Origin of the sequence: Rahnella sp. AN3-3W3 (assembly GCF_003263545.1) — a bacterium.
GTDB lineage: Bacteria > Pseudomonadota > Gammaproteobacteria > Enterobacterales > Enterobacteriaceae > Rahnella > Rahnella variigena.
On sequence record NZ_JYDG01000068.1, the window covers coordinates 1 to 48,372 of the forward strand.

Below are 48,372 nucleotides of genomic sequence, written 5' to 3' on the forward strand. Positions count from 1 at the left end.
TTTTGAGCACGCCAATCAACATTTCTAAAAGATAAAACCTCTCTGTTTTTGAATTTAAGAACGTGCGGGCGATTCAGAAATCTTGCTGAACGGAGCGGCCTGAAGACCAAGGCTTCAGGACCGAGAGAATGCACCGCGCAGCGGCAAGATTTCCAGCCTGTCGCAGTGATAGCTGAAACATAGCCAGCGAGCGAAGCGCTTGTTGAAAAAGCGAGGAGGAATCCAAAGGAGGAAAAGCACTTTCCTCCTTTGGGCGGTTTCGATGCAGAAAGTTAAGTAATCTCAGTTATTGAGAAACCGAAACATCCCCGGTCTGGTACGGCAGGTTGAAGGCTGCCAAACCCTTCACGCCAGCAAATCCTCCAGTGCTTCCTTCAATTCCTGATGCTTAAACTCAAACCCTGCGACTTCCAGTCTGCGTGGCACGGCTCGCTGACCTCCCAGCACCAGCACCGCTGATTCCCCCATCAGCAAACGAACCACAGGCGCCGGTGCGCGCATAAACGCCGGACGGTGGAGGACTTGCCCGAGCAGGGCGCTGAATTGTTCATTACGTGCCGGGTAAGGCGATACCATATTGAACGGCCCTGAGAGCGTTTCGTGGGCGAGGAGGAAAAGGATCCCGTCAATCATGTCATTGATGTGGATCCACGGCATATATTGCTGACCATCGCCGATCGGACCACCGAGACCGGCGCGGAAGGGCAGCACTATTTTTGCCAGCGCACCGCCTTTTTCGGCCAGTACGATCCCGGTTCGCAGCAGACAAACTCGCGTGGACGGGCTTTGAGCGGACATCGCCAGGGCTTCCCAGCGGGCGCACAGTTGCCAGGTAAATTGCTTGTTCGGCGGCTCATCTTCCGGCACCAGCGCCTGCCCCTGATCGCCGTAATACCCGACCGCTGAACCGGAAATGAAGACTGAAGGCGGCGTCTGACTGGCATTAATCAGCGTCGCCAGTTTTTCAGTGAGCTGCCAGCGGCTTTCACATAACCGGGCTTTGTGTTCTTTCGTCCAGCGTTTGTCCGCGATCGGCTCACCGGCAAGGTTGATGACGGCGTCGAAACCGTCGAGGGTGGTTTTGCCTTCCAGCGTTTCCCATACCTGAACCTGCGAGCCTAACAGCTTCGCCGCCCGTTCAGGGGCGCGGCTCAGTGCGGTAATCTGATGAGATTGTTCAAGAAGTCGCCCGGTGAGTTTTCGACCGATGAGCCCGGTTGCGCCGGTTATCAGGACTTTCATATCGTGATCCTTAACTGTCTGAATTCGCGGATGAACTGGCTATAATCATAGATGAGTCACCGCCATTAACTCGCGATATGGAGCACAATTAAGTGTTTTTATTTTGCAGAAGGGAAAACACCTCCGGCAAAGTACGGAGGCATCGGGGCGGATTATGCCTGCGCTAACGCATAGGCTTTTTGCGTCGCCGGGCGGCTTTTCACCCGCTCAAACCAGTTGCGCACGGCAGGAAACTCCGCCAGATCAATTCGCTGACGTTCATGCGCCACCACCCACGGGTAAGTGGCAATATCAGCAATGCTGTAATTCTCGCCCGCGATATAGGCATTTTTCTCCAGCTGACGGTTTAGTACCCCATATAACCGCCGGGTTTCCTGCAGGAAACGTTCGATGGCATAAGGCACAGGTTGCGGAGCGTAGTGGGTAAAATGGTGATTCTGACCCAGCATCGGGCCAAATCCGGCAACCTGCCAGGTCAGCCATTGCAGCGTGATGGTTCTTTCGCGCAGTTCCTGGCTGAGGAATTTGCCGGTTTTTTCTGCCAGATACTGCAAAATTGCGCCAGACTCAAAGACACTGAGTGGTGCGCCGCCATCCACGGGTTCATTATCAACAATGGCCGGGATTTTATTGTTGGGAGAAATGGCCAGGAATTCAGGCCTGAATTGCTCGCCGGCGCTCATATCAATTCGATAAAGCCGGTATGGCAGGCCACACTCTTCAAGTAAAAGAGAAATTTTATGGCCATTGGGTGTGGGTGCGTAATAGAGATCGATCATATTGCCTCCTGCGTTTTAATCAGACTCCGCGACTTGCGGGGCGGGATGCGCCAATGGGGGATTGATAATCACAAACTATATATCCTGAGTAATAGGTTATCATAATGCATATGAACGGCTGTCTATGTCAGAGTTGTCTGATGGCGAACTTTGTGGGCTGACATAACTTTTACGGTGTATCTGCGCACCCATAGCTATTGAAGCAACCTAGCAGACCCAATAGAATCTCCGGACATTATCGACGTGTTGCAAAATCACAGCGCACAGACTTATTGCGCACAGACCAGCGCTTAAAAGAGAAGGTTCCAGCGGATGTCAGAACAAGAGCAAAACATCAGTACGGATGAGTGGGTTGATATCGTCAACGAAGATAACGAAGTCATTGCCCAGGCCAGCCGACAACAAATGCGCGCTCAGGTCCTGCGTCACCGTGCCAGCTATATCGTGGTTCATGACGGCATGGGAAATATTTTGATTCAGCGCCGGACTGAAACCAAAGATTTCTACCCGGGCTGGCTGGATGCAACGGCAGGTGGCGTGGTGCAAAGCGGTGAAAATATTCTGGATTCAGCGCGTCGTGAAGCCGAAGAAGAGTTAGGCATTGCCGGTGTGCCTTTTGCCGAGCACGGTCAGTTCTATTTCGAGGAAGAGAATAAATGCCGCGTCTGGGGCGCACTGTTCAGTTGCGTATCCCATGGCCCGTTCGCGTTGCAGGAAGAAGAAATCGACGCAGTGCGCTGGATGACTCCGGAAGAAATCACTGCCCGCTGTGATGAATTTACGCCTGATTCTCTGAAAGCACTCTCATTGTGGATGACGCGCAATAACGAGAAAGAACACGGTAAGCCTCTGACGCGTGAAGAAGCAACACCGGCGGTGGAAAGTGTGAAAGCTAATGAAGATTCGTCGACCGAAGACGATATCTGATCAGCATCTCGCGGGCGATATACTATCGCCCGCGGTTTTTTAGCAACTGTCCCGCTTGCACAATGACGATGCGATCGTCACCTCTTCCCATTCCTCATCATTAATCCTCGCCAGTAGCGCCTGTGCCGCACGCACCCCGATTTCCTTATGCGGAATAGCAATGGTGGTCAGCGGTGGCTGACAGACTTTGCTGACGTCCGAATTACCAAAACCGACCACAGCCAGATCGTCCGGCACTTTGATTCTTCTGCGCTGACATTCATACAGCGCACCGCAGGCGAGACCGTCTGACACACATACCAGCGCGTCGAGTTCAGGCCAGGCCAGCAGAAACTCAGGCAGTTGCTGGGCTCCGGTAGAAAAACAGGCTGGTTCCGCGGCATTAATCACCCGGTGCGGCGACATGTGCGCTTTCAGCATCGCTTTTCGCCAGCCCTGCAAATGCTGCTGGAAAATCCACTGTTCCTGATTAGCGCACAGCATGCCGATGTTCTGGTAACCCTTTGCCACCACGGTCTGCGTCAGCTGAAACATCGCCTCGACGTAATCAATACCAATATTCATGTCGATAGGAGAATCGGTTAGCGCACCGATTTCCAGAACCGGAATGGTAAGGTTATCAAGCCATTGCCTGACATTCGCGGAGTGCTCGACGGAAAGCAAAATAGCCGCCGCCAGATTGTAGGACAGCAGCGTTTCCAGCAGTTTTTCTTCACGCTCCATCCGGTGCTGGGACTCGGCCAGCATGATCTGGTATCCCGCCGGTTGCAGCACTTTCTGCAATCCGGCAAACATCTCCGCGCAGCCAGATTCAGACAGGCTGGGCACAATCATCGCAATGGTATTGGACGAGGCAGAAGCCAGTGAACTCGCGGCCTGATTAGGCAGATAACCCAGCTGACTGACGGCTTCTTCGATTTTTTCCCGCAGCTTGTCGGAAACCTGCTCCGGCGTTCGCAGCGCGCGGGAAACGGTCATGCTGCCTACGCCGGCCAGCTGCGCGACATCCGCCAGTGTGACTCTTCCGGTACTGCGTCTTTTCTTGTTAATGGACATTCACGATCCTGACCTTAACTGCGCATCTTGCGCACAATGTATACCTGCTGGCATAACGAAAAAGCGGGCCGCAGCAGGACCGGCATAACGGGAACTACGGCAGAATTCGGTAAATTATCGGCAATTTCCTGACAAAGTATACCGTTATTTGTGCCAGCCGCTGGCCGGTGATACCGCAGCGAGATTATTTTTGATAGCGCTATCACAGATCTCAATGATAGAAGTTTGGTAGCGCTATCTTTGTGAGTTGTATCACAGATGTTAACGCTACCGCTGAAGTAGAGTCTGGATCGTTGGTGCGGTCTGGGGGAAATTTGACCGGCCATCTTCAAAAATATAACGGAGCATCACTATGCTGAATGATTGGCTGACATCTGAACGAATTCAGATCAGAACGGATATCACGGACTGGCGGCAGGCAGTGGAAGTGAGCGCTGAGCCACTGCTGAAAGAAGGGACAATTACCCCGGATTACCTGACCGCAATTTTTGCGCAGCGGGAAAAGCTGGGGCCGTATTTTGTTCTGGCACCGGGCATCGCCATGCCACATGCCAGACCGGAAGAGGGAGCTTATGGACTGGGGTTATCGCTGCTGACGTTACCGCAGGGGGTGAAATTTAATTCAGAGGATAACGATCCGGTGTATACGGTCGTCATGTTATCCGCACCTGATAAGCACAGTCATATTGAGCTAATTTCTGAGCTGGCTGAATTATTTTCCAGTGATGAAGATATGCAGAAAATCCATCAGGCTAAAAGCATCAGTGAAATACAGGATGTGATTTCCCGCTATTAATTTGAGTTAATACCGTCACAGGGAAGATCATTCCAATCAGGAAATATAAACAGTCAGAGGCCTGAATACGGGCAACTGATAGGCTATGTTACGCATTCAAAAACAGATAAAGAACAGGTGAATAAAATGAAAATTATGGCGATTTGCGGTTCCGGTTTAGGCAGCAGCTTTATGGTTGAAATGAACATTAAAAAAGTGCTGAAGAAACTGAATATTCAGGCGGATGTTCAGCACTCTGATTTGTCTTCTGCCATTCCCGGTGAAGCCGACCTGTTCGTGATGGCGAAAGACATCGCTGCCAGCGCCAGCATCCCGGAAAATCAGTTAGTGGTGATCGCTAACATTATTGATATCAATGAACTTGAAACCAAACTGATTGCGCATTTTGAAAAACACCCAGTGTCCTGACGTCACTGAATAACCCTACAAATAAAACAAATAGACAAACGAGGTGGATATGTTTATCCAGGAAACGCTCAAGTTTGTGGTTGATATATTAAAAGTGCCTTCCGTACTGGTGGGGCTCATCGCATTAATCGGCTTGGTCGCGCAAAAGAAAAACTTTTCTGATGTGGTCAAAGGGACGGTAAAAACAATACTGGGCTTTTTAGTATTGGGCGGTGGTGCCACGGTATTAGTCGGCTCTCTTAATCCATTAGGTGGTATGTTTGAACACGCCTTTAATATCCAGGGTATTATTCCAAATAACGAAGCCATTGTTTCCATCGCGCTGGAGAAATTCGGTGCACCGACCGCTTTAATCATGGCGTTCGGTATGGTGGCAAACCTGATTGTGGCGCGTTTCACCCGACTGAAATATGTCTTCCTGACCGGACATCACACGTTCTATATGGCCTGTATGATCAGCGTCATTCTGACCGTTGCCGGTTTTGAAGGGGTTGCTCTGGTCTTCACCGGTTCCCTGACGCTCGGCCTTATCATGGCGTTCTTCCCGGCGCTGGCGCAGCGTTATATGCGCAAAATCACCGGCAGCGATGACGTGGCGTTCGGCCATTTCGGCACCATCGGTTACGTCTTATCAGGCTGGATCGGCAGTAAAGTTGGCAAAGGTTCACGTTCTACGGAAGAAATGAATCTGCCGAAAAACCTGAGCTTCCTGCGCGACAGTTCCATTTCAATCTCCCTCACCATGATCATTATCTATCTGATCATGGCGGTGTTCGCCGGTCAGGTCTTTGTTGAAGCGACCTACAGCGCGGGCCAGAACTATCTGGTGTACGCGATCATCATGGCAATTACCTTTGCGGCGGGTGTGTTCATCATTTTGCAGGGTGTGCGTCTGATCCTCGCAGAAATTGTCCCGGCATTTGTCGGCTTCTCTGAAAAACTGGTGCCGAATGCCCGTCCGGCGCTGGACTGTCCGGTGGTTTATCCGTACGCACCGAATGCTGTACTGATTGGCTTCCTGTTCAGTTTCCTCGGCGGTCTGGTCGGCCTGTTCCTGTTAGGGCAAATGCATCTGGTGCTGATCCTGCCGGGCGTGGTGCCGCACTTCTTCACCGGTGCAACCGCGGGTGTGTTCGGTAATGCGACCGGCGGACGTCGTGGCGCGATGGTCGGGGCGTTTGCTAACGGCGTGCTGATTACCTTCCTGCCAGTTCTGTTGTTGCCGGTACTGGGTGCGCTGGGCTTTGCCAACGCAACGTTCTCTGACGCGGACTTCGGCGTTATCGGCATCCTGCTGGGCAATCTGGCGCGCTTCATGTCGAAGGAAGGCATCATGGCGCTGATCGTCGGTATCTTCGCGGTACTGGTTGCCTGGAACTATCTCGGTAAAAAACCGGTAGCTGAGAAAGAAGTCACAGAGAAGTAAATCCCTGCATCACACCGTTTTTTAACGAATACGTTTTGTAAGACCATCCGGGAAACACTGTCCTGCCTGTTAGAAATAACAGGCCAGGATAAGTGCTCACTAAAATAAGGATCAATGAAGATGAAAGATGTCCAGGAGGTTCGTGATCTTGCCCGACATATCCGCATCGAGACGCTGAAAATGCTGACCGGTCTGGGATTCGGGCACTATGGCGGCAGCATGTCAGTGGTGGAAACGCTGGCGGTTCTGTATGGCGATGTCATGCGCATCGACCCAAAAAAACCAGACTGGCAGGATCGCGATTATTTCGTGTTATCCAAAGGCCATGCGGGACCGGCGCTGTATGCGACGCTGGCGCTGAAAGGCTATTTCCCGGTCAGCGAATTGCAAACGCTGAACCAGAATGGCACCCGGTTACCGAGCCATCCGGACAGGCTGCGCACCACCGGCGTCGATGCTACCACCGGTTCGCTGGGGCAGGGCGTTTCCATCGCTGCAGGCATGGCGCTTTCGCATAAACTGGCCGGTCGCAGCAACCGTGTATTCTGCATTCTTGGCGACGGCGAACTCAACGAAGGCCAGTGCTGGGAAGCCTTCCAGTTTATTGCGCACCACAATTTGCACAATCTGACGCTGTTCATCGATTACAACAAACAGCAACTCGACGGCACGCTGGATGAAGTCATCAAACCGTTTGATCTGGCCGGAAAATTCAGTGCGTTTGGTTTCGATGTTCAGACTATTAAAGGCGATGACATTGCAGCGATAAGCGAGGCGGTGACGCCGGTTCGTCACGCCGAACAGCGTCCGCTGGTGGTGATACTCGACAGTATTAAAGGGCAGGGCGTGAAGTATCTCGAACAACTTGCGAACTCGCACCATCTGCGGTTAACCCCGGATGTGAAACTGGAAATCGAAAACGCTATCGCTGAGCTGGAGGCCACCCATGTTTGAAGTCTCTCTGGAATTACAAAAAGACGCGGTGGAAATGCGCAAAGTTTACGCCAATACCGTGCGTGAAAAGATTGTGGAAAATACGCCGATTATTGCGCTTGAAGCCGACCTGATGAGCTCGATGGCGATGGACAGCGTGCATAAAGATCATCCTGATCATGTGATTAACTGCGGCATTATGGAAGCCAACGTGATCGGCGTTGCAGCAGGTTTGTCGCTGACCGGTCGCGTGCCGTTTGTGCATACTTTTACCGCATTCGCCAGCCGCCGCTGTTTCGATCAGCTGTTTATGTCGCTGGATTATCAGAAGAATAACGTCAAAATTATCGCGTCAGATGCGGGCGTCAGCGCCTGTCATAACGGTGGCACGCATATGTCGTTTGAGGATATGGGCATCGTGCGCGGGCTGGCGAATTCCGTAGTCATGGAAGTGACGGATGCGGTGATGTTTCGCAATATCCTGTTGCAGCTGATGGATCTGAAAGGTTTCTACTGGGTACGCACTATCCGCAAACAGGCCACGCAGGTTTATCAGGAAGGGGCGACGTTTACCATCGGCAAAGCTAATCTGCTGCGGGACGGTACTGACGTTACGCTGATCGCCAACGGGATTATGGTCGCCGAAGCGCTGAAAGCGGCAGAAATGCTGGAACGCGAAGGCGTCAGTGCGGCAGTCATCGACATGTTCACCCTCAAACCGATTGATAGAGACATTATCATCAAATACGCCGCAAAAACGGGCAAAATTGTGACCTGTGAAAACCACAGTATTCACAACGGGCTGGGATCGGCGGTAGCGGAAGTGCTGGTGGAAAACCAGCCAGTGCCAATGCGCCGTGTGGGCGTGAAAGAGCGTTACGGTCAGGTAGGAACGCAGGAGTTCTTGCAGCAGGAATATGGCCTGACGGCTGAACATATTCTTGAAGCCGCGAAAACGTTGCTCTGAGATTTACCGAAAAAACGACAAAAAAAACGCCGGACATTAAGCCCGGCGTTTTGCGTTCAGAAGCTTTGCGCTCAGAGGTTCTGGCTTATTTAGCCGGAACCGCAGCTTCTGCCTGAGCAGACTGAATCGCGGTCAGTGCCACGGTGTAGACGATATCGTCTACTAGTGCGCCACGGGACAGGTCGTTAACCGGTTTACGCATACCCTGTAGCATCGGCCCGATAGAGACCAAATCGGCAGAGCGCTGTACCGCTTTATACGTGGTGTTACCGGTGTTCAGGTCAGGGAAGATGAACACGGTCGCTTTACCCGCAACCGGCGAGTTTGGCGCTTTGGATTTTGCAACGTCAGCCATGATTGCGGCGTCGTATTGCAGCGGACCATCGATGATAAGATCAGGACGTTTTTCCTGGGCCAGACGGGTCGCTTCACGCACTTTCTCGACATCGCTACCTGCGCCGGAGTTACCGGTTGAGTAGGAGATCATCGCAACGCGTGGTTCGATACCAAATGCCGCTGCGGAATCCGCAGACTGGATAGCGATTTCAGACAGTTGCTCAGCAGTTGGATCCGGGTTGATCGCACAGTCGCCGTATACCAGAACCTGGTCGGGCAGCAGCATGAAGAACACAGAAGAAACCAGTGAGCTGCCCGGCGCGGTTTTGATCAACTGCAACGGTGGGCGGATGGTGTTTGCGGTGGTGTGAACCGCACCGGAAACCAGACCATCAACGTTACCTTGTTCCAGCATCAGCGTGCCCAGAACCACGTTGTCTTCCAGTTGTTCGCGCGCAACCACTTCGGTCATGCCTTTGCTTTTACGCAATTCAACCAGACGTGCCACGTATTCTTCGCGCACAACAACCGGATCAACGATTTCGATGCCTTTACCCAGCGTCACACCCTGAGCCGCTGCAACGCGTTTGATCTCGTCAGGATTACCCAACAGAACGCATTCCGCGATACCACGTTCAGCACACAGCGCTGCCGCTTTCACGGTGCGTGGCTCGTCGCCTTCTGGCAGAACGATGCGTTTACCGGCTTTACGGGCCAGTTCGGTCAGCTGATAACGGAAGGCTGGCGGAGAAAGACGACGTGAACGCTCGGAGTGGGCGCTCAGGGAATTGATCCAGTCAGCATTGATGTGAGACGCCACGTACTGCTGCAGTTTCTCTACGCGCTGATGGTCATCTGCAGGAACTTCCAGGTTGAAGCTTTGCAGGCTCAGGGACGTCTGCCAGGTGTTGGTATCTACCATGAAGACTGGCAGGCCGGTCTGGAAGGCGCGTTCGCACAGGCTGTTGATGCGCTCATCAATTTCGTAGCCGCCGGTCAGCAGGATCGCACCGATTTCCACGCCATTCATGGCGGCTAGACAGGCTGAAACCAGCACGTCCGGACGGTCAGCAGAAGTGACCAGCAGGGAACCCGGACGGAAATGCTCCAGCATATGAGGAATGCTGCGTGCGCAGAAAGTCACGGATTTCACGCGGCGGGTTTTGACGTCGCCTTCGTTGATGATGCGGGCGTTCAGGTGCTTGGCCATGTCGATTGCGCGGGTGGCAATCAGCTCGAAGCTCCATGGAATGCAACCCAGAACCGGCAGCGGGCTGTTGGCGAACAGCTGAGTCGGGTCGATATTTGCCACGCTGGCTTTGGTTGAATCATCAAAGATTTCAGACAGATCAGGACGGGTACGACCCTGATCATCAACCGGTGCATTCAGTTTGTTAATGATAACGCCGGTGATGTTTTTATTTTTACTGCCGCCGAAGCTGGAACGGGCCAGTTCGATACGTTCTTTGAGTTGCGCAGGAGAATCATTGCCCAGCGCCAGAACGAAGACGATTTCTGCGTTCAGGGTTTTAGCGATTTCATAGTTCAGCGCGTTGGCGAACTGGTGTTTACGGGTTGGCACTAAACCTTCCACCAGCACCACTTCTGCGTCTTTGGTATTTTCATGGTAACGCGCGATGATCTCTTCCATCAGCACGTCCTGCTGGTTGGAGCTCAGCAGCGTTTCAACGTGGCTCATTTTCAGCGGTTCAGCTGCAGTCACGGTAGAGTTAGCACGAATGATGGTGGTGGTCTGGTCAGGAGCATCGCCGCCAGCACGCGGTTGGGCGATTGGCTTGAAGATGCTCAGGCTGACGCCTTTTTGTTCCATGGCACGGATCACGCCCAGGCTGACGCTGGTCAGACCAACGCTGGTGCCTGTAGGGATCAACATAATTGTACGGGACACGGCTAAACCTCTTTAACGGTTGCCAGGCAGGGACATTCGCAGGTTTGTGCAAAGGGGATAATGATCAGCATAAGCGCGATGATTATCCTGCGCGGTGCGTCCAAACGGGCGGCGTTTGCCTTTGAGTGAAAAATTGCCCGCATGACGCGGGCAGTCTTGAATCGATTATGCAGTCAGACGCGCGGCGTCTTGTGCAATCACCAGCTCTTCGTTGGTCGGGATGACCAGAGCGGTGCGGGTGCCTTCTTTATTGATCGCGCCGGATTTGCCGAAACGGGCAGCCAGGTTGCGTTCGTGGTCAACTTCAAAGCCCAGCAGGCCCAGTTTAGCCAGAGACAGTTCGCGAACCATTGCGGCGTTTTCACCGATGCCGCCAGTGAATACCACGGCGTCGAGACGGCCTTCCATCAGTGAAGTATACGCACCGATGTATTTCGCCAGACGATGGCAGAACACGTCCATTGCACGTTTTGCATCCGCTTTGGTGGTGTAGTTGTCTTCCACATAACGGCAGTCGCTGGTGACTTCGGTCAGACCCAGCAGGCCAGATTCTTTGGTCAGCATTTTGTTGATTTGATCAACACTCATGCCCAGAGAATCATGCAGATGGAAGATGATAGCCGGGTCGATGTCACCGCTACGCGTACCCATCACCAGACCTTCCAGCGGGGTCAGACCCATGGAGGTGTCTACACATTTACCGTTACGGATGGCGCTGACAGAACCGCCGTTACCCAGGTGGCAAGTGATCAGATTCACTTCTTCCACTGGCTTGTTCAGCATTTTTGCGGCTTCCTGAGTCACATAGAAGTGACTGGTGCCGTGTGCGCCGTAACGACGGACATGGTGATCTTTATACAGGCTGTACGGCAGGGCGTAGAGATAAGACTCTTCCGGCATGGTCTGATGGAAAGCGGTGTCGAAAACGGCAACGTTTTTATCAGCCAGTTTAGGGAAAGATTTCAGCGCTTCATCGATACCGATCAGGTGAGCCGGGTTGTGCAGCGGTGCAAACGGGATAGATTCTTTGATACCTTCGATGACAGCGTCGTTGATCAGCATGGACTTGGTCAGCTTTTCGCCGCCATGAACGATGCGGTGGCCGATTGCAACCAGCTCTGCGGACAGCTCAGGTTTTTTGCTCAGAATGTTGTTAACGATAAACTTCAGCGCTTCACTGTGTGCGGCACCCGCACCTAAAGCGGCTTCTTCTTTGCCACCGTCCATTTTCCATTTAATGCGTGCTTCTGGCAGATGGAAACATTCGGCTAAACCTGAAATGTGTTCTTCGCCATTTGCAGCATCAATGATGGCAAACTTAAGGGAAGAACTACCACAGTTAAGAACCAGTACAAGCTTACTCGACATGGAAGTACCTATTTATTGTTGGTGCTGTTTAAGAAAAACAATACACGTGGTTAATAAATCGTCAATCTGACATCAAGCGTAGCGCATAATGGCGGTGACAATTATGATTAACATCATGCCGGAGAGCCAAAACCGGCATGATGATGAAAAAGCTGGAGAATCGCCGGGCTCTGTTTGTTTAAGCCCTCTTATAACAGGGGAATAACCTGTGCACGGGCACAAAGTATCTCTGTTATGCGCCTTCAGGATGTTACTAATCAGTAAAAACACTAACAAAAAATACAATAACTAATTACAAAACCACCCAGAGCAAGGCACTATGCTTAATATAGGGAGCAAACATTGCAAATTACCGTTTGTATCCCAACTTTATTATGATGTCGTTGCCTGAGAGGGTTGCGAGGCTGCGATAGAATACCGACAGTGTCAGTAAAAACAAAATATATTTTATCGTGGTAAACTCCAGTTTGTGTTTTACAACTATTTTTTAAATTTTATACGTGAAGTTGAGGTGCAAATATGACGAGTAAGCCAACAGGCTCCGTAAGCTGGTTTCAGATCTTCCAGCGCGGACAGCACTATATGAAAACATGGCCGTCAGATAAGCGCCTGGCTCCTATGTTTCCGGAGAACCGCATCTCCACGGCCACCCGTTTTGCCGTGCGTATTATGCCGCCGGTGGCGGTATTTACCCTGACGTGGCAAATTGCCCTCGGTGGTCAGCTCGGGCTGGCGGTAGCTACAGCGATTTTTGCCTGCAGTTTGCCAATGCAGGGCTTGTGGTGGCTCGGTCGCCGTTCGGTGACGCCTCTGCCTCCTGGTTTACTCGGCTGGTTCCATGATGTGCGTAATAAGCTTGCAGAAGCCGGGCAAGCGCTGGCACCGATTGAAGGCACCCCGACCTATCAGTCTTTAGCTGACGTGCTTAAACGCGCGTTCAAGCAACTTGATAAAACATTTTTAGACGATCTGTAAGCCTGATTTCTCCGCTGACCCTGTCAGCCATCATCTATAGTCTTTCATGAGTTGCATGACACCGGAGGAAAGTCCCCTCCGGTGATTATTTCAGATGAGATCCCGACTCAAATCAAAGAATGGTGTGCTTGCGATTTCGCAGAACTTTGCGCTATGCCATGCTTTGCTCATTATGCAGACATGAGGATTTTCACGATGGAAATGACTAACGCTCAACGCCTGATTTTATCGAATCAATACAAAATGATGACCATGCTGGATCCCGATAATGCGGAACGGTATCGCCGGTTACAGACGGTAATTGAACGCGGTTTTGGTTTGCAAATGCGCGAGCTGGACAGAGATTTCGGTGAGCTGCCGGAAGAAACCTGTCGCACAGTGATTAATATTATGGAAATGCACCATGCCATGCAGGTGTCATGGACCAATCTTAAAGATACACAGGATTTGGATCGTCGCCGTATTGATTTCCTTGGTTTCGATGCCGCCACTGAATCCCGTTATTTAAGCTATGTTCGTTTTATGGTGAATACCGAAGGGCGTTACACTGACTTCGATGCAGGCACGCATGGCTTTAACTCGCAGACCAAAATGTGGGATAAATACCAGCGTATGCTGGCGGTATGGCAATCATGCCCGCGTCAGTACCATCTGAGTGCGGTAGAGATAGCGCAAATCATTAATGCTTAATGCGAAATAACCAAAGGGGAATTGCCTGTGGAGTGCAAAGGTTTCTTGTTCGACCTTGATGGGACGTTAGTGGATTCATTACCGGCAGTTGAGCGTTCATGGATTAACTGGGCGCTCAGTTGGGGAGTCAATCCTCAGGATGTTCTGGCGTTCATTCACGGCAAACAGGCGATTACTTCCTTACGTCATTTTATGGAAGGCGAGAGTGAAGAAACGATTCAGAAAGAGTTTATAAAACTGGAACAAATCGAGGCGACCGACACTGAAGGCGTCACTGCGCTTCCTGGCGCGCATTTACTGTTAAGCGAGCTCAACCGCCAGAACATTCCTTGGGCGATTGTGACCTCCGGTTCAATGCCTGTCGCCAGCGCCCGTCATAAAGCGGCGAACTTGCCAGAGCCCGAAGTGTTTATTACTGCGGAGCAGGTGAAACACGGCAAACCTCAACCGGATGCCTATCTGCTTGGCGCAGAACGTTTAGGTCTGGCACCGGAAGATTGTGTTGTTGTCGAAGATGCCGCTGCGGGCGTGATGGCCGGTCTGGCTGCGGGCTGCAAAGTCATTGCGGTTAATGCGCCTGATGACACTCCGGGTATTGAAAACGTTGATTTTGACCTGTCGACGCTGGAAATTCTGCTGGTCAGCAGTTCCGACGAAAGCGTAAAAGTCAGCCTGCGTTAAGTACAGAAAAAACACAGTTTCCTTCTTTAAATTGATATAAACCTCGCTTATGCGGGGTTTTTTTATGCCATTCTGATACCCGTCCTGCCTCTCAATCTCAACGCAAACGGAGTGTGTTTTGACCGGTGAATTATTTTGGGTAGTCACGTTACTTGTTATTGCTATGGTGCTCTTCGCACGCAATACGCTGCGAATGGATATTGTGGCGTTGCTGGTGATCATTGCCTTCGTGCTAAGCGGCACGCTGACCATCAATGAAGCGCTGGCGGGATTCAGTGATCCCAACGTGATTCTGATTGCTGCCCTGTTTGTCGTCGGGCATGGTCTGGTGAGAACCGGCGTGGCCTATCAGGTTGGCGACTGGCTGATGAAAGTCGCCGGTAACAGTGAAACACGGATGCTGGTTTTGCTGATGCTCACGGTGGCCGGTCTCGGTGCTTTTATGAGTTCCACCGGTGTGGTCGCGATCTTTATTCCTGTGGTGATCAGCGTTTCTGCCCGCATGAAAACCTCTCCCGCACGGCTGATGATGCCACTGAGTTTCGCCGGGCTTATCAGCGGCATGATGACGCTGGTTGCGACACCGCCGAATATGGTGGTTAACAGTGAATTGCTGCGTGAAGGATTCGATGGTTTTGGTTTCTTCGGGGTCACACCGGTCGGACTGGTGGTGCTGATCATGGGCGTTGGCTATATGCTGATCGCACGTCGCTGGCTCTCATCCGATAACGCTTTGCAGGATAAACAGCGCTGGAAACGCCGGACTTTTCGCGATTTGATCCGCGACTATCGTCTGACCGGCCGGGCGCGAAGGGTAACAGTCCGCCCCGGTTCTCCGCTGGTCGGACGCACGCTGGATGATTTACACCTGCGTTCGCGTTATGGCGCCAACGTGGTGGGCATTGAACGCTGGCGGAAGTTTCGCCGTGTGATGGTCAGCGCGACAGGGAATACCGAACTGTTTGCCCGCGATGTGTTGCTGCTTGATATGTCCGATTCCGGTATATCATTCAGGCAGTTTTGTACCGATGAAATGCTTGAGCCTATGGTGTTACGCGGCGAATATTTCTCTGAACAATCGAGAGATGTCGGTATGGCCGAAGTGTCGTTAATCCCTGATTCCGAGTTATTAGGCAAAACACTGCGCGACGTGGCTTTCCGTTCGACCTATGGCCTGAACGTTGTTGGCATCCGCCGTCAGGGGGAAGCGCTCGAAGGCAGGCTGGTGGATGAGGAATTACAGCTGGGCGATATGTTGCTGGTGATTGGTGACTGGAAACTTATCCGCCAGCTTCAGCAACAGATGCATGATTTCATCGTGCTGAATCTTCCTGCTGAAGTGGACGAAGTCGCACCTGCGCTGAGCCAGGCACCTCATGCGCTGTTTTGCCTGGCGCTGATGGTCGCGCTGATGCTCACCGACGACGTGCCCAATGCGATTGCCGCCATTATCGCCTGCATTCTGATGGGCAAATTCCGCTGCATTACGATGGAAGGTGCTTATAAAGCCATTCACTGGCCTAGCCTGCTGTTAATCATCGGGATGATGCCTTTTGCGCTGGCGCTGCAAAAAACCGGCGGTGTGGCGTTGATAGTGAAGGGGTTGATGGAAGTCAGCGGCGGTTACGGCCCTTATATGATGCTTCTGAGTTTGTTCATTCTCTGCGCGGGGATCGGGCTGTTTATTTCCAATACGGCGACTGCCGTGCTGATGGCGCCGATCGCGATTGCGGCGGCGCATCAGATGGGCGTGTCGCCTTACCCGTTCACCATGATCATCGCGATTGCCGCGTCTGCTGCCTTTATGACACCGGTGTCGTCACCAGTGAACACGCTGGTGATGGTGCCGGGTAACTATAAATTCGGCGACTTTATCCGCATCGGCGTGCCTTTTACGTTGCTGGTGATGGTCGTCAGCGTGTTTCTGGTGCCAGTGCTTTTCCCGTTCTGATCACATCGGGGAATCGAGGCTGATCTCATCCAGTGACAGACTGAAGCTCGGAATAAAGACTTCCATAAAGTAGTCCATTTCCGGGCTTTTTCTGTCTGCCAGCGTTTTTTCCAGGCGTGCCTTTGCCAGGGTGAATTCATTGTTTCCCGCAGACAGCTCTTCAAGACATTTCAGATAAGCACACAGTGCGTCAGCCTGTTTGACAGTCAGCTTTTCATCTTCAGTGTAATAATGCTCGTCAATCAGCGGGCGGAAATCTTCCTGCAATTCCTTCGGCAACATTTCAATCAGCTTTTGCTGAGCAATTTTCTCAATCTTTTTGTATTCATGCGCAATTTGCGGATTGTAATACTTGATAGGCGTTGGCATATCGCCGGTCAGCACTTCACTGGCGTCATGATACATCGCGAGCAGGGCAACGCGTTCAGCGCTCAGATTGCCGTTAAATTTACGGTTCTTAATGACAGCTAAAGCGTGAGCCACGAAGGCAACCTGCAGGCTGTGCTCAGAGACATTCTCTGTGCGGACATTGCGCATCAGCGGCCAGCGGCTGATCAGTTTGAGGCGGGAAAGATGGGCGAAAAAATGACTCTGATTCATAGCACTCTCAATAACAACGGTGAATGAGCGTCCATTGTGAGCAGTGCGGGGCAGTGATGTAAATAGGCGAAAGAGAAAAGGGCGCAGCCGTTGATGCTGCGCCCTGAACATTACTGGCGGTAGGTCTCGAGGAAACGGCCCAGTTTGTTAACGGCCATTTCCAGTTCGTCCACGCGCGGCAGCGTGACGATGCGGACATGATCCGGATACGGCCAGTTAAAGGCGGTACCCTGAACCAGCAAGACTTTTTGCTGGAGCAGCAAGTCGAGCACCATTTTCTGGTCGTCATGGATGTTGAAACGTTTGGCGTCAATACGCGGGAACATATACAGCGCGCCTTTCGGCTTCACGCAGGAAACTCCCGGGATTTCATTGATCAACTCCCATGCGCGGTCACGCTGTTCAACCAGACGTCCGCCCGGCTGAATAAACTCGCTGATGCTCTGGTATCCGCCCAATGCGGTTTGTATAGCATGTTGCATCGGCACGTTGGCACACAGACGCATAGAGGCCAGCATTTCGAGACCTTCGATATAACCTTTCGCATGTTTCTTCGGCCCGTTCAGAACCATCCAGCCCTGGCGGAATCCGGCCACGCGGTAGGTTTTTGAAAGACCGTTAAAGGTGACGGTCAGCAGATCCGGTGCCAGGGAAGCGATTGAAATATGCTGGGCTTCGTCATACAGAATTTTGTCGTAAATTTCGTCTGCGAAGATAATCAGGTTGTGCTCGCGGGCGATATCAACAATCTGCATCAGCAATTCTTTGCTGTAGACCGCACCCGTCGGGTTGTTCGGGTTGATGATCACTATACCGCGGGTGCGCGGGGTGATTTTGTCTCGAATATCAGCGATATCCGGGAACCAGTCCGCGCCCTCGTCACACAGATAATGCACTGCGTTACCACCGGAAAGTGAAACCGCTGCAGTCCACAACGGATAGTCCGGCGCAGGCACCAGCATTTCGTCGCCGGTGTTCAGTAATGCCTGCATTGACTGAACGATGAGCTCAGAAACACCGTTGCCGATATAGATATCTTCAACCGTGATGTCGCGCATATCGCGCGCCTGATAGTGCTGCATGATCGCTTTACGGGCAGAAAACAGACCTTTGGAATCACAGTAGCCTTGCGCCGTCGGCAGATTGCGGATGACATCGACCAGAATTTCGTCCGGTGCGTCAAATCCGAATGGCGCCGGGTTGCCGATGTTCAGTTTGAGGACTTTGTTACCTTCTTCTTCAAGGCGTTTTGCCTCTTTAAGCACCGGGCCGCGAATGTCATAACAGACGTTGTCCAGTTTGTGGGATTTTTCAATCGGGGACATGTAAATGAGAGCCTTTTGCAGTAAAGCCTGTTCTTCCCTGGCGACGAGCGGCCGCAGAGCAGTGCGAATGGCACAATTTACTCCCCGACAGAGGGCAAGAGAAGGGCTTTGCACCGTTTTGGTGAAAAACAGCAGTAAAGTCAACTGAGGCGGGTTTTTAACAAAGCGTTTGAATCATCATGTGGTTTTTAATTCTTGTTTCTGTGTGTTTTTCGTTTTTATATTTTGCAAATGTACACTTTGCGAACAATAAATTCACTGTTTTCGCTGGCTGCACCGCTTAATTCGTTAATCCCGCCAGAGCAAATTTTGAACTGAACATCATGAAAACTTACCAAAGCTCGATAAATTCTGAAAAAAAATTGGGCAGTCCTGTTTTATTGATAAAAATTCTTAACAAGAGTCAGTGTTATTTCGCTAATGTATAATAATCAATGCTGGATAGATGATCATGTTCTTAATGATATCTGAAACCTATTTCATTAAAGTATTAAAATGCTTTTGAGCCCTATATTTTAATTTTCCAGCGCAAACAAATTTTGAAGAAACTAGAAAAATCTTAATCTTACTTTAACTATACCTGGCTGAGAAATTCTGTTATTCGCGTGACTCAATGAATTTGTTGAATTATATTTTCACTGGCTGATTTTATTAATTAATTTGGCTTATGTTTTCAATGCGTGAGATCGTGTGGATTTTCGGCTATTGCAGACAGAAAGCGCACGCAGGCGGGTTATGGAGGGTTCAGCAGGACAGACTGTATTAATTAAGATGCTCTAATCATTTAGCCTTTATGTGGATTTAGAGTGGGTGAAGTTAATGTCCGTATCCTCACAATGGCCAAAACTTTCATGCACAAATATTTCTCAATTTAGCTTATCAAATGAGTGAGTATCCGACATATCTGGTATTCTGCTTTTTGCGGGTACTTTGACGCACCATCAGGGTAGCTTGTTATTAGATTCTATAAAGTGAAGAAAAACTATGACAATTGCAAATCGTCCAATCCTCAATCTCGATCTCGACCTGTTGAGGACATTTGTAGCTGTTGCTGATTTAAATACGTTCGCTGCGGCTGCTGCTGCTGTGTGTCGTACTCAGTCGGCGGTAAGCCAACAAATGCAACGTCTAGAACAACTCGTTGGAAAAGAACTGTTTGCCAGACATGGACGCAATAAATTATTAACTGAACATGGTATTCAGTTATTGGGGTATGCACGCAAAATCCTTCGTTTCAATGATGAAGCCTGCACCTCTTTGATGTACAGCAATGTTCAGGGCGGGATAACGATTGGTGCGTCAGATGATACAGCTGACACCATTTTGCCTTTCCTGCTCAGCCGGGTGACGTCGATCTATCCTAAGTTGTCGATTGATGTCCGCGTGAAACGCAGTCCTTTCATGCTATCGATGCTTGAAAGTGAGGAAGTGGACTTGGCCATCACTACGATGACCAATACCGACCACCCGCACATCGTTCTGCGCACTTCGCCAACGCTCTGGTACTGTTCAGCGGATTTTGCTTATCCTTCCGGGGACAGCGTGCCACTGGTGGTGCTTGATGAGCCCAGCCCTTATCGTTTAATGGCGACTGAACATCTTAATCAGGCAGGGATCCCGTGGCGTATTGCGTATGTGGCTTCTACATTGTCTGCCATTCGAGCGGCAGTGCGTGCCGGTCTGGGCGTGACTGCGCGACCTATCGAAATGATGAGTCCGGAGTTACGTGTTTTGGGTGAACAGGACGGTTTACCACGACTGCCTGACACGCAGTATGTGCTGTACAAAAATGCCCGTTGTGAAAATGAACTGGCCATGGCGATTTTCAATGCCGTGGAGCAGGGGAATGATCCTTATTCGCTTAGCGCTTATGGTCCGCGTCCGGTAATGGATGATGATCAGGAGTTCCTGGCAGATCCCCAAAACTAAGATTTTCGCCCAGCTTTACCTTCCGCCTCCGCTTAATGGGGCGGGGGTAAAGGCTTCTACCTCTTTTGAGGTGCAAGAGTTATTCTTTTAGTGCTTCTGTTTATTATTTCGCGTAAAACCCGCCTTTTATAACCTTATCGCTTCCCGCTCCCTGTAAAGACCCTTGTTCGCAACACTCCCCAACCACAACTGAGCGACTAAATGGCGAAAAAACCAGCATTTTTCAACGTTAAAAAATAGCATCAAATTTTTCCGCAAATCGCTTGTCGTTTTTTGAAAATCAACAAAACTTGTTAAAAGTGTGCCTTTTTATCTCTCAAAATTGACAGAACTCTGACACAGATCAAAAAAATAACCCTATTAAGAGAGTGGAAGCGCTGCCTATTCCTGCGACAATAGGAAAGTACGAAAGATGTCATAACTCCCATCACAGGCTCATGCTTTACCAGAGTATTTTACTGACACGATTTAGCTTAAGTACCGGCGCATGATATGTTAATTAAATGCTATGCATGTAAACTAATGTGGAGATACTTTTGTCAAAGTTGACAAAAGGTTATAGAAAAGGGTAAAAAGCCCACAACAAATCACTGGCTTAATGCCTTGTTGAGCCGTGAACTGTGTGGTTTTTAATCCTTCCCTTGAATCGATGTGGTGCGCAAGCTGCCGACCTTACAGAGCAGATGCCAAAGTGCCACTTTTGATGAGTAAGCAATGAGTATGTCAACAGCCACTGAAGTCATCGCTCAACACTGGGCGTTCGCCGTTTTTCTTGTCGTCGCAATGGGTCTTTGTTGCCTGATGTTACTGGGCGCCGCGTTTCTTGGCGGGAGAGCCAGAGCGCGTTACAAAAACACGCCTTTTGAATCAGGTATCGCCTCTGTCGGCACTGCCCGACTGCGTCTGTCCGCCAAGTTCTATCTGGTCGCCATGTTCTTCGTTATTTTCGACGTTGAAGCCCTGTATCTGTATGCATGGTCAACATCTATTCGCGAAAGCGGCTGGACCGGATTCGTTGAAGCCACCATTTTCATTTTGGTACTGCTGGCTGGTTTGTTCTATCTGGTGCGTATTGGCGCACTCGACTGGACACCAACACGTTCGAAAGGACCTGTTAAACCAAGCCCGGCGATTAATACCAACAGTCACCCTCAGTAAGCAGTCATAGCGAGGCATTAAGATGGACTATACGCTCACCCGCATAGACCCGGACGGTGAGAACGACCGTTACCCCCTGCAATCTCAGGAGGTCGTCGGCGATCCTCTTCAGGAACAGGTTAAACGCAGCGTCTTCATGGGAAATCTCCAGGAATCATTGCATGGCATGGTGAACTGGGGTCGTAAGAATTCCCTTTGGCCGTATAACTTCGGTCTTTCATGCTGTTACGTGGAAATGGTGACGTCATTCACTGCGGTGCATGACGTTGCGCGTTTTGGCGCAGAAGTTCTGCGTGCTTCACCACGTCAGGCTGACTTCATGGTGGTAGCCGGAACCTGCTTCACCAAAATGGCGCCGGTTATTCAGCGTTTGTACGATCAGATGCTGGAACCAAAGTGGGTCATTTCGATGGGTGCCTGTGCGAATTCCGGCGGTATGTACGATATTTATTCTGTCGTTCAGGGCGTGGATAAATTCCTGCCTGTCGATGTGTACATCCCGGGATGCCCGCCGCGTCCGGAAGCCTATATGCAGGCTCTGTTACTGCTGCAGGAATCCATCGGCAAAGAACGTCGCCCATTGTCATGGGTTGTTGGCGATCAGGGTGTTTACCGCGCGAATATGCAGTCTGAAAAAGAGCGTAAACGTGCTGAGCGTATTGCAGTGACAAATCTGCGTTCGCCGGACGAGATTTAACACTGCGGTCTGAGAGTCAACCCTGAGGGGAGGTGTTTATGAATATCCCCCTTACGGCATAAATGACCATTTAGTGTGGTGAAAAAAATATGACAGATTTGACGACGCAAGATTCCGCCCTGCCAGCATGGCATACCCGTGATCATCTCGATGATCCGGTTATCGGCGAATTGCGTAACCGTTTTGGGCCAGAGGCCTTTACTGTTCAGGCGACCCGCACCGGAATTCCCGTGGTGTGGTTCAAACGTGAACAGTTACTGGAAGCGATTACCTTTTTACGAAAACAGCCAAAACCTTATGTCATGCTTTTCGATTTGCATGGCTTTGACGAGCGTTTACGTACTCACCGCGACGGTTTACCGGCCGCGGATTTTTCCGTTTTCTATCACCTGATCTCGGTCGAGCGTAACCGCGACATCATGATCAAAGTGGCATTGGCAGAAAACGATCTTCATGTTCCGACCATCACCAAAGTGTTCCCGAACGCTAACTGGTATGAGCGCGAAACGTGGGAAATGTTCGGTATTACCTTCGATGGCCACCCGCACCTGACGCGCATCATGATGCCGCAGACCTGGGAAGGGCACCCGCTGCGTAAAGACTATCCGGCACGCGCCACCGAGTTCGATCCTTACGAGCTGACCAAGCAGAAAGAAGAACTCGAGATGGAGTCGTTGACCTTCAAGCCTGAAGACTGGGGCATGAAGCGTGGTACCGAAAATGAGGACTTCATGTTCCTCAACCTCGGTCCTAACCACCCGTCCGCGCACGGTGCTTTCCGTATCATCCTGCAGCTTGATGGTGAAGAGATTGTCGACTGTGTTCCGGACGTCGGTTATCACCACCGCGGTGCTGAGAAAATGGGGGAACGCCAGTCCTGGCACAGCTACATTCCTTATACCGACCGTATCGAATACCTCGGTGGTTGTGTTAACGAAATGCCTTACGTGCTGGCCGTTGAAAAACTCGCCGGTATCGTGACGCCGGATCGCGTTAACACCATCCGTGTCATGCTGTCTGAACTGTTCCGTATCAACAGCCATCTGCTGTACATCTCTACGTTTATTCAGGACGTGGGTGCGATGACTCCGGTGTTCTTCGCCTTTACCGATCGTCAGAAAATCTACGATCTGGTGGAAGCGATCACCGGTTTCCGTATGCACCCGGCCTGGTTCCGTATTGGTGGCGTAGCGCATGACCTGCCGAAGGGCTGGGATCGTCTGCTGCGCGAGTTCCTTGACTGGATGCCAGCGCGTCTGGATTCCTATGTCAAAGCGGCGCTGAAAAACACCATTCTGATTGGCCGTTCCAAAGGCGTAGCGGCGTATAACGCAGACGACGCTCTGGCCTGGGGCACCACCGGTGCTGGCCTGCGCGCAACGGGTATCCCGTTCGATGTGCGCAAATGGCGTCCATACTCTGGCTACGAAAACTTTGACTTTGAAGTCCCGACAGGTGATGGCGTCAGTGACTGCTATTCCCGCGTGATGCTCAAAGTGGAAGAACTGCGTCAGAGCCTGCGCATTCTGGAACAGTGCTACAAAAACATGCCGGAAGGCCCGTTCAAGGCGGATCACCCGCTGACCACGCCGCCACCGAAAGAGCGCACGCTGCAACACATCGAAACCCTGATCACGCACTTCCTGCAAGTGTCGTGGGGGCCGGTCATGCCTGCGCATGAATCTTTCCAGATGGTTGAAGCAACCAAAGGGATCAACAGCTACTACCTGACCAGTGACGGCAGCACCATGAGCTACCGCACCCGTGTCCGTACGCCAAGCTTCCCGCATTTGCAGCAGATCCCGTCCGTAATCCGTGGCAGCCTGGTATCCGACCTGATCGTGTATCTGGGCAGTATCGATTTTGTAATGTCAGATGTGGACCGCTAACGATGACAGATATCAATAAAGACTCAGAAGTTCAGTACATCAACGTCAGCGAGCCCGTAGCGCCGCCGGTGTTTGTGCTGAGCGACGCTGAACGCGAAGCGATTGAGCACGAAAAACATCACTACGAAGATGCCCGTGCGGCCTCTATCGAAGCGCTGAAGATCGTGCAAAAAGCGCGTGGCTGGGTGCCTGATGGCGCTATCTACGCGATCTCCGATGTTCTGGGCATTCCTGCCAGCGATGTTGAAGGTGTGGCGACATTCTACAGCCAAATCTTCCGTCAGCCGGTGGGTCGCCATGTGATCCGTTACTGTGACAGCGTGGTGTGCCACATCACCGGTTATCAGGGGATCCAGGCTGCTCTGGAACAACAGTTGCACATCAAGCCGGGCGAAACGACCGAAGACGGACGTTTTACCCTGCTGCCGACCTGCTGCCTCGGTAACTGTGACAAAGGCCCGTCAATGATGATTGATGAGGACACGCACAGCCATCTGACGCCAGAAGCGATCGGTTCGCTACTGGAGCGCTACGCATGACCTACATTCCAAGACACATCGAACGCACGCCAGAAATGCACCCGCTGACATGGCGTATGCGTGATGATAAGCAGCCTGTCTGGATTGACGAATACCGCAGCAAAAACGGTTACGTCGGTGCAGAAAAAGCACTTAAAGGTATGGCTCAGGAAGAAATCGTCAATCTGGTAAAAGACGCTGGCCTGAAAGGGCGTGGCGGCGCAGGTTTCTCCACCGGTCTGAAGTGGAGCCTGATGCCGAAAGACGAAAGCATGAACATCCGCTATCTGCTGTGTAACGCCGATGAGATGGAGCCGGGTACGTACAAAGACCGCATGCTGATGGAACAAATGCCGCACCTGCTGGTGGAAGGCATGTTGATCTCGGCATTCGCGCTGAAGTCTTACCGTGGTTACATCTTCCTGCGTGGCGAATACATCGAAGCGGCAGTGAATCTGCGTCGTGCGATTGCGGAAGCCACAGAAGCAGGCCTGCTGGGTAAAAATATTCTCGGTACCGGTTTTGATTTTGAACTGATTGTTCACACCGGCGCAGGGCGTTACATCTGCGGTGAAGAAACCGCACTGATTAACTCGCTGGAAGGCCGCCGTGCTAACCCGCGTTCCAAGCCACCGTTCCCGGCATCTGCCGGTGCATGGGGTAAACCGACCTGCGTTAACAACGTCGAAACCTTGTGCAACGTGCCAGCCATCCTGGAGCACGGTGTGGACTGGTACAAAGGTATGTCTGCGGGCAAAAGTGAAGATGCCGGCACCAAACTGATGGGCTTCTCTGGTCGGGTAAAAAATCCTGGCGTCTGGGAATTGCCGTTTGGGACTACCGCACGTGAAATTCTTGAAGACTATGCCGGTGGCATGCGTGATGGCCTGAAATTTAAAGCCTGGCAGCCGGGCGGGGCAGGGACAGACTTCCTGACCGCCGATCATCTGGATCTGCCGATGGACTTTGCCAGCATTGGTAAAGCCGGTAGCCGTCTGGGGACCGCACTGGCGATGGCCGTTGACCATGAAATCGGTATGGTTCCGCTGGTGCGTAACCTGGAAGAGTTCTTCGCTCGTGAATCTTGTGGCTGGTGTACACCGTGCCGCGATGGCCTGCCGTGGAGTGTGAAAATTCTTCGTGCGCTGGAACGTGGTGAAGGCCAGCCGGGGGATATCGAAACTCTCCTGCAGCTTTGCCGCCAGCTTGGCCCGGGCAAAACCTTCTGCGCACACGCGCCAGGTGCCGTGGAGCCATTGCAGAGTGCGATTAAATATTTCCGGGAAGAGTTTGAGGCGGGTATCGCCAAACAGCATTACAACAACGCACATGCGATTGCGGGCATTCAGCCGAACAATCTGCTGAAAGAGCGCTGGTAGTGAAGGCAACAGGCAGCGGACGTGAGCCCGCTGTGCGCGAATTTCCGGAACAAGGGACGCGCTGTCGAATGATATACGCCAACCCGGCAAGAATTTTTGATTAACGCCCGTTTAGACGGGCCACGTGGAAGCATGCTGACTATGGCTACGATTCATGTAGACGGCAAAGAATACGACGTAGACGGAGCGGACAACCTGTTACAGGCTTGCCTCTCTCTCGGCCTCGATATTCCTTATTTTTGCTGGCATCCGGCGCTGGGAAGCGTCGGCGCTTGCCGCCAATGTGCGGTTAAGCAATACCAAAACGCGGAAGACACGCGCGGTCGTCTGGTGATGTCATGTATGACACCGGCGTCTGATGGCACCTTCATTTCCATCGACGACTCTGAAGCGAAAGAATTCCGTGAAAGCGTCGTGGAATGGCTGATGACCAACCATCCGCACGACTGTCCGGTGTGTGAGGAAGGCGGTAACTGTCACCTGCAGGATATGACAGTCATGACCGGCCACAGTATGCGCCGTTACCGTTTCACCAAGCGTACCCATAACAACCAGGATCTCGGGCCGTTCATCTCTCATGAAATGAACCGCTGTATCGCTTGTTATCGCTGTGTCCGTTATTACAAGGATTACGCGGACGGCACGGATCTGGGTGTTTATGGCGCGCACGACAACGTCTATTTCGGTCGTCCGGAAGATGGCCCGCTGGAAAGCGAGTTCTCCGGTAACCTGGTAGAAGTGTGTCCGACCGGCGTATTCACCGATAAAACGCACTCCGAACGCTATAACCGTAAATGGGACATGCAGTTTGCGCCAAGCATCTGTCAGCAATGTTCTGTTGGCTGTAACACCAGCCCGGGTGAGCGTTACGGCGAACTGCGTCGTATCGAAAACCGTTATAACGGTACCGTAAACCATTACTTCCTGTGCGACCGTGGTCGTTTCGGTTATGGCTACGTGAACCTGAAAGATCGTCCGAAGAAACCATTGCAGCTTCGTGGTAACGACTGGATCGAACTTAACGCTGAACAGGCGATGCAGGGCGCGGCAGACATTATCCGTCAGGCGAAGAAAACCATCGGTATCGGTTCTCCGCGCGCGAGTCTGGAAAGCAACTTTGCGTTGCGCGAACTGGTTGGCGCCGAAAACTTCTATACCGGTATCAATGCGGCAGAGCAGGGGCGTCTGCAACTGATGCTGAGCGTTCTGCGCAACAGCGGTGTTCACACACCGGCGCTGCGTGAGATCGAAGAATACGATGCCGTTCTGGTGCTGGGCGAAGATCTGACTCAGACCGGTGCGCGTATCGCGTTATCTGTTCGTCAGGCCGTTAAAGGCAAAGCCCGCGCGATGGCTGCGGCTCAGCGCGTAGCCGACTGGCAAATCGCGGCAGTCCAGAACATCGGTCAGCACGCCAAACATCCGCTGTTCATCACTAACGTGGACAACACCAAACTCGACGATATCGCGGCTTATAATTACCGTGCACCGGTCGATGAGCAGGCGCGTTTCGGCTTTGCTATCGCCCATGCGCTGGATAATTCTGCGCCCGCGGTCAGCGATCTGGCTGATGGCCTGAACAAGAAAATCGACGTGATCGTGCAGGCACTGACCGGTGCGCGCAAGCCGCTGATCATCACCGGTACGAGCGCCGGTTCTGACGCCATCATCGAAGCCGCCGCGAATATCGCGAAAGCGCTGAAAGTGGCTGGCAGCGATGTCGGCATTACGTTCGTGGCTTCTGCGGCAAACAGCATCGGTCTTTCGATGATTGGTGGCGGCTCGCTGGACGAAGCACTGGAATTGCTGACCCGCGGCGAAGCCGACAGCGCGATCGTCATGGAAAATGACCTTTATCGTCAGGCGCCTGAAGCGAAAGTTGATGCGGCATTAGCGAATGTGCAGAACCTGCTGGTCGTTGACCATCAGCGTACGCGCATTATGGATAAAGCCAGCCTGATCCTGCCTGCGGCAAGTTTCGCAGAAAGCGACGGCACGCTGGTGAATCAGGAAGGCCGCGCACAGCGCTTCTTCCAGGTTTACGATCCGGCTTACTACGACACAACGGTTGCTATGCTGGAAAGCTGGCGCTGGATGCACTCGCTGCATTCCACCATCAACAGCCGCCATGTTGACTGGACGCAGCTGGATCACGTCATTGAAGCCTGCGTTGAAGCACTGCCACAGCTGAAAGGCATGGTAGAAGCTGCGCCAAACGCCAGCTTCCGTATCCGTGGTCAGAAACTGGCGCGTTCTCCGGCACGTTCCAGTGGTCGTACCGCCATGCGCGCGAACATCAGCGTTCATGAACCGCGTCAGCCGCAAGATAAAGACACCATGTTTGCCTTCTCAATGGAAGGGAACAACAGCCCGACAGCCAACCGCAATCAGGTGCCATTCGCCTGGGCGCCGGGCTGGAACTCACCACAAGCCTGGAACAAATTCCAGAGTGAAGTCGGCGGCAGTCTGCGCCATGGTGATCCGGGTGTGCGTTTGATTGAAGCAGGTGAGGGGACACTCGATTACTTCACCACTATTCCGGCTGCCTTTACTGCGCAGAGCGATAACTGGCGTGTTGCGCCTTATTATCACCTGTTCGGCAGCGAAGAAATGACACAGCGCTCTAAGGTGATCCAGCAACGTATGCCACAGGCGTATGTGATGGTTAACCCGGCAGATGCTGCGCAATTAGGGGTGAATGCAGGTTCTCAGGTGGAATTCACCTGTGCCGGTCAGACCCTCAGATTGCCGGTTCGTCTGAGTGAAACATTGAGTCAGGGCCAGGTTGGCCTGCCGCTGGGCTTGCCGGGTATTCCTCCGATACTGGTTGGCGCAACGGTTGAAAATCTGCGGGAGGCAGCACAATGAGCTGGTTTACACCTGTAGTCATTGATTCATTGATCGCTATTCTGAAAGCTGTCGTGATCCTGCTGGTTGTTGTGACCTGCGGGGCCTTTATGAGCTTCGGTGAGCGTCGCTTGCTGGGGCTGTTCCAGAACCGTTACGGACCAAACCGTGTCGGCTGGGGCGGTTCCCTGCAGCTGGTCGCTGACATGATCAAGATGTTCTTCAAGGAAGACTGGGTACCTAAATTCACCGACAAAGCCATCTTTACGCTGGCGCCGATGATTGCATTTACGTCCCTGCTGATCTCCTTTGCGATTGTTCCGGTCAGCCCGACCTGGTTCGCCGCAGACCTGAACATCGGTATTTTGTTCTTCCTGATGATGGCCGGTCTGACCGTCTATGCCGTGTTGTTCGCTGGCTGGTCCAGTAACAACAAATACTCGCTGCTGGGTGCGATGCGTGCATCCGCTCAGACGCTGAGCTACGAAGTGTTCCTTGGCTTATCGCTGATGGGCGTTGTAGCGCAGGCGGGTTCCTTCAATCTGCAAGACATCGTCATTTCTCAGTCGCACATGTGGAACATCATCCCGCAGTTCTTTGGTTTCGTGACCTTTGCGATTGCCGGTGTGGCTGTTTGTCACCGTCACCCGTTTGACCAGCCGGAAGCCGAGCAGGAACTGGCCGATGGTTACCACATTGAATATTCCGGTATGAAATTCGGTCTGTTCTTCGTGGGGGAATACATCGGTATCGTGACTGTCTCTGCGCTGATCGTCACCTTGTTCTTCGGTGGCTGGCAGGGGCCGTTCCTGTATCCGGTGATCTGGTTTGCGCTGAAAACGGCGTTCTTCATGGTGATGTTCATTTTGATCCGTGCTGCTTTACCGCGTCCCCGCTACGACCAGGTGATGTCATTTGGCTGGAAAGTTTGCCTGCCACTGACCTTGCTTAATCTGCTGGCGACCGCTGCGGTCATCTTGTACAACGCGCAATAAGGGGTGATGAAACCATGACATTGAAAGACATAGTGGTCGGGTTCGGTACCCAGGTTCGCAGCTTGTGGATGATAGGCATGCACGCCTTCGCCAAGCGCGAAACCCAGATGTACCCTGAAGTTCCGGTCAATCCACCTCCGCGTTACCGTGGCCGTATCGTGCTGACGCGCGATCCGGACGGTGAAGAGCGCTGCGTTGCCTGTAACCTGTGTGCGGTAGCCTGTCCGGTAGGCTGTATTTCTCTGCAAAAAGCAGAAATGAAAGACGGTCGCTGGTATCCGGAATTCTTCCGCATCAACTTCTCACGCTGCATTTTCTGCGGTCTGTGTGAAGAAGCTTGCCCGACAACAGCCATTCAGCTGACGCCGGACTTCGAGCTGGGCGAATTCAAACGCCAGGATCTGGTGTACGAAAAAGAAGATCTGTTGATCTCTGGGCCGGGTAAATATCCGGAATACAATTTCTACCGGATGGCCGGTATGGCGATTGACGGCAAGTCGAAAGGCGAAGCTGAAAATGAAGCCAAACCGATCAACGTCAAAGGTCTGTTGCCTTAAGGAGCCGCAAGCATGGAATTTGCATTTTATATTGCAGCCCTGGTGGCCGTGTTGGCGACGTTGCGTGTTATCACGCATACCAACCCGGTTCATGCACTGCTGTATCTGATCGTCTCTTTACTGGCGATTGCTGCGGTCTTCTTCTCGCTCGGTGCGTATTTCGCCGGTGCCCTGGAGATCATCGTTTACGCCGGCGCCATTATGGTGCTGTTCGTCTTCGTCGTGATGATGCTCAACCTCGGCAATGTCGAAGAACAGGAACGTGCATGGCTTAAACCTGCCACCTGGGTCGGACCTTCGGTTCTGTCAGTCATCCTGCTGGTGGTGATGATCATGTCAATCCTCGGCGTGCATGACCACGGCATCAAAGGCGACATGATTGACGCGAAAGCGGTGGGCATCGCGCTGTTCGGGCCTTACGTTCTGGCTGTTGAACTGGCGTCGATGTTGCTGCTGGCCGGTCTGGTCGTGGCATTCCATATTGGTCGTGAACACAAACCAGGTGAAGTCTTCGGTGACGCACCGGTCACGACCGAAATGGCAACAAAAAGAAAACCGGAGGAGAGAGCATGATCCCTCTACAACATGGTCTTATTCTGGCCGCGATCCTCTTTGTTTTGGGGCTTACCGGACTGCTGGTTCGTCGTAATTTGCTGTTTATGCTGATCAGTCTTGAAGTGATGATTAACGCGGCAGCGCTGGCGTTTATCGTGGCGGGAAGCTACTGGGGTCAGGCAGACGGGCAGGTGATGTACATTCTGGCTATCAGCCTGGCTGCGGCGGAGGCCAGTATTGGTCTGGCGTTGCTGCTGCAACTGTATCGCCGTCGCCACACTCTCAATATTGATACTGTCAGTGAGATGCGCGGATGAACTTACTCTATTTAACAATTCTGTTCCCGCTGATTGGCTTCCTGTTACTGGCCTTTTCACGCGGTCGCTGGTCTGAAAATACCTCTGCTACCATTGGCGTAGGTTCCATTGGTCTGGCAGCAGTGACCACCCTTTATGTGGGCATCAATTTCCTCAGCCAGAAAGCGGCGGGCGTGGAAGTCTTTAATCAGCATCTGTGGAACTGGATGCAGGTCGGTGACTTCAATATTCCTGTCACACTGACGCTCGACGGTTTGTCGATGACCATGCTGTCCGTGGTGACCGGCGTCGGTTTCTTCATCCACATGTTCGCTTCCTGGTACATGCGCGGTGAAGAAGGCTACTCACGCTTCTTCGCATACACCAACCTGTTTATCGCCAGCATGGTGATTCTGGTACTGGCAGACAACCTGTTGCTGATGTACCTCGGTTGGGAAGGCGTGGGTCTGTGCAGTTACCTGTTGATCGGTTTCTACTATACCCATCCGGCTAACGGCGCAGCAGCGATGAAAGCATTTATCGTGACCCGTGTGGGTGACGTGTTCCTGGCTTTCGCACTGTTCATCCTGTACCGCGAACTGGGTACGCTGAACTTCCGTGAACTGATGGTCCTGGCACCGCAGAAACTGGCAGTAGGCGACACGGCAATTACCTGGGCGACCCTGATGTTACTGGGCGGCGCAGTGGGTAAATCCGCACAGCTTCCGCTTCAGACCTGGCTGGCAGACGCCATGGCCGGTCCGACGCCGGTTTCCGCGCTGATCCACGCCGCGACTATGGTCACCGCCGGTGTTTACCTGATTGCACGTACTCATGGCCTGTTCCTGATGGCGCCTGAAATTCTGCATCTGGTGGGCATTATCGGTGCGGTCACGCTGGTTCTGGCCGGTTTCGCGGCGCTGGTGCAAACCGACATCAAACGTGTTCTCGCGTACTCGACCATGAGCCAGATTGGTTACATGTTCCTGGCGCTGGGCGTTCAGGCGTGGGATGCCGCTATCTTCCACCTGATGACGCACGCATTCTTCAAAGCACTGTTGTTCCTTTCTTCCGGTTCGGTCATTTTGGCCTGCCACCACGAACAGAACATCTTCAAAATGGGTGGATTACGTAAATCCATTCCTCTTGTCTATATCTGCTTCCTGGTCGGGGGCGCGGCGCTGTCCGCCTTACCAATCATCACTGCGGGCTTCTTCAGTAAAGATGAAATCCTCGCGGGTGCGCTGGCTAACGGCCACCTGAATCTGATGGTTGCGGGTCTGGTCGGTGCGTTTATGACCTCGCTGTACACCTTCCGCATGATCTTCATCGTCTTCCACGGCGAAGAGAAAATCAAAGCGCATGCGGGTAAAGGCATCACTCACCACCTGCCGCTGCTGGTGTTACTGGTTCTGTCCACCTTTATTGGCGCGATGATTGTTCCGCCACTGAAAGGCGTACTGCCGGATACCACTGAGCTGGCGCATGGCAGTGTGTTGACGCTGGAAATCACATCAGGCGTGATTGCAATTGCGGGCATTCTGCTGGCGGCGGCCCTGTATCTGGGGAAACGCTCGCTGGTCAACAGCATTGCGAAAAGCGCACCGGGCCGTTTCTTCACGACCTGGTGGTTCCATGCCTGGGGCTTCGACTGGCTGTACGACATGATTTTCGTGAAACCTTATTTGCTGGTTGCGAAACTCCTGCAACGTGATCCACTGAACTCAATGATGAATCTGCCTGCGCTGTTTGCCCGTCTGGGTAACCGTGGTCTGACTCTCAGCGAAAACGGTCAGGTTCGTTGGTACGTCGCGTCAATGGGGCTCGGTGCAGTCGTCGTTCTGGCGCTGCTGCTGGTGATTTAAGCCTGCATTACGGGTGTAGTTATCAATGCCGGTCTGTTGGTGTTACGGACCGGCAAGTGAAATAGCCTTCGGGCATAAAAGAAGGGAACGACACGCCATGCTATTACCTTGGCTAATATTTATCCCCTTTATCGGCGGGCTGCTGTGCTGGCAGACTGAGCGCTTTGGGAGCAAAGTACCGCGCTGGATCGCGTTAATTGCGATGGGGCTGACGCTGGCTCTTTCCGTGCAATTGTGGTTGCAGGGAGGATATTCATTAACGACGCCTGCGGGTATTCCACAGTGGCAATCCGAGTTTTCGGTGCCGTGGATCCCTCGTTTTGGCATCAGCTTCCATCTGGCGCTGGACGGTTTGTCCCTGCTGATGGTGGTTCTGACCGGTCTGTTGGGTGTTCTGGCGATCCTCTGTTCGTGGCGTGAAATCCAGAAGTATCAGGGTTTCTTTCACCTGAACTTACTGTGGATCCTCGGCGGCGTGATCGGCGTGTTCCTCGCCATCGACATGTTCCTGTTCTTCTTCTTCTGGGAAATGATGCTGGTGCCGATGTACTTCCTGATTGCCTTGTGGGGACACAAAGCGTCAGACGGTAAAACGCGTATCAGCGCAGCAACCAAATTCTTCATCTATACGCAGTCCAGCGGTCTGGTGATGTTGATTGCCATCCTTGGTCTGGTGTTTGTGCATTACAACGCCACCGGTGTGTGGACATTCAACTACGCTGACCTGCTGAAAACGCCAATGTCGCACGGTGTTGAATATCTGCTGATGCTGGGCTTCTTCATCGCCTTTGCGGTGAAAATGCCGGTTGTGCCACTGCACGGCTGGTTGCCGGATGCACACAGTCAGGCACCAACCGCCGGTTCCGTCGACTTAGCCGGTATCTTGCTGAAAACCGCGGCCTACGGGATGTTGCGTTTCTGTCTGCCACTGTTCCCGGAAGCGTCTCACCAGTTCGCACCGATTGCCATGTGGCTGGGTGTGATTGGTATCTTCTACGGTGCGTGGATGGCGTTCTGCCAGACTGATATTAAACGTCTGATTGCTTACACCTCCGTTTCGCACATGGGCTTCGTGCTGATTGCTATCTACACCGGCAGCCAGCTGGCGTACCAGGGCGCAGTTATCCAGATGATTGCACACGGTTTGTCCGCAGCCGGTATGTTCATCATCTGTGGTCAGCTGTACGAACGTCTGCATACCCGTGATATGCGCCAGATGGGCGGATTGTGGGGACGAATCAAATACCTGCCAGCGTTGTCGCTGTTCTTCGCCGTCGCTACTTTAGGGATGCCGGGTACAGGTAACTTCGTCGGTGAATTCCAGATCCTGTTCGGCAGCTACCCGGTTGTGCCGGTGATCACTGTCATCTCAACCTTTGGTCTGGTGTTCGCTTCGGTTTACTCACTGGTGATGATGCAGCGCGCTTACTACGGCAAAGCAAAATCTGACGAACCGCTGCCGGGCATGACCTCACGCGAACTGTCGATCATCTTGTTACTTGTTGTATTGCTGGTGGCGCTGGGCTTATACCCGCAGCCAATTCTGGATACTTCAAGTGCCGCGATGAGCAACATTCAGCACTGGTTCGGGTCTTCAGTTTCCACTATTTCAACGACAAGGCCGTAACTCGCCATGACATTTACACTTCAAAATCTGATCGCACTATTACCGCTGATGATCGTCGGATTGACGGTGGTGGTGGTGATGCTGTCCATTGCGTGGCGACGCGACCATTTTCTTAATGCCACACTGACAGTCATCGGGCTGAACGTTGCCTTACTTTCTCTTTACTACGTCGGGCAGGTCGGCCCGCAGGACGTCACACCGCTGCTGCGCGTTGACGGCTACTCGATGTTCTACATCGGGCTGGTGCTGCTGGCGAGTCTGGCCACCAGTACGTTTGCTTATCCCTGGCTGGCCGGTTATCCGGACAACCGCGAAGAGTTCTACCTGTTAGTTCTCATTGCGGCCATGGGCGGCATTCTGCTGGCATGCTCTAACCATCTGGCGTCAATGTTCCTCGGGATCGAACTGATTTCCCTGCCATTGTTCGGCCTGATTGGTTACGCCTACCGCCAGAAACGCTCGCTGGAAGCGGCGATCAAATACATGCTGCTGTCGGCTGCTGCGTCTTCCTTCCTGCTGTTTGGTATGGCGCTGCTGTACGCACAGTCCGGTGATTTGTCCTTTGCGTCACTGGGCAAAAACCTGGGCGACGGCGTGATGCTGCACCAGCCGCTGCTGATGGCCGGTCTGGGCATGATGATTGTTGGTCTGGGCTTCAAGCTGTCGCTGGTTCCGTTCCACCTGTGGACGCCAGACGTGTATCAGGGCGCACCTGCACCGGTTTCGACTTTCCTGGCAACCGCCAGCAAAATCGCAATCTTCGCTGTGGTGATGCGTTTGTTCCTGTACGCGCCGGTGGCTGACAGCGAATCGATTCGTATCGTGCTGGCGATTATCGCCTTCTGCTCGATTCTGGTCGGTAACCTGATGGCGATCAGCCAGAGCAACATCAAACGTCTGCTCGGTTACTCTTCCATCGCTCACCTGGGTTATCTGCTGGTGGCGCTGATTGCCGTACAAACGCATCAGCTGTCAATGGAAACCGTTGGTGTGTATCTGGCCGGTTACCTGTTCAGCAGCCTCGGTGCTTTCGGTGTGGTCAGCCTGATGTCCAGCCCGTACAAAGGCCCGGACGCAGAATCGCTGTTCTCCTACCGTGGTCTGTTCTGGCATAAGCCAATCCTGTCTGCGGTAATGACCGTGATGATGCTGTCACTGGCCGGTATTCCGATGACGCTGGGCTTTATCGGTAAGTTCTACGTGATTGCGACCGGTGTGACCGCGCATCTGTGGTGGCTGACCGGTGCTGTGGTTGTTGGTTCTGCGATTGGTCTTTACTACTACTTGCGCGTAACGGTGAGCTTGTATCTGAGCGCGCCTGAAACGCTGGTTCGTGATACGCCAAACAACTGGGCGCTCACGGCGGGTGGGGTAGTCGTACTGATTTCCGCGATTCTGGTGCTGTTGCTGGGTATCTTCCCGCAACCGCTGATTTCGCTGGTACAGATGGCGCAACCGCTGCTCTGATAAAGTCTGCAAATGCAGTCTGAAAAGCTGACGAAGCCGCTCATATGAGCGGCTTTTTTAATCGTATTAGTTGATAAATGTGATTCATATCACATTTATATGTACGTTCAGCTAAATATTACATTCATTTTGTGATCTTCCCCATTCCATTATTCCTGCCAATGCGTACACTGCGCGCTTGTTCAAATTCGTATGGAATTACACCATGAATGTTTTAGTGATGATTGCCATTACCACCGGCATCCTCTCCGGTATCTGGGGCTGGGTGGCTATCAGCCTTGGCCTGATAAGCTGGGCGGGATTCCTCGGATGCACGGCGTATTTCGCCTGTCCGCAGGGCGGGCTGCGCGGATTACTGATCAGCACGCTGACCTGTCTCAGCGGCGTGTTCTGGGCGGTAGTGATCATCGCGGGCAGCGCCATGCGTCCCGAATGGAGCATTCTGGGTTATATGCTGACCGGCATTGTCGCCTTCCTGATGTGCATTCAGGCGCGTCAGCAGTGGCTGGCGTTTGTTCCGGGCACCTTTATCGGTGCCTGTGCGACTTTCGCCGCACAGGGCGACTGGCGGCAGGTGGTGGTGTCATTGCTGGTCGGTCTGGTATTCGGTTACGCGATGAAAAACAGCGGATTATGGCTGGCGAAACAGCGCGAAAAGCAGCTGAATGGCGCTAAAAATGCCGCCATTTTACCGGACGTCAAAGGGTCAGAAGGTTCTTAAAACCCCGTTTTTACGACAGTTTTCTGATGATCTGTCGGGCATTTCAGGCGGAACTGCGCTAGGGTTAATGGCAGCATAAGTTTTTAGAAGACCCGAACACATCATAAGGAGATAACCATGGCTGACCAATTTGAGACACAGCAGAATTCGTTAGATGACGATTTGCGTATGCTGACTGAAACTCTGGAAGAAGTGCTGAAATCTTCCGGCGATAAAGCGGATGAGAAATACGTGCAAATTAAAGCACGTGCTGAAAACGCACTGAAAGACATTAAATCCCGTATTGACCCTTCCGCCCGTTCTTACTGCAAGAAAGCCCGTCACGTCGCGGAACAGACTGACAGCTATGTGCGTGAAAATCCGTGGCATGGCGTGGGCGTCGGTGCCGCCGTCGGCCTGGTTGTAGGCCTGCTGTTGCGTCGCTAATGTCATTCCTTCAGGGGCAGCGTTCTGCTGCTCCTGCTCTTAACGCATTTGATAACTCCTTTGTCTGCTCCTATACTCCCTCTTAGCTAACAGCACTCACTTCAGCTTGATCTGTCGCATATTTTCATTTTTCGTATCGCCGCATAATTCATCCGTAATTGATCCAACCCGTTTTTTGATCCAGAAGGGTATTTCTGCCCGTCACTAAACATCCGGTATGGCCCGAGGTAGCGGTGAAACAAATATCAGCAATCATTGAGCAGCTTGATACAACACTGGCAGGCGAATGGCCTGATACAGCGGGGATCCGGCAGTTCAGTTATTCTCTGCAAAAACAGCCAGACACCGGCCTGCTGGAATGGTTGTCTGCGCAACCCTGCTACCCTAAATTCTACTGGCAACAGCGTGATGGCAATGAAGAAGCCGCCGTTTGTGGCGATGCTTACGCTTTTGGCGATACGGCACAGGCGCAGGCTTTTATCCGCGAACATCAGGATGTACCTGATCTGCACATCTGGGGGCTGAACGCCTTCAATGGCGCTGACAGCTCCGCCTTTGCTGCCAATGCACTCTTTCTCCCGCGCGTCGAACTTTGCCGTCAGGGCAGCCGCTACTGGTTGCGTTGTACACTTTTCAGTGCGCATTCTTTACGTGTGGAAGCTCGCCGCACGCGTTTGTTCCTGCGATCTCTGGTTGCCAGTCAGGCTTTACCGCCGATCGCCTCCCGCGTATTACAGCACCAGCATTTACCGGCGCAGCCGCAGTGGAATCAGCTGATTACCCGCGCACTGAACTGCATTGAAGCGCAGCAATTCGACAAAGTCGTGCTGGCGCGAAAAACTACGCTGACTCTCAGCCAGCCGCTGAACGCCTGCGCATTTCTGGCTGCCAGTCGTGCGGTGAACCACCACTGCTATCACTTTATGCTGGCATTCACGCCACAACAGGCTTTCCTTGGTTCCAGCCCTGAACGCCTGTTCCTGCGCAACCACGATGAGTTATATACCGAAGCGCTGGCGGGCACCGTCGCCAACGATCCTGATGATTTTAAAGCACAGGAACTGGGCGACTGGCTGCTGAACGACGGCAAAAATCAGCGAGAAAACCTGCTGGTGGTGGATGACATTTGCCAGCGTTTGCAGGGCGGGGCGCAAACGCTCGACATCATGCCTGCCGAGATTTTACGTCTGCGCAAAGTACAGCATCTGCGCCGCAGTATTCATGGCGAACTGACGGAATCCGATGACGCCGGTTGTCTGCAACGTTTACAACCGACGGCGGCCGTCGCCGGATTGCCGCGTCAGGCAGCCCGCGAATTTATCGCTGAATTTGAGCCTTTTGACCGCGAATGGTATGCCGGTTCCGCCGGGTACATCAGCGCTGAACAGACGGAGTTTACCGTCGCACTACGTTCTGCGGCGGTGAAAGGACATCATCTGGAACTCTACGCTGGCGCGGGAATTGTCGCGGGTTCTGACGCTGCACAGGAATGGCAGGAAATCGAAAACAAAGCCGCAGGTCTGCGTACTTTGCTGGAAGAGCACTACACGCCTGCCGTTCAGGCCGGATAATCCTTTGCCGGAGTAAGTTGACCATGTCTGTTGCCGTTTTTAACCGCCGCTGGGCGACGCTGCTCCTCGAAACACTGACCCGCCATCAGGTGCAACACGTTTGCATTGCGCCCGGTTCCCGCTCCACGCCGCTGACCCTTGCCGCCGCAGCGCATCCGCACCTTATCTGCCATACCCATTTTGATGAACGTGGCCTCGGCCATCTGGCGCTCGGGCTGGCAAAAGCCAGCGGGCAGCGTGTGGCGATCATTGTCACCTCCGGCACAGCAGTAGCCAATCTTTATCCGGCGCTGATCGAAGCCGGGCTGACCGGCGAAAAGCTGGTATTGCTCACTGCCGATCGTCCGCCGGAGCTTATCGATTGTGGCGCGAATCAGGCTATCCGCCAGACCGGCATGTTTGCCAGCCATCCTGTACACACCCTGGATTTGCCGCGTCCGACGCCGGAAATCAGCGCCCGCTGGCTGGTCTCCGCGCTGGATAATGCACTGGCGCAGCAGACACACGGCGCGGTGCATATTAATTGTCCGTTCGCCGAACCGCTGTATGGTGAAGACAACGGTGAACATCTGGACTGGTTGCAACCGCTGGGCGACTGGTGGCAGGGGCATCAGCCGTGGCTGAATTATTCGCCGGTTGAGCATACGACCGCACAGCCAGACTGGTTTTCCTGGCGGCAAAAGCGCGGCGTGATTATTGCCGGTCGCATTTCAGCACAGGAAAGCGAGTCCGTCGCCCGCTGGGCTGAAGTGCTTGGCTGGCCGCTGATCAGCGACGTTCAGGCTTCAACGGGTAACCCGCTTCCCTGTGCCGATCTTTGGCTGGCTTCACCGCAGGCGCAGGCTGTGCTGGCACGCGCTCAGCTGGTGATTCAGTTTGGCGGCGGTTTAACCGGTAAACGTTTACTGCAATGGCAGGCAGCGTGTGAACCCGAGGAATACTGGCTGATTGATACGCTGCCGGGCCGTCAGGATCCGGCGCAGCACCGTGGCCGCAGGATACAGGCGACCGTCGCTGACTGGTTGCTGACGCATCCGGCTCAGCCACAGCCTGACTGGGCGGAAGAGCTTGGATCCTGTTCGCAACGTGCCAGTCAGGCGGTGAAAACTTATCTCGATGGTACTTTTGGAGAGGCCGCCGCCGCATGGCAGCTTCCGGCATTATTGCCCGCGCACGGCCAGTTATTCCTCGGCAACAGCCTGATTGTCCGGCTGGTCGATGCCTTTGCAAAACTGCCCGCCGGTTATCCTGTTTATGCCAATCGCGGCGCAAGCGGTATTGATGGTTTGCTTTCCACCGCTGCGGGCGTGCAGCGCGCAACTTGCAAACCGACGCTGGTGCTGCTCGGCGATATCTCTGCGCTGTATGATTTGAACGCACTGGCGCTAATGCGTCAGTGCTCAGCGCCAACCGTCATCATTATCGTTAACAACAACGGCGGACAGATTTTCTCGCTGCTGCCGACGCCGGAAGCTGAGCGCCAGCGATTTTACTGCATGCCGCAGAACGTCAGTTTCAGTCACGCGGCGGCGATGTTTGGTCTTGATTATGCCAGCCCGACATCAGTGCCTGCGCTGTATCAGGCTGTCAGCGAATGCTGGCAGCACGGAGGCGTGAAGCTGATCGAGCTGAAAGTCAGCGAGACGGACGGAGCAGAAAGCCTGCGCACGCTGGTCCGCCAGATGAGCGCATCATGACGCTGGCCTGCACATCTTTAAATGCCGGAGCCACAGGCCGTCCGTGGCTGGTATTTCTCCATGGCCTGCTGGGCAGCGCGCAAGACTGGCAGCCGTTACAGGCGTCGCTCGAAGGCTGGCCTTGTCTGTTTATCGATTTGCCGGGACACGGGCGTTCAGCGCAATTAACCGCCGCCGGTTTTGCGGATGTCAGCCAGTTACTGACCGATACTTTGCATCAGCAGGGGATATCGTCGTACTGGCTTATTGGCTACTCGCTCGGCGGACGCATCAGTTTGTATCACGCGTGCCAGGGGGATCGCAGCGGATTGCAGGGCGTGCTGGTCGAAGGTGCGCATCCCGGGCTGACCTGTCAGGCCGAACGCGCGCAGCGTCGTCATCACGATCAGCAATGGTCGAAGCGTTTTTTGCAACTGCCGTGGAAACAGGCGCTCGCCAGCTGGTATCGCCAGCCGGTGTTTTCCGGCCTGACCGATGAACAGCGACAGCAGCTGATTTTGCTGCGGGAAAACAACAATCCGCACACCGTGGCTGCGATGCTTACGGCGACATCGCTTTCTGTCCAACCCGATTTGCGCGGACAACTGCATCAGCTTTCGCTGCCCCTGATCTGGTTATGCGGCAGTCATGACACCAAATTTATTCATCTCGCGCAGAATTCCGGTTTCGAACTGCGCACTATCGCCAATGCCGGGCATAACGCCCACCGTGAAAATCCGGCGGAATTTGTCCGTCAGGCGCTGGCATTTATTACTTCACCTGTCTTAAAGGACGTTGCACATGATTTATCCTGATGAAAAAGAACTTTACGCGCCGGTCGAATGGCGTGACTGCACCGGTGAGTTTGAAGATATTCGTTATCACAAATCCACCGATGGCATCGCTAAAATCACTATCAACCGCCCTCAGGTGCGTAATGCCTTCCGCCCGCTGACGGTGAAAGAAATGATCCGCGCCCTCGATGACGCCCGTAACGACGAAGGTATCGGTGTGATCGTGCTGACCGGTGAAGGCGAGAAAGCCTTCTGTGCCGGTGGTGACCAGAAAGTCCGTGGCGACTACGGCGGCTATCAGGATGCCAGCGGCGTGCATCATCTGAATGTGCTGGATTTTCAGCGCCAGATCCGCACCTGCCCGAAACCGGTTGTGGCGATGGTGGCGGGTTATTCCATCGGCGGTGGCCACGTGCTGCATATGATGTGCGACCTGACGATTGCGGCAGATAATGCCATCTTCGGCCAGACCGGCCCGAAAGTCGGATCCTTCGACGGCGGCTGGGGCGCATCCTATATGGCGCGCATCGTCGGCCAGAAAAAAGCCCGTGAAATCTGGTTCCTGTGCCGTCAGTACGACGCTAAAGCCGCGCTGGAGATGGGACTGGTCAACACCGTGGTTCCGCTGGCGGATCTGGAAAAAGAAACCGTGCGCTGGTGTCGTGAAATGCTGGAAAACAGCCCGATGGCGCTGCGTTGCCTGAAAGCGGCTCTGAACGCGGATTGCGACGGTCAGGCCGGTTTGCAGGAACTGGCGGGTAACGCCACCATGCTGTTCTACATGACTGACGAAGGTCAGGAAGGCCGCAACGCGTTTAACGAAAAACGCCAGCCGGACTTTAGCAAATTTAAGCGGAATCCATAATGCGCCGCGCCACGGTGTACCGGTATTGCCTGCCGATGGAAGCGGGCGTGGTGCTGCGCAACCAGCGTCTCAAAACGCGCGACGGGCTGCTGGTTTCATTGTGGCAGGACGATAAAACTGGCTGGGGCGAGATTGCGCCGCTGCCCGGATTTAGTCAGGAAGATTTGCCTCAAGCGCAAGAAGCCGTTCAGCATGGCCTGAGTCAGTGGATACAGGGCGCGTCGCTGACGGCGGTTGCCTCAGCATTCAGCGCGTTGCCTTCAGTGGCTTTCGGGCTGAGCTGTGCCGATGCCGAACTGCGCGATGAACTGCCGCAGGTGCTGAGTACGCGCTGTGCGCCTTTGTGCCACGGTGATCCGAATGAGCTTTATGCGCGTCTCGGTGCATTACCCGCAGATGCGCATGGCCGCAAGGTCGCCAAAGTAAAAGTCGGACTGTACGAATCTGTCGGCGACGGCCTGAATGTCAGTATGCTGCTGGAAGCCTTACCGGATTTGCATCTGCGTCTCGATGCTAACCGCAGCTGGACGCCGGTGAAAGCCGCAGGATTTGCCCGCCATGTTGCGCCGGAACTGCGGTCCCGCATCACGTTTATCGAAGAACCCTGCCCGACCCGCGAACAGTCCCGCGACTTTGCCCGTCTGACCGGTATCGCAATCGCCTGGGATGAAAGCGTGCGCGAAGCCGGTTTTACCGTGCAGGCTGAGCCCGGTGTGGCGGCTATCATCATTAAACCTACGCTCACCGGTAGTCTGATGCGTTGTCGTCAGCTGATAGCGCAGGCGCACGCCGCCGGGCTGGAAGCGGTGATCAGCTCATCCATTGAATCCAGTCTGGGACTGACACAACTGGCGCGTATTGCGCAGTGGCTGACACCAGATGCGGTTCCCGGTCTGGATACGCTGGATCTGATGCAGGCGCAGCTGGTCCGCCGCTGGCCGGATTCCGCGCTTCCGCTGACCGATGTTTCTGCGCTGGAGATTGTATGGCAGAGCAGATAGAGAAGCAGATAAATAGTATGGCAGAGCAAATAATGTCGGACTGGCCGTGGCGTCAGAGGTCTGCGCAAACTCCTTTTGCGGTGGCGCTCAAAGCCGGAGACGTCAGCTGGTGCTGGCGCGATTTACAGCACCGCGTTGATTCGCTGGCCGCCGGATTTATTGCGCAGGGCGTGACGGAAGGCACCGGCGTGGTGTTGCGCAGTAAAAATAATCTGGATGCGTTGCTGTGTTATCTGGCGCTGTTACAGACCGGTGCGCGTTTATTGCCGCTTAATCCGCAACTGCCTCAGACGTTATGCGATGAACTGCTTTCTCAGCTTAATATTGATTTTATGCTCGACCTGGCTGAAACGGCGCTGGGTTTAAATATCCCCGCGCTTTCGCTGCAAAATGCCTGGTCCGTCAGCGCCGTCGCATGGCAACCGGATCGCGTGGCAACCCTGACGCTGACCTCCGGCTCCACGGGTTTACCAAAAGCCGCCGCGCATACAGCCTCCGCTCATCTCGCCAGTGCGGCCGGGGTGCTGGGGCTGATTAATTTCACACAGCACGACAGCTGGCTGCTCTCGTTGCCTCAATTCCACGTTTCCGGACAGGGCATCATCTGGCGCTGGTTGCTGGCTGGCGCGACGCTGGTGCTGGCCGACGGACAACCGTTTGAAGCGGCGCTGCAAGAATGCAGCCATGCCTCACTGGTGCCGACTCAACTGTGGCGCCTGCTCAAAGGCACGCCGTTGTCTGAAAAACTCAAAGACGTCCTGCTGGGGGGCGCGCAGATCCCGCCGGAATTAACCCTGCAAGCAGAACGCGCCGGTATCCGCTGCTGGTGCGGATATGGCATGACCGAAACGGCGTCGACCGTGACGGCGAAACGGGCAGATGGATCTGCGGGCGTCGGGCTGCCGCTCAGCGGTAAAGACGTCAAAATCGTCGATCAGGAAGTCCTGATCCGCAGCGACAGTCTGGCCTGCGGTTACTGGAAAAATGGCGCGCTGACGCCGGTTGTCAGTACTGACGGCTGGTTACATACGCGTGACCGGGGAGAATGGCGGGATGGTGAACTGCTGATCGCCGGGCGGCTGGATAATCTCTTTTTCAGCGGCGGGGAAGGGATACAGCCTGAAGATATCGAGAAAGTGCTGGTAAGCCATCCGCAGGTTTCTCAGGCGTTTGTGGTACCGGTGGAAGACGAGCAATTTGGACAGCGGCCGGTCGCCGTGCTCGAAGCACAAGCCGGGCTGCTGTATGAGGAACTCAATCTCTGGCTGAGCAATAAACTCCCGCGCTTTCAGCTACCGGTGGCTTATCATTCGCTGCCTGAAACTCTGGCACAGGGCGGGATTAAAATCTCGCGGGCCAGCGTCCGCCAGTGGATAGCCATGCTTTCGTAAAATATGCTTTTGCAGAAAACATTCTTTTGTAAAAAATAGAAAGGGCCGCGCATTGCGGCCCTTGTCATGTATGCGGCGCTAAAATCAGTCTTTCAGGGCTTTCTCAACACCTGCGCCATAAGCCGGGTCGACTTTATAGAACAGTGCGACCTGACGTGCCTGCGTGTCCGGCGACGCATGTTTCAGCTCACCGGCAATGCGCGCAAACATGCGCTGATGTTCGGCCTCAGACAGCAAATTGAACAGCAGACGCGGCTGGGTGAAGTAATCGTCATCTTCACGGTGATTCCAGTGATCGGCCGCGCCTTCAATGCTCAGTGGCGGTTCGCTGAAATCAGGTTGTTCCTGGAACAGACCGGCGTTGTTCGGTTCGTACGTCACGCCGTTGCCGCTGTTACCGTCCACACGCATTGCGCCGTCACGATGATAATTATGGAACGGGCATTTTGGCGCGTTCACTGGGATCTGATGATGGTTCACACCCAGACGGTAGCGGTGCGCGTCGCCGTAGGAGAACAGACGTCCCTGTAACATGCGATCTGGTGAGAAACCAATACCAGGGACCACATTCGCCGGGCTCATGGCGACCTGTTCCACTTCGGCAAAGTAGTTTTCCGGATTGCGGTTCAGTTCGAATTCACCGACTTCGATCAGCGGATAATCGCTGTGCAGCCAGACTTTAGTCAGGTCAAACGGGTTGTACGGCAGTTTTGAGGCGTCCGCTTCCGGCATGATTTGCACGAACAGCTTCCAGCGCGGGAAATCGCCACGTTCAATCGCTTCGTACAGGTCACGCTGGGAGCTTTCGCGGTCGGTGCCCACCATTTTTTCTGCTTCATCGTCCATCAGGTTTTCAATACCCTGCTGGCAGCGGAAGTGGAATTTCACCCAGAAACGTTCATTTTCAGCATTAATAAAGCTGAATGTATGGCTGCCGAAACCGTGAATATGACGGTAAGAGGCGGGCAGACCGCGGTCACTGACGTCGATGGTCAGCTGATGCAGGGCTTCCGGAAGATGCGAGAAGAAGTCCCATTTATACGCCGGATTACGCAAGTTAGTGCGCGGGTCACGTTTAACGACGTGGTTCAGGTCAGGGAATTTCAGCGGGTCACGCAGATAAAACACCGGCGTATTATTGCCGACTAAATCCCAGTTACCTTCTTCGGTGTAAAACTTCATTGAGAAACCGCGGATATCACGCTCTGCATCTGCCGCACCGCGTTCACCGGCCACCGTTGAGAAACGGATAAACATGTCAGTTTGCTTGCCAATTTCGGAGAAGATTTTCGCGCGGGTGTAAGCGGTAATATCGTGGGTGACGGTAAATGTACCGTGAGCGCCGGAACCTTTCGCGTGCATACGGCGCTCAGGGATCACTTCGCGGTCGAAGTGCGCTAATTTCTCAAGAAACCAGACATCCTGCAGAAGTAACGGGCCACGGCGACCCGCCGTTATTACGTTATTATTATCGACGACGGGCGCGCCAGCGGCAGTAGTTAAACCTTTCTTGGTCATAACAAATTCCTTCCAGTGAAAACGGGGTGTGTAGGTAAAAGAAGCGTTCTAGATCGTTAACATTCCGTGTTTGCGGGTTGCTCTCCTAAGCCAAATTAACTCTACCCATTACAAATAAACCATATGTTGATCAGGGGCAAATAGGTGGGAGTTATCATTTCGACGGGAAAACTTCTTTTCATCAATGAGAACGATGTTTCTTACAATTTTCTATGCTCCGCTGAATGTTTAAAAGTCCCAAAAAGTTGTTACAACAGAGTGAATTGCTTTAGACTTCGAGCGGAAGATTTAATGTCGTTTAGCTATTATTTGGGAAAAATAATGAAAAAGATCCTTGTCGCTGGCGCCGCTGCCAGCCTGATGTTTGCCGCGGCTTCTGCGAACGCCATTAGTGTTAACGGTGAAGTCGGCGAACACTACACGCACCTGGGCGTGGGCTTTGGTACCACTTCTCCGGGACTGGCTCTGAGCGGTGACTACACTCACAACGATGACGACGGTGATGTGGCTGGCGTTGGTTTAGGTTACAACATTCCTTTAGGGCCTTTCATGGCAACCGTTGGCGGTAAAGGTCTGTATACCAATCCGAAAGACGGTGACGAAGGTTACGCGGCTGCGGTCGGCGGTGGTCTGCAATTGCCAATTGCAAAAATGTTCACCCTGTACGGTGACTATTACTATTCCCCGGATTCACTCTCCAGCGGCATCGCAAACTATGAAGAAGCGAACGCAGGCATCCGTCTGACCGCCATTCCACTGGTGACCGTGAGCGTGGGTTACCGCTACATGGCGATGGATGGCAAAGACGGCAACCGCGACAACGTGGTGGCAGACGGCGCATACCTCGGCGGCGCGATTAATTTCTGATTTTGTCTGAAGCAAAATCCTGAGGCTCGCATTCGTGCGGGCCTTTTTGTTTTCTGCCGTATGGAGATTGTTTTTCTCTCTCAGCCTTTCTACAGTGGAATGACAAAAAAACAGAAGGAGAACGGGATGCTTAGGGTTGAGATGCTGAGTACGGGTGATGAAGTGCTGCACGGCCAGATTGTGGATACCAATTCGGCGTGGCTGGCGAATTATCTGTTCGAACAGGGTTTACCGATGACCAGCCGTGAAACCGTGGGCGACAGCCTGGACGCGCTGGTGGCTGTTCTCGAAGAACGCAGCCATATCGCCGATGTGCTGATCGTGAACGGCGGCTTAGGGCCAACGACGGATGATTTAAGCGCGCTGGCTGCGGCGAAAGCCTGCGGCGTTGAGCTGGTTGAAGATGCCGGCTGGATTAAAACCATGCAGGCGTTCTTTAACGAACGTGGCCGCCCGATGGCCGAATCTAATCGTAAACAGGCGCAGATCCCTGCCAACGCTGAGTTGCTGGATAACCCGGTCGGTACCGCCTGTGGCTTCAGTGTGAAGCTCAACCGTTGCCAGATATTCTTCACTCCGGGCGTTCCTTCAGAATTCAAAGTGATGGTGGAGCAGCAAATCGTTCCGCGTCTGCATAAACAATTTCCGGCGCTGGAAGCCCCGCTGTGTCTGCGTCTCACGACGTTTGGTCGCGGTGAAAGTGATCTTGCGACGGAGCTGGATAAACTCGAACTGCCGGAAGGCGTGGTGATGGGTTACCGTTCTTCTTCACCGATTATCGAGCTGAAAGTCACCGGCCCGCGCTCGCAGGAAGCCGCCATGCACAAAGCATTTGAGCGCGTGCGCGAAGTGGCGGGGGAGAGCACCATTTTCGAAGGACTCGGCAGCCTGCCGGATCGTCTGGCGGAGCGTCTGCTGGCGCAGGATTTACGTCTGGCGGTCAGCGAAAGTTTCACCGGTGGCCTGCTGAACTGGCGTCTGCAAAGCGCAGGCGTTCCGCTGGTCAACGGCGAGTTATTGCCACAGGGCGACGAAGCCTCACCAGAGAAATCTCTCGAATGCCTGCTGGCGCGCGCGCAGAGTCTGGCAGAAAACACCGGCGCACAACTGGCTCTTGCCGTCGGTGCGCTGTCAGGGGATCAACTCAGTCTGGCGCTTCATACGCCATCCGGCACCAGCGGATTAACCATTCGTTATACCGCCACGCGTCACGGTCTGGCATTACGGCAGGAGACGATGGCAATGGTGGCGATGGATCTTCTCAGGCGTTACCTGAACGGATGGGAACCGGTGGCGGATTATCCGTGGTTGGATCGGGTCGCTAAGGTTTAGCTTTTACAAAAGCCAGGTCAAGACCTTGGGTTGCCACCCAAACTGGCCTTAAGATCAAGGTC

General features: G+C 53.3%; 42 protein-coding genes. 34 read left to right on the forward strand and 8 right to left on the reverse strand.

Going from position 1 to position 48,372, the window contains the following annotated elements; translation table 11 throughout:
* Nucleotides 1-345: 345 nt before the first annotated feature.
* Together UC15_RS18160 and yfcG are read right to left on the reverse strand one after the other, a co-directional pair.
* Nucleotides 346-1,242: a TIGR01777 family oxidoreductase gene (locus UC15_RS18160; protein ID WP_112289897.1), complete on the reverse strand. Its 897-nt coding sequence runs from the start codon at nt 1,240-1,242 to the stop codon at nt 346-348.
* 152 nt (nt 1,243-1,394) lie between these two features.
* Nucleotides 1,395-2,021, reverse strand: a complete 627-nt coding sequence (gene yfcG, locus UC15_RS18165) for a GSH-dependent disulfide bond oxidoreductase (protein ID WP_112289898.1) — start codon at nt 2,019-2,021, stop codon at nt 1,395-1,397.
* Between the two features lie 312 nt (nt 2,022-2,333).
* Here yfcG and yfcD point away from each other — a divergent pair, with 312 nt between their 5' ends.
* Nucleotides 2,334-2,948, forward strand: a complete 615-nt coding sequence (gene yfcD / locus UC15_RS18170; RefSeq protein WP_112289900.1) for an NUDIX hydrolase YfcD — start codon at nt 2,334-2,336, stop codon at nt 2,946-2,948.
* Nucleotides 2,949-2,987: 39 nt separating this feature from the next.
* Here the strand turns inward: yfcD and UC15_RS18175 are convergent, their stop codons facing one another.
* Complete coding sequence (locus tag UC15_RS18175; RefSeq protein WP_112289901.1) at nt 2,988-4,004, reverse strand: LacI family DNA-binding transcriptional regulator; 1,017 nt, start codon at nt 4,002-4,004, stop codon at nt 2,988-2,990.
* Between the two features lie 352 nt (nt 4,005-4,356).
* On the opposite strand from UC15_RS18175, the gene UC15_RS18180 reads away from it, so the two are divergent.
* From UC15_RS18180 to UC15_RS18200, 5 genes are all read left to right on the forward strand, one after another.
* A complete protein-coding gene (locus UC15_RS18180; RefSeq protein WP_112289904.1) occupies nt 4,357-4,800 on the forward strand; it encodes a PTS sugar transporter subunit IIA in 444 nt (147 codons plus the stop codon).
* A 126-nt stretch (nt 4,801-4,926) separates the two neighbouring features.
* Entirely contained in the window at nt 4,927-5,208 is a 282-nt protein-coding gene (locus tag UC15_RS18185; protein ID WP_112289905.1) for a PTS sugar transporter subunit IIB, read from the forward strand.
* Between the two features lie 49 nt (nt 5,209-5,257).
* Complete coding sequence (locus tag UC15_RS18190; RefSeq protein WP_112289907.1) at nt 5,258-6,634, forward strand: PTS ascorbate transporter subunit IIC; 1,377 nt, start codon at nt 5,258-5,260, stop codon at nt 6,632-6,634.
* A 120-nt stretch (nt 6,635-6,754) separates the two neighbouring features.
* Complete coding sequence (locus UC15_RS18195; protein WP_112289908.1) at nt 6,755-7,588, forward strand: transketolase; 834 nt, start codon at nt 6,755-6,757, stop codon at nt 7,586-7,588.
* Complete coding sequence (locus UC15_RS18200) at nt 7,581-8,534, forward strand: transketolase family protein (RefSeq protein WP_112289910.1); 954 nt, start codon at nt 7,581-7,583, stop codon at nt 8,532-8,534. The genes UC15_RS18195 and UC15_RS18200 overlap by 8 nt, the downstream gene beginning before the upstream one ends.
* 85 nt (nt 8,535-8,619) lie before the next feature.
* Here UC15_RS18200 and pta read toward each other — a convergent pair whose 3' ends face one another.
* Entirely contained in the window at nt 8,620-10,764 is a 2,145-nt protein-coding gene (pta, locus tag UC15_RS18205) for a phosphate acetyltransferase (protein WP_181955538.1), read from the reverse strand.
* Nucleotides 10,765-10,944: 180 nt separating this feature from the next.
* Nucleotides 10,945-12,147, reverse strand: a complete 1,203-nt coding sequence (ackA, locus tag UC15_RS18210) for an acetate kinase (RefSeq protein ID WP_112289913.1) — start codon at nt 12,145-12,147, stop codon at nt 10,945-10,947.
* A gap of 519 nt (nt 12,148-12,666) precedes the next feature.
* On the opposite strand from ackA, the gene yfbV reads away from it, so the two are divergent.
* The 4 genes from yfbV to UC15_RS18235 all read left to right on the forward strand — a co-directional run bounded on the left by yfbV (nt 12,667) and on the right by UC15_RS18235 (nt 16,444).
* Nucleotides 12,667-13,122, forward strand: coding sequence for a terminus macrodomain insulation protein YfbV (yfbV, locus tag UC15_RS18220; RefSeq protein ID WP_112289915.1), 456 nt, complete (start codon nt 12,667-12,669; stop codon nt 13,120-13,122).
* A gap of 195 nt (nt 13,123-13,317) precedes the next feature.
* Complete coding sequence (locus UC15_RS18225) at nt 13,318-13,812, forward strand: YfbU family protein (RefSeq protein ID WP_013574583.1); 495 nt, start codon at nt 13,318-13,320, stop codon at nt 13,810-13,812.
* A 27-nt stretch (nt 13,813-13,839) separates the two neighbouring features.
* Complete coding sequence (locus UC15_RS18230) at nt 13,840-14,493, forward strand: sugar phosphatase (RefSeq protein WP_112289917.1); 654 nt, start codon at nt 13,840-13,842, stop codon at nt 14,491-14,493.
* Between the two features lie 118 nt (nt 14,494-14,611).
* Complete coding sequence (locus UC15_RS18235) at nt 14,612-16,444, forward strand: SLC13 family permease (RefSeq protein WP_112289919.1); 1,833 nt, start codon at nt 14,612-14,614, stop codon at nt 16,442-16,444.
* Here the strand turns inward: UC15_RS18235 and yfbR are convergent, their stop codons facing one another.
* Both yfbR and UC15_RS18245 read right to left on the reverse strand, forming a co-directional pair.
* Nucleotides 16,445-17,044, reverse strand: coding sequence for a 5'-deoxynucleotidase (gene yfbR, locus UC15_RS18240; protein ID WP_112289921.1), 600 nt, complete (start codon nt 17,042-17,044; stop codon nt 16,445-16,447).
* 110 nt (nt 17,045-17,154) lie between these two features.
* Nucleotides 17,155-18,369 (reverse strand): pyridoxal phosphate-dependent aminotransferase, encoded by a 1,215-nt coding sequence (locus UC15_RS18245; RefSeq protein ID WP_112289923.1) that lies wholly within the window; start codon nt 18,367-18,369, stop codon nt 17,155-17,157.
* A 984-nt stretch (nt 18,370-19,353) separates the two neighbouring features.
* Between UC15_RS18245 and lrhA the strand changes: the two genes are divergently transcribed.
* From lrhA to menE, 22 genes are all read left to right on the forward strand, one after another.
* Nucleotides 19,354-20,298, forward strand: a complete 945-nt coding sequence (gene lrhA, locus UC15_RS18250) for a transcriptional regulator LrhA (protein WP_112289925.1) — start codon at nt 19,354-19,356, stop codon at nt 20,296-20,298.
* Nucleotides 20,299-21,012: 714 nt separating this feature from the next.
* The gene (locus UC15_RS18255) at nt 21,013-21,456 is read left to right on the forward strand and encodes an NADH-quinone oxidoreductase subunit A (protein ID WP_101076106.1); all 444 of its coding nucleotides are present in this window, start codon (nt 21,013-21,015) and stop codon (nt 21,454-21,456) included.
* A 22-nt stretch (nt 21,457-21,478) separates the two neighbouring features.
* Nucleotides 21,479-22,153 (forward strand): NADH-quinone oxidoreductase subunit B family protein, encoded by a 675-nt coding sequence (locus tag UC15_RS18260; protein ID WP_013574590.1) that lies wholly within the window; start codon nt 21,479-21,481, stop codon nt 22,151-22,153.
* An 89-nt stretch (nt 22,154-22,242) separates the two neighbouring features.
* Nucleotides 22,243-24,042: an NADH-quinone oxidoreductase subunit C/D gene (gene nuoC, locus UC15_RS18265; RefSeq protein ID WP_112289927.1), complete on the forward strand. Its 1,800-nt coding sequence runs from the start codon at nt 22,243-22,245 to the stop codon at nt 24,040-24,042.
* Nucleotides 24,043-24,044: 2 nt separating this feature from the next.
* A complete protein-coding gene (nuoE, locus tag UC15_RS18270) occupies nt 24,045-24,581 on the forward strand; it encodes an NADH-quinone oxidoreductase subunit NuoE (protein WP_226790007.1) in 537 nt (178 codons plus the stop codon).
* Nucleotides 24,578-25,939 (forward strand): NADH-quinone oxidoreductase subunit NuoF, encoded by a 1,362-nt coding sequence (gene nuoF / locus UC15_RS18275; protein ID WP_112289929.1) that lies wholly within the window; start codon nt 24,578-24,580, stop codon nt 25,937-25,939. The genes nuoE and nuoF overlap by 4 nt, the downstream gene beginning before the upstream one ends.
* Before the next feature lie 141 nt (nt 25,940-26,080).
* Nucleotides 26,081-28,807, forward strand: coding sequence for an NADH-quinone oxidoreductase subunit NuoG (gene nuoG / locus UC15_RS18280; RefSeq protein WP_112289958.1), 2,727 nt, complete (start codon nt 26,081-26,083; stop codon nt 28,805-28,807).
* Nucleotides 28,804-29,781, forward strand: coding sequence for an NADH-quinone oxidoreductase subunit NuoH (nuoH, locus tag UC15_RS18285; RefSeq protein ID WP_112289931.1), 978 nt, complete (start codon nt 28,804-28,806; stop codon nt 29,779-29,781). The genes nuoG and nuoH overlap by 4 nt, the downstream gene beginning before the upstream one ends.
* A 14-nt stretch (nt 29,782-29,795) precedes the next feature.
* Nucleotides 29,796-30,338, forward strand: a complete 543-nt coding sequence (nuoI, locus tag UC15_RS18290; RefSeq protein ID WP_112289933.1) for an NADH-quinone oxidoreductase subunit NuoI — start codon at nt 29,796-29,798, stop codon at nt 30,336-30,338.
* A 12-nt stretch (nt 30,339-30,350) separates the two neighbouring features.
* The gene (gene nuoJ, locus UC15_RS18295) at nt 30,351-30,911 is read left to right on the forward strand and encodes an NADH-quinone oxidoreductase subunit J (RefSeq protein WP_112289935.1); all 561 of its coding nucleotides are present in this window, start codon (nt 30,351-30,353) and stop codon (nt 30,909-30,911) included.
* On the forward strand, nt 30,908-31,210 hold the full coding sequence (gene nuoK, locus UC15_RS18300; RefSeq protein ID WP_004936014.1) for an NADH-quinone oxidoreductase subunit NuoK: 303 nt from the start codon (nt 30,908-30,910) through the stop codon (nt 31,208-31,210). The genes nuoJ and nuoK overlap by 4 nt, the downstream gene beginning before the upstream one ends.
* The gene (gene nuoL / locus UC15_RS18305) at nt 31,207-33,054 is read left to right on the forward strand and encodes an NADH-quinone oxidoreductase subunit L (protein ID WP_112289936.1); all 1,848 of its coding nucleotides are present in this window, start codon (nt 31,207-31,209) and stop codon (nt 33,052-33,054) included. Before nuoK ends, nuoL begins: the two co-directional genes overlap by 4 nt.
* 97 nt (nt 33,055-33,151) lie before the next feature.
* Nucleotides 33,152-34,681, forward strand: coding sequence for an NADH-quinone oxidoreductase subunit M (nuoM, locus tag UC15_RS18310; RefSeq protein WP_112289938.1), 1,530 nt, complete (start codon nt 33,152-33,154; stop codon nt 34,679-34,681).
* Nucleotides 34,682-34,687: 6 nt separating this feature from the next.
* Entirely contained in the window at nt 34,688-36,148 is a 1,461-nt protein-coding gene (gene nuoN / locus UC15_RS18315; protein ID WP_112289939.1) for an NADH-quinone oxidoreductase subunit NuoN, read from the forward strand.
* 205 nt (nt 36,149-36,353) lie between these two features.
* Entirely contained in the window at nt 36,354-36,869 is a 516-nt protein-coding gene (locus UC15_RS18320) for a DUF1097 domain-containing protein (RefSeq protein WP_112289941.1), read from the forward strand.
* A 117-nt stretch (nt 36,870-36,986) separates the two neighbouring features.
* Nucleotides 36,987-37,295 carry a DUF883 family protein gene (locus UC15_RS18325; RefSeq protein WP_112289943.1) on the forward strand — a complete coding sequence of 103 codons (309 nt, stop codon included), beginning with the start codon at nt 36,987-36,989 and terminating at the stop codon, nt 37,293-37,295.
* A gap of 233 nt (nt 37,296-37,528) precedes the next feature.
* Nucleotides 37,529-38,866: an isochorismate synthase MenF gene (gene menF, locus UC15_RS18330; RefSeq protein ID WP_112289944.1), complete on the forward strand. Its 1,338-nt coding sequence runs from the start codon at nt 37,529-37,531 to the stop codon at nt 38,864-38,866.
* Between the two features lie 23 nt (nt 38,867-38,889).
* On the forward strand, nt 38,890-40,563 hold the full coding sequence (gene menD / locus UC15_RS18335; RefSeq protein WP_112289946.1) for a 2-succinyl-5-enolpyruvyl-6-hydroxy-3-cyclohexene-1-carboxylic-acid synthase: 1,674 nt from the start codon (nt 38,890-38,892) through the stop codon (nt 40,561-40,563).
* Nucleotides 40,560-41,357 (forward strand): 2-succinyl-6-hydroxy-2,4-cyclohexadiene-1-carboxylate synthase, encoded by a 798-nt coding sequence (menH, locus tag UC15_RS18340; protein WP_112289948.1) that lies wholly within the window; start codon nt 40,560-40,562, stop codon nt 41,355-41,357. Before menD ends, menH begins: the two co-directional genes overlap by 4 nt.
* Nucleotides 41,344-42,201 carry a 1,4-dihydroxy-2-naphthoyl-CoA synthase gene (gene menB / locus UC15_RS18345; protein ID WP_112289949.1) on the forward strand — a complete coding sequence of 286 codons (858 nt, stop codon included), beginning with the start codon at nt 41,344-41,346 and terminating at the stop codon, nt 42,199-42,201. Before menH ends, menB begins: the two co-directional genes overlap by 14 nt.
* On the forward strand, nt 42,201-43,202 hold the full coding sequence (menC, locus tag UC15_RS18350) for an o-succinylbenzoate synthase (protein ID WP_112289951.1): 1,002 nt from the start codon (nt 42,201-42,203) through the stop codon (nt 43,200-43,202). The genes menB and menC overlap by 1 nt, the downstream gene beginning before the upstream one ends.
* A 17-nt stretch (nt 43,203-43,219) precedes the next feature.
* Nucleotides 43,220-44,593, forward strand: coding sequence for an o-succinylbenzoate--CoA ligase (menE, locus tag UC15_RS18355; protein ID WP_112289953.1), 1,374 nt, complete (start codon nt 43,220-43,222; stop codon nt 44,591-44,593).
* Nucleotides 44,594-44,677: 84 nt separating this feature from the next.
* On the opposite strand, the gene UC15_RS18360 is transcribed toward menE, so the two are convergent.
* Complete coding sequence (locus UC15_RS18360; RefSeq protein ID WP_112289954.1) at nt 44,678-46,111, reverse strand: catalase; 1,434 nt, start codon at nt 46,109-46,111, stop codon at nt 44,678-44,680.
* A 321-nt stretch (nt 46,112-46,432) separates the two neighbouring features.
* Between UC15_RS18360 and UC15_RS18365 the strand changes: the two genes are divergently transcribed.
* Nucleotides 46,433-46,978, forward strand: a complete 546-nt coding sequence (locus tag UC15_RS18365) for a YfaZ family outer membrane protein (protein WP_112289960.1) — start codon at nt 46,433-46,435, stop codon at nt 46,976-46,978.
* Between the two features lie 126 nt (nt 46,979-47,104).
* Nucleotides 47,105-48,310, forward strand: coding sequence for a nicotinamide mononucleotide deamidase-related protein YfaY (locus UC15_RS18370; RefSeq protein WP_112289956.1), 1,206 nt, complete (start codon nt 47,105-47,107; stop codon nt 48,308-48,310).
* Nucleotides 48,311-48,372: the final 62 nt, after the last annotated feature.

Excerpts from the sequence above, each read along its gene's own strand:
- nuoN (WP_112289939.1), top strand. The coding sequence starts at position 34,688 with ATGACATTTACACTTCAAAATCTGATCGCACTATTACCGCTGATGATC.
- menH (WP_112289948.1), top strand. The coding sequence starts at position 40,560 with ATGACGCTGGCCTGCACATCTTTAAATGCCGGAGCCACAGGCCGTCCG.
- menE (WP_112289953.1), top strand. The coding sequence starts at position 43,220 with ATGGCAGAGCAAATAATGTCGGACTGGCCGTGGCGTCAGAGGTCTGCG.
- UC15_RS18175 (WP_112289901.1), bottom strand. The coding sequence starts at position 4,004 with ATGTCCATTAACAAGAAAAGACGCAGTACCGGAAGAGTCACACTGGCG.
- UC15_RS18160 (WP_112289897.1), bottom strand. The coding sequence starts at position 1,242 with ATGAAAGTCCTGATAACCGGCGCAACCGGGCTCATCGGTCGAAAACTC.
- UC15_RS18255 (WP_101076106.1), top strand. The coding sequence starts at position 21,013 with ATGAGTATGTCAACAGCCACTGAAGTCATCGCTCAACACTGGGCGTTC.
- menB (WP_112289949.1), top strand. The coding sequence starts at position 41,344 with ATGATTTATCCTGATGAAAAAGAACTTTACGCGCCGGTCGAATGGCGT.
- lrhA (WP_112289925.1), top strand. The coding sequence starts at position 19,354 with ATGACAATTGCAAATCGTCCAATCCTCAATCTCGATCTCGACCTGTTG.
- UC15_RS18245 (WP_112289923.1), bottom strand. The coding sequence starts at position 18,369 with ATGTCCCCGATTGAAAAATCCCACAAACTGGACAACGTCTGTTATGAC.
- UC15_RS18320 (WP_112289941.1), top strand. The coding sequence starts at position 36,354 with ATGAATGTTTTAGTGATGATTGCCATTACCACCGGCATCCTCTCCGGT.
- UC15_RS18325 (WP_112289943.1), top strand. The coding sequence starts at position 36,987 with ATGGCTGACCAATTTGAGACACAGCAGAATTCGTTAGATGACGATTTG.
- yfcG (WP_112289898.1), bottom strand. The coding sequence starts at position 2,021 with ATGATCGATCTCTATTACGCACCCACACCCAATGGCCATAAAATTTCT.
- yfbR (WP_112289921.1), bottom strand. The coding sequence starts at position 17,044 with ATGAATCAGAGTCATTTTTTCGCCCATCTTTCCCGCCTCAAACTGATC.
- UC15_RS18195 (WP_112289908.1), top strand. The coding sequence starts at position 6,755 with ATGAAAGATGTCCAGGAGGTTCGTGATCTTGCCCGACATATCCGCATC.
- menD (WP_112289946.1), top strand. The coding sequence starts at position 38,890 with ATGTCTGTTGCCGTTTTTAACCGCCGCTGGGCGACGCTGCTCCTCGAA.
- ackA (WP_112289913.1), bottom strand. The coding sequence starts at position 12,147 with ATGTCGAGTAAGCTTGTACTGGTTCTTAACTGTGGTAGTTCTTCCCTT.
- nuoL (WP_112289936.1), top strand. The coding sequence starts at position 31,207 with ATGAACTTACTCTATTTAACAATTCTGTTCCCGCTGATTGGCTTCCTG.
- nuoH (WP_112289931.1), top strand. The coding sequence starts at position 28,804 with ATGAGCTGGTTTACACCTGTAGTCATTGATTCATTGATCGCTATTCTG.
- UC15_RS18180 (WP_112289904.1), top strand. The coding sequence starts at position 4,357 with ATGCTGAATGATTGGCTGACATCTGAACGAATTCAGATCAGAACGGAT.
- nuoK (WP_004936014.1), top strand. The coding sequence starts at position 30,908 with ATGATCCCTCTACAACATGGTCTTATTCTGGCCGCGATCCTCTTTGTT.
- UC15_RS18190 (WP_112289907.1), top strand. The coding sequence starts at position 5,258 with ATGTTTATCCAGGAAACGCTCAAGTTTGTGGTTGATATATTAAAAGTG.
- nuoM (WP_112289938.1), top strand. The coding sequence starts at position 33,152 with ATGCTATTACCTTGGCTAATATTTATCCCCTTTATCGGCGGGCTGCTG.
- UC15_RS18185 (WP_112289905.1), top strand. The coding sequence starts at position 4,927 with ATGAAAATTATGGCGATTTGCGGTTCCGGTTTAGGCAGCAGCTTTATG.
- UC15_RS18225 (WP_013574583.1), top strand. The coding sequence starts at position 13,318 with ATGGAAATGACTAACGCTCAACGCCTGATTTTATCGAATCAATACAAA.
- menC (WP_112289951.1), top strand. The coding sequence starts at position 42,201 with ATGCGCCGCGCCACGGTGTACCGGTATTGCCTGCCGATGGAAGCGGGC.
- UC15_RS18365 (WP_112289960.1), top strand. The coding sequence starts at position 46,433 with ATGAAAAAGATCCTTGTCGCTGGCGCCGCTGCCAGCCTGATGTTTGCC.
- UC15_RS18260 (WP_013574590.1), top strand. The coding sequence starts at position 21,479 with ATGGACTATACGCTCACCCGCATAGACCCGGACGGTGAGAACGACCGT.
- UC15_RS18360 (WP_112289954.1), bottom strand. The coding sequence starts at position 46,111 with ATGACCAAGAAAGGTTTAACTACTGCCGCTGGCGCGCCCGTCGTCGAT.
- nuoC (WP_112289927.1), top strand. The coding sequence starts at position 22,243 with ATGACAGATTTGACGACGCAAGATTCCGCCCTGCCAGCATGGCATACC.
- UC15_RS18370 (WP_112289956.1), top strand. The coding sequence starts at position 47,105 with ATGCTTAGGGTTGAGATGCTGAGTACGGGTGATGAAGTGCTGCACGGC.
- yfbV (WP_112289915.1), top strand. The coding sequence starts at position 12,667 with ATGACGAGTAAGCCAACAGGCTCCGTAAGCTGGTTTCAGATCTTCCAG.
- nuoF (WP_112289929.1), top strand. The coding sequence starts at position 24,578 with ATGACCTACATTCCAAGACACATCGAACGCACGCCAGAAATGCACCCG.
- yfcD (WP_112289900.1), top strand. The coding sequence starts at position 2,334 with ATGTCAGAACAAGAGCAAAACATCAGTACGGATGAGTGGGTTGATATC.
- nuoG (WP_112289958.1), top strand. The coding sequence starts at position 26,081 with ATGGCTACGATTCATGTAGACGGCAAAGAATACGACGTAGACGGAGCG.
- nuoE (WP_226790007.1), top strand. The coding sequence starts at position 24,045 with ATGACAGATATCAATAAAGACTCAGAAGTTCAGTACATCAACGTCAGC.
- UC15_RS18200 (WP_112289910.1), top strand. The coding sequence starts at position 7,581 with ATGTTTGAAGTCTCTCTGGAATTACAAAAAGACGCGGTGGAAATGCGC.
- nuoJ (WP_112289935.1), top strand. The coding sequence starts at position 30,351 with ATGGAATTTGCATTTTATATTGCAGCCCTGGTGGCCGTGTTGGCGACG.
- pta (WP_181955538.1), bottom strand. The coding sequence starts at position 10,764 with ATGTTGATCCCTACAGGCACCAGCGTTGGTCTGACCAGCGTCAGCCTG.
- nuoI (WP_112289933.1), top strand. The coding sequence starts at position 29,796 with ATGACATTGAAAGACATAGTGGTCGGGTTCGGTACCCAGGTTCGCAGC.